This is a genomic window from Bacillus taeanensis, from assembly GCF_003318295.1.
Lineage (GTDB): Bacteria > Bacillota > Bacilli > Bacillales > UBA6769 > Maribacillus > Maribacillus taeanensis.
In genome coordinates, this window is the sequence record NZ_QOCW01000003.1 from 173,014 (window position 1) to 230,684 (window position 57,671).

47 protein-coding genes, 1 pseudogene and 1 riboswitch (1 of these 49 running past the window's edge) are annotated in these 57,671 nt (G+C 37.0%); of the genes and pseudogenes, 7 read left to right on the forward strand and 41 right to left on the reverse strand.

Annotated features, from left to right (window positions below):
* Positions 1-74: 74 nt before the first annotated feature.
* The 8 genes from DS031_RS04790 to desB all read right to left on the reverse strand — a co-directional run bounded on the left by DS031_RS04790 (position 75) and on the right by desB (position 12,141).
* On the reverse strand, positions 75-1,400 hold the full coding sequence (locus DS031_RS04790; RefSeq protein ID WP_113804785.1) for an ABC transporter substrate-binding protein: 1,326 nt from the start codon (positions 1,398-1,400) through the stop codon (positions 75-77).
* A 523-nt stretch (positions 1,401-1,923) separates the two neighbouring features.
* Positions 1,924-2,916, reverse strand: coding sequence for an aldose 1-epimerase (locus DS031_RS04795; protein WP_181833019.1), 993 nt, complete (start codon positions 2,914-2,916; stop codon positions 1,924-1,926).
* Between the two features lie 268 nt (positions 2,917-3,184).
* A complete protein-coding gene (locus DS031_RS04800) occupies positions 3,185-4,201 on the reverse strand; it encodes a LacI family DNA-binding transcriptional regulator (protein ID WP_113804787.1) in 1,017 nt (338 codons plus the stop codon).
* A gap of 67 nt (positions 4,202-4,268) precedes the next feature.
* The gene (locus tag DS031_RS04805) at positions 4,269-5,747 is read right to left on the reverse strand and encodes a glycoside hydrolase family 32 protein (RefSeq protein ID WP_113804788.1); all 1,479 of its coding nucleotides are present in this window, start codon (positions 5,745-5,747) and stop codon (positions 4,269-4,271) included.
* A gap of 97 nt (positions 5,748-5,844) precedes the next feature.
* On the reverse strand, positions 5,845-7,299 hold the full coding sequence (locus DS031_RS04810; RefSeq protein ID WP_113804789.1) for a sucrose-specific PTS transporter subunit IIBC: 1,455 nt from the start codon (positions 7,297-7,299) through the stop codon (positions 5,845-5,847).
* Between the two features lie 358 nt (positions 7,300-7,657).
* Entirely contained in the window at positions 7,658-8,458 is an 801-nt protein-coding gene (locus tag DS031_RS04815) for an SDR family NAD(P)-dependent oxidoreductase (protein ID WP_113804790.1), read from the reverse strand.
* Between the two features lie 197 nt (positions 8,459-8,655).
* Positions 8,656-10,851 (reverse strand): DNA topoisomerase III, encoded by a 2,196-nt coding sequence (locus DS031_RS04820; protein WP_113804791.1) that lies wholly within the window; start codon positions 10,849-10,851, stop codon positions 8,656-8,658.
* A 177-nt stretch (positions 10,852-11,028) separates the two neighbouring features.
* Entirely contained in the window at positions 11,029-12,141 is a 1,113-nt protein-coding gene (gene desB / locus DS031_RS04825; protein WP_113804792.1) for a Delta(10) desaturase DesB, read from the reverse strand.
* A gap of 588 nt (positions 12,142-12,729) precedes the next feature.
* Between desB and DS031_RS04830 the strand changes: the two genes are divergently transcribed.
* Positions 12,730-14,286, forward strand: a complete 1,557-nt coding sequence (locus DS031_RS04830) for an ABC-F family ATP-binding cassette domain-containing protein (protein ID WP_113804793.1) — start codon at positions 12,730-12,732, stop codon at positions 14,284-14,286.
* A gap of 86 nt (positions 14,287-14,372) precedes the next feature.
* On the opposite strand, the gene DS031_RS04835 is transcribed toward DS031_RS04830, so the two are convergent.
* From DS031_RS04835 to DS031_RS04855, 5 genes and pseudogenes are all read right to left on the reverse strand, one after another.
* Positions 14,373-15,578 carry a DEAD/DEAH box helicase gene (locus tag DS031_RS04835; RefSeq protein ID WP_113804794.1) on the reverse strand — a complete coding sequence of 402 codons (1,206 nt, stop codon included), beginning with the start codon at positions 15,576-15,578 and terminating at the stop codon, positions 14,373-14,375.
* A 149-nt stretch (positions 15,579-15,727) separates the two neighbouring features.
* A complete protein-coding gene (gene minD / locus DS031_RS04840; RefSeq protein WP_113804795.1) occupies positions 15,728-16,570 on the reverse strand; it encodes a septum site-determining protein MinD in 843 nt (280 codons plus the stop codon).
* A 167-nt stretch (positions 16,571-16,737) separates the two neighbouring features.
* Entirely contained in the window at positions 16,738-17,976 is a 1,239-nt protein-coding gene (iscB, locus tag DS031_RS04845; protein ID WP_113804796.1) for an RNA-guided endonuclease IscB, read from the reverse strand.
* Between the two features lie 507 nt (positions 17,977-18,483).
* Positions 18,484-18,567, reverse strand: a riboswitch (cyclic di-GMP riboswitch).
* Positions 18,568-19,015: 448 nt separating this feature from the next.
* A pseudogene (locus DS031_RS04850) lies at positions 19,016-19,969 on the reverse strand (esterase/lipase family protein); the annotation flags it as partial.
* A 136-nt stretch (positions 19,970-20,105) separates the two neighbouring features.
* Positions 20,106-20,543, reverse strand: a complete 438-nt coding sequence (locus tag DS031_RS04855) for a DUF2935 domain-containing protein (RefSeq protein WP_113804798.1) — start codon at positions 20,541-20,543, stop codon at positions 20,106-20,108.
* 259 nt (positions 20,544-20,802) lie between these two features.
* Between DS031_RS04855 and DS031_RS04860 the strand changes: the two genes are divergently transcribed.
* From DS031_RS04860 to DS031_RS04875, 4 genes are all read left to right on the forward strand, one after another.
* Entirely contained in the window at positions 20,803-22,254 is a 1,452-nt protein-coding gene (locus DS031_RS04860; protein WP_245947214.1) for an alkaline phosphatase PhoX, read from the forward strand.
* A 44-nt stretch (positions 22,255-22,298) separates the two neighbouring features.
* Positions 22,299-22,529: a twin-arginine translocase TatA/TatE family subunit gene (locus DS031_RS04865; protein WP_113804799.1), complete on the forward strand. Its 231-nt coding sequence runs from the start codon at positions 22,299-22,301 to the stop codon at positions 22,527-22,529.
* Positions 22,530-22,599: 70 nt separating this feature from the next.
* On the forward strand, positions 22,600-23,334 hold the full coding sequence (tatC, locus tag DS031_RS04870; RefSeq protein WP_113804800.1) for a twin-arginine translocase subunit TatC: 735 nt from the start codon (positions 22,600-22,602) through the stop codon (positions 23,332-23,334).
* A 105-nt stretch (positions 23,335-23,439) separates the two neighbouring features.
* On the forward strand, positions 23,440-24,813 hold the full coding sequence (locus DS031_RS04875; RefSeq protein ID WP_113804801.1) for a YheC/YheD family endospore coat-associated protein: 1,374 nt from the start codon (positions 23,440-23,442) through the stop codon (positions 24,811-24,813).
* A gap of 116 nt (positions 24,814-24,929) precedes the next feature.
* Here the strand turns inward: DS031_RS04875 and DS031_RS04880 are convergent, their stop codons facing one another.
* The 7 genes from DS031_RS04880 to DS031_RS04910 all read right to left on the reverse strand — a co-directional run bounded on the left by DS031_RS04880 (position 24,930) and on the right by DS031_RS04910 (position 31,768).
* On the reverse strand, positions 24,930-25,526 hold the full coding sequence (locus DS031_RS04880) for an SCO family protein (RefSeq protein ID WP_113804802.1): 597 nt from the start codon (positions 25,524-25,526) through the stop codon (positions 24,930-24,932).
* A 36-nt stretch (positions 25,527-25,562) separates the two neighbouring features.
* Positions 25,563-29,231 carry a cupredoxin domain-containing protein gene (locus DS031_RS04885; protein ID WP_113804803.1) on the reverse strand — a complete coding sequence of 1,223 codons (3,669 nt, stop codon included), beginning with the start codon at positions 29,229-29,231 and terminating at the stop codon, positions 25,563-25,565.
* A 20-nt stretch (positions 29,232-29,251) separates the two neighbouring features.
* Positions 29,252-29,560 carry a hypothetical protein gene (locus DS031_RS04890; protein WP_113804804.1) on the reverse strand — a complete coding sequence of 103 codons (309 nt, stop codon included), beginning with the start codon at positions 29,558-29,560 and terminating at the stop codon, positions 29,252-29,254.
* 41 nt (positions 29,561-29,601) lie between these two features.
* Positions 29,602-29,946: a hypothetical protein gene (locus DS031_RS04895; protein WP_245947216.1), complete on the reverse strand. Its 345-nt coding sequence runs from the start codon at positions 29,944-29,946 to the stop codon at positions 29,602-29,604.
* 82 nt (positions 29,947-30,028) lie between these two features.
* Positions 30,029-30,787 (reverse strand): hypothetical protein, encoded by a 759-nt coding sequence (locus DS031_RS04900; protein ID WP_245947218.1) that lies wholly within the window; start codon positions 30,785-30,787, stop codon positions 30,029-30,031.
* A gap of 73 nt (positions 30,788-30,860) precedes the next feature.
* Positions 30,861-31,325, reverse strand: coding sequence for a hypothetical protein (locus DS031_RS04905; RefSeq protein ID WP_113804805.1), 465 nt, complete (start codon positions 31,323-31,325; stop codon positions 30,861-30,863).
* 23 nt (positions 31,326-31,348) lie between these two features.
* A complete protein-coding gene (locus DS031_RS04910) occupies positions 31,349-31,768 on the reverse strand; it encodes a hypothetical protein (protein WP_245947220.1) in 420 nt (139 codons plus the stop codon).
* 242 nt (positions 31,769-32,010) lie between these two features.
* On the opposite strand from DS031_RS04910, the gene DS031_RS04915 reads away from it, so the two are divergent.
* Positions 32,011-32,754 carry a hypothetical protein gene (locus tag DS031_RS04915; protein WP_113804806.1) on the forward strand — a complete coding sequence of 248 codons (744 nt, stop codon included), beginning with the start codon at positions 32,011-32,013 and terminating at the stop codon, positions 32,752-32,754.
* A gap of 69 nt (positions 32,755-32,823) precedes the next feature.
* On the opposite strand, the gene DS031_RS04920 is transcribed toward DS031_RS04915, so the two are convergent.
* Complete coding sequence (locus tag DS031_RS04920; RefSeq protein ID WP_113804807.1) at positions 32,824-33,309, reverse strand: hypothetical protein; 486 nt, start codon at positions 33,307-33,309, stop codon at positions 32,824-32,826.
* A gap of 250 nt (positions 33,310-33,559) precedes the next feature.
* Between DS031_RS04920 and DS031_RS04925 the strand changes: the two genes are divergently transcribed.
* Positions 33,560-35,383 (forward strand): sulfatase family protein, encoded by a 1,824-nt coding sequence (locus tag DS031_RS04925; protein WP_113804808.1) that lies wholly within the window; start codon positions 33,560-33,562, stop codon positions 35,381-35,383.
* A 117-nt stretch (positions 35,384-35,500) separates the two neighbouring features.
* Here DS031_RS04925 and DS031_RS04930 read toward each other — a convergent pair whose 3' ends face one another.
* The 20 genes from DS031_RS04930 to DS031_RS05025 form a co-directional block, all read right to left on the reverse strand.
* A complete protein-coding gene (locus DS031_RS04930; protein ID WP_113804809.1) occupies positions 35,501-36,184 on the reverse strand; it encodes a GNAT family N-acetyltransferase in 684 nt (227 codons plus the stop codon).
* A gap of 208 nt (positions 36,185-36,392) precedes the next feature.
* Complete coding sequence (locus DS031_RS04935; protein ID WP_113804810.1) at positions 36,393-36,623, reverse strand: excisionase family DNA-binding protein; 231 nt, start codon at positions 36,621-36,623, stop codon at positions 36,393-36,395.
* 89 nt (positions 36,624-36,712) lie between these two features.
* A complete protein-coding gene (locus DS031_RS04940; RefSeq protein ID WP_078550080.1) occupies positions 36,713-36,913 on the reverse strand; it encodes a cold-shock protein in 201 nt (66 codons plus the stop codon).
* A gap of 253 nt (positions 36,914-37,166) precedes the next feature.
* On the reverse strand, positions 37,167-37,349 hold the full coding sequence (locus DS031_RS04945; RefSeq protein ID WP_113804811.1) for a hypothetical protein: 183 nt from the start codon (positions 37,347-37,349) through the stop codon (positions 37,167-37,169).
* Positions 37,350-37,574: 225 nt separating this feature from the next.
* The gene (locus DS031_RS04950) at positions 37,575-39,128 is read right to left on the reverse strand and encodes a glycosyltransferase family 4 protein (RefSeq protein ID WP_113804812.1); all 1,554 of its coding nucleotides are present in this window, start codon (positions 39,126-39,128) and stop codon (positions 37,575-37,577) included.
* Positions 39,125-40,237, reverse strand: coding sequence for a CotS family spore coat protein (locus DS031_RS04955; RefSeq protein ID WP_113804813.1), 1,113 nt, complete (start codon positions 40,235-40,237; stop codon positions 39,125-39,127). The genes DS031_RS04950 and DS031_RS04955 overlap by 4 nt, the downstream gene beginning before the upstream one ends.
* A 6-nt stretch (positions 40,238-40,243) precedes the next feature.
* On the reverse strand, positions 40,244-41,203 hold the full coding sequence (locus tag DS031_RS04960) for an SDR family NAD(P)-dependent oxidoreductase (RefSeq protein ID WP_113804814.1): 960 nt from the start codon (positions 41,201-41,203) through the stop codon (positions 40,244-40,246).
* A gap of 327 nt (positions 41,204-41,530) precedes the next feature.
* The gene (locus DS031_RS04965; protein WP_113804815.1) at positions 41,531-42,238 is read right to left on the reverse strand and encodes a M48 family metallopeptidase; all 708 of its coding nucleotides are present in this window, start codon (positions 42,236-42,238) and stop codon (positions 41,531-41,533) included.
* Positions 42,239-42,263: 25 nt separating this feature from the next.
* On the reverse strand, positions 42,264-42,755 hold the full coding sequence (locus tag DS031_RS04970; RefSeq protein WP_113804816.1) for a YehS family protein: 492 nt from the start codon (positions 42,753-42,755) through the stop codon (positions 42,264-42,266).
* A gap of 192 nt (positions 42,756-42,947) precedes the next feature.
* Complete coding sequence (gene rlmD / locus DS031_RS04975) at positions 42,948-44,330, reverse strand: 23S rRNA (uracil(1939)-C(5))-methyltransferase RlmD (protein WP_113804817.1); 1,383 nt, start codon at positions 44,328-44,330, stop codon at positions 42,948-42,950.
* 79 nt (positions 44,331-44,409) lie between these two features.
* Entirely contained in the window at positions 44,410-45,333 is a 924-nt protein-coding gene (locus DS031_RS04980) for a diacylglycerol kinase (RefSeq protein WP_113804818.1), read from the reverse strand.
* A gap of 319 nt (positions 45,334-45,652) precedes the next feature.
* Positions 45,653-47,086, reverse strand: a complete 1,434-nt coding sequence (gene gatB, locus DS031_RS04985; protein WP_113804819.1) for an Asp-tRNA(Asn)/Glu-tRNA(Gln) amidotransferase subunit GatB — start codon at positions 47,084-47,086, stop codon at positions 45,653-45,655.
* A 13-nt stretch (positions 47,087-47,099) separates the two neighbouring features.
* A complete protein-coding gene (gene gatA, locus DS031_RS04990) occupies positions 47,100-48,557 on the reverse strand; it encodes an Asp-tRNA(Asn)/Glu-tRNA(Gln) amidotransferase subunit GatA (RefSeq protein WP_113804820.1) in 1,458 nt (485 codons plus the stop codon).
* A 15-nt stretch (positions 48,558-48,572) separates the two neighbouring features.
* Positions 48,573-48,863 carry an Asp-tRNA(Asn)/Glu-tRNA(Gln) amidotransferase subunit GatC gene (gene gatC / locus DS031_RS04995; RefSeq protein ID WP_113804821.1) on the reverse strand — a complete coding sequence of 97 codons (291 nt, stop codon included), beginning with the start codon at positions 48,861-48,863 and terminating at the stop codon, positions 48,573-48,575.
* A gap of 309 nt (positions 48,864-49,172) precedes the next feature.
* Complete coding sequence (gene putP, locus DS031_RS05000) at positions 49,173-50,639, reverse strand: sodium/proline symporter PutP (protein WP_113804822.1); 1,467 nt, start codon at positions 50,637-50,639, stop codon at positions 49,173-49,175.
* 493 nt (positions 50,640-51,132) lie between these two features.
* Positions 51,133-52,302 (reverse strand): CamS family sex pheromone protein, encoded by a 1,170-nt coding sequence (locus tag DS031_RS05005; RefSeq protein ID WP_181833020.1) that lies wholly within the window; start codon positions 52,300-52,302, stop codon positions 51,133-51,135.
* Between the two features lie 34 nt (positions 52,303-52,336).
* The gene (gene ligA, locus DS031_RS05010) at positions 52,337-54,340 is read right to left on the reverse strand and encodes an NAD-dependent DNA ligase LigA (RefSeq protein WP_113804824.1); all 2,004 of its coding nucleotides are present in this window, start codon (positions 54,338-54,340) and stop codon (positions 52,337-52,339) included.
* A gap of 33 nt (positions 54,341-54,373) precedes the next feature.
* Positions 54,374-56,596: a DNA helicase PcrA gene (gene pcrA / locus DS031_RS05015; RefSeq protein WP_113804825.1), complete on the reverse strand. Its 2,223-nt coding sequence runs from the start codon at positions 56,594-56,596 to the stop codon at positions 54,374-54,376.
* Positions 56,597-56,663: 67 nt separating this feature from the next.
* Complete coding sequence (gene pcrB / locus DS031_RS05020; protein ID WP_113804826.1) at positions 56,664-57,347, reverse strand: heptaprenylglyceryl phosphate synthase; 684 nt, start codon at positions 57,345-57,347, stop codon at positions 56,664-56,666.
* A gap of 246 nt (positions 57,348-57,593) precedes the next feature.
* Positions 57,594-57,671, reverse strand: partial view of a YerC/YecD family TrpR-related protein gene (locus tag DS031_RS05025; RefSeq protein ID WP_113804827.1) — the final stretch only. The gene runs 219 nt beyond the window's last position; only the last 78 of its 297 coding nucleotides appear in the window; its start codon lies off the right edge, out of view; the stop codon is at positions 57,594-57,596.

Sequence of the window (57,671 nt, forward strand, 5' to 3'; positions counted from 1 at the left end):
ACGAAAATCAAATTTACGTTATTTCTTTTATCCTGCCGCAAGTTATACAGTACGGCAGGATAAGTGTTCCAAATTTACTGTTCAGAAATCTTTTTCGCTACTACATCCACCGCTTGTTCCGGTGTATAAATTCCGTTAATAACGCCATAAATACTGTCATACATCGCATTGGCGACAGGCTCTGATACAATAAGATCTGGTTGGTTCGGTTGACTTTCCCAGTCCGGCTTGTTCATCTGCTCCACAACCTTTGCAAATACAGGATGTTTCTCTTCATCGATTTCCCCTTCAAATTTAATCATCGGAGGAACTTGATTATCTAACATAATTTGTGCGCCATCTTCGCTGTAATAAAAGTTCAAGAACTTCATGACTGCTTCATATTTCGCATCATTATCTTCTACCTTTTTATTTACCACTAACGGAGCCGCTGGTACGATCGAAGTGATTTGTTGATTTCCTACACCATCAGAGAATGTTGGTCCCCACCAGAAGCCGACATCGTTTGCCATCGCGCTTTCTTCAAATCTTTTCGTCTCCCATACTCCGGCATCAAGCATTGCTGCTTGGCCACTTGAAAACATTTCAACAGCCTGGAAGTAATTTAAAGTTGATACGTTGTCTGGAAATGCTCCTAAGTCTCTTAACTCTGCAATCTTTTCATAAAACTTTACGAAATCCTCGTTATTGTAACTTTCTTCTCCAGCAAGAACTTGATCGATTTTGTCAAAGTATCCATATCTCGATAACATCGTTAAAAATGCCCATACTGAGTAAGGATCTTTAGAACCTTTTGCAATGGAAACGACATCATTTTCTTCAAACGTTTTTACCGCTTCTATTAAGTCTGCATACGTTTCTGGAAGTTCTACCTTATATTTTTCAAATAATGCTTTGTTATACCAAAGCCCTGTAACTAAAGGCTGATACGGAAGACCAAATTGGCTGCCATCAAGCTTGTAAGTATCAAGCATATTTGTATGGAACTTTTCAACAATTTCAGAGTTATTATTTAGAAAGTCTGTTAAATCAAGAAGCATCCCTGCCTCTTCAAGCTCTTTCGCTGAAGCTGGTAACATCCAGAAAATATCTGGTAGAGTATCGGATTGAGCCATCATTTTTATTTTTTTAATATGTTCTTTTTGGTCAGTACCTTGTAAATTAATTGTGATATCAGGATTTTCTTCCATGAATTTTTGAACGGTTTGATAAAAAGCTGGCTCTTGATCTTTTGGATTTGCAACATGAATCGCAAAATCAATCGTGACTTCAGAACCGCCTCCTTGACTATCGGAAGGACCTTCAGAGCTTTCATTTTTTTGACTGCAACCTAACACACTAACTGCCATCATCACTAAAACAATTGAAAGGCTTAAAAACTTTTTTAATTTTTTTCTCATTTTTTAATGCTCCCTTCATTTAATTTATTAACGCTTGAAACGGTTAAACAATTAAACAATTAAACAATAAAGATACTTATAATAACGCTTACAATACAATTACTTAAAAGATTGACTTTTCACCTCAAAAAGAGATAGCGGTTACATTTGTCTTTTTATATCAGTCCCTCCTGTGTTGATTTAGTGTGTTAGTAATTATCTTGATTACACTTCTTATTTTAAAACCTATTTATAAAATCGGAAATTCTAACATCTTTTAAAAATGTCATATGTTTTTAGAATCCAATTATTTTCTTGGAATAAATTCTATAATAAGGAAATAATTCTTGAACTTCTTCAAGTAAAAGAGTTAAAATTATGAAATTCACTCGAATATTAAACAGGTATATATTCATATAAAATAATGAACATCTCGAAATAAAGAGCTTTGGTAAAATGATGTATGAAGGCTGTATAGAGAAAAAAGCACTAACTTGATATGGTCAGTGCTTTTAAGCATTTTTGAAAATATTGGCTTCAATTTTTATGTGTAAGCAATATCGATGATTACTTTAAGGTGTATCGTTTTACCGTGTTGAAGGGCTTTCATTCCGGTTAGTTCAGGAGGCAAATCCAGATTTGGCGCATTGGTTACCCAAGTATAAGGTTCTATGCTAATAACTTCATCAGTCATTCCCATTGTATAAAGGAGCCAGTACCGATATAAATCGGAAGTTTGAATGCGAATCTCATAGCCTTTTTTGGAAAGCACTGCTTCATGGGGGCGATTGCCGATTTGAAGCAATTTCTCAATTTGTAGACCCTGTAAATTGATTCCTTTAGTTAACGATTCGTAAGGTCCCAAAGTTAACAACCTTCCAGTTGGCATCAGTTCGGAATCTAACTCCCATTCATAGGAAACAGGAAGCTTTAGCGTCCATTTTTGCGGTTCATGATCAATACGAAACCATGGATGTAACCCGAATCCGACAGGAGCCGTCACCTTGCCGCGGTTTGTAATACTTACTTTTTGGGTTAGTTTACTCCCCATTAACTCGTATGTCATGATAAAAAGCAAGTCATGAGGATACTGCTGCAGAACATCGAGGAAATCAATTGTAGCAAATGTTGAAGTGATGGACTGGTGACTCCCTATTTGCATAGTGGAGTCGACTTTCCATGGATGCCGAGCAAGAAATCCGTGATTATTATGCTTGTTCTCCCAGTTAATGTTCAATTGATATACTCTTCCTTGAAATTCAAAACGACCGAAACGAGTTCGATTAGGCGGGAATAAAACAGGTATACCGTAAAAAATCGGTTCTTTTTTTAGCGTTTTCAGATTAGGAGGCTCTCGCAGCACTTCACGCTTCATGCGTCTATCCCATATTCTAAATAGATTGTTGCCGAGTGACGGACACAAAAAGACATTAAGATTCTCGTTTTGCAATGTATATATTTCAAATCCGTTCAATTGTTCTTTTGTAATCATATACAATCGACCTCTTTCATCTTTGCTCATCCATGTATATGCCAATTCTAAAAAGTCAATCACCTAATATTCATAACTCAACTTTGGCAGTCAAATAAGTCTCTAGAAGCATAATAAAAAACTCCTTTTAAAGGAATTTAGAGCTCAAAAGATGTTCTTATCATTGGGAGCAAAGGAGGTGACCTCTTAATCTCTCGAAATGGCAGGCCGATCATCTGTCTGATATATGTTTTGAGCTCCCTTACTTTAAAGATTTAAAGTAAGGGAGCTCAATTTTATAAAGTATATAAAAGAATAAACCTAATATTAATTGCTACACGTGCCTCCGCTTTGCAACACTTTCGCGAAGATTAATCGTGTAGGGCACAATATATTTATCAAACTGAAATTCATCTGCTTGAATTTGTTTTAATAAAAGCCGGGCACTTTCTTTTCCAAGTTCAGAATAGGAATAATAAACACCTGAAAGTTCTAATCTTGACGCTTTTGCAAGTACGGTGTCATCAAGCCCTAAAACAGACACCTCTTCCGGTACACGAATGCCATGGTCCTGCAAACAGTTAACAGCCCCGATCGCCATTCCATCGTTAATCGCAATTAAAGCTGTAAATGATGTCCCTGCCGCTAACATTTTGTTTGTCTGAATGTAACCTTCTTCAATCGAATAATCGCCATGTCGGATCAATAATGGGGAAATCGCGATGCCGTTTTCTGAAACAGCATCGAGTACTCCTTTTTTTCGCTGTTCCGAGTTTACCGAATGCATAGGTCCTCCCACAACAGCAAACTGTTTATGGCCAAGATCAATTAATTTTTGGGCAGACTCTTTTCCAAAATTATAATTGTCAAAGGTTACATATGAAATTTGCTCTTTCTCTGTATCTTGAAGCATGACTACTACAGGAATTGGTAAACTTTTAATTAATTCACGATGCTCTTTTTTAAACTCTTTTGTCGCAAAAAGAATCCCTTCAACTCGCTTTGAACGAAAAATTTCAAAATGCTTTATTTCGCTGTTGATATTGCCGTTTGAACATGCAATAAGAAGGTTATAGCCGTTTTCTTCTAGTACAGTGCTTACACCGGTAATCGAGCGGGGAATTCCTTCCCCTCTCATATCATGGACAATTAGCCCGATTAAATGAGTTTTCTTGTCTGCTAGTTCCCTCGCTAAAATATTAGGGCGATAGCCCGTTTCCTCAATAATTTTTTCGATTTTTTTTCTTGTACTTTCCTTTACTGGTCCAGAATTGTTAAAGACTCTCGATACTGTTGCAGTCGATACGCCTGCTTTCCTTGCGACTTCTGTTATATTAATTTCTTTCTTCATATGCCACAACACCGCCTAAACTTACTACAGCTATTATACAAAAAACAAACGCGTTGAAGAAACTATTTTAATTATACGTCCATTTCGCAGCATTCACTTTTACAGAACCATCGTTCGCAAAAAACGCAATACCTCGGCTTTCAGTTTTCGGAAAAATCCGCCCTGTAAATACTTCTTCTCCATCATTCACAAAAATTTCAACTGAAGAGGAATCAACGAAAATTTGAAACGTAATCTTTTCTTCATGCAGTAAACATTTTCTTACTGTCCCATAACTTTCACCAACCTGCTCACCAGAATGGGAGCGGTCAAAGATTACCTTTTTCCCGCCAGCATCATATTTTACAACTGTCTGTTCATTTTCTCCAACACGAAGAAAAACACCAAATTCATCAGCAGATCCTTTTTCAAACTGACAAATTAACTCATATGTTTCTCCTTCAAAACCGCTGTACGTTTTCACTTCATTTTCAAGTATATCTTCTATTTCACTCTTTGCTTTTCGCAGTGCTTGAAGTTCTTTTGCCGGCTTTTGAATCAATTTATTATTGTTTACAGTTAGTTCACGCGGCAATGTTAAGCAGTGCGCCCAGCCGTTTTGATCAGTTGGATATTCAATTTCCGGAAGACCCATCCAGCCGATCAAAAGACGTCTTCCATCAGGTGACAACATTGATTGCGGTGCATAAAAATCAAATCCGCGGTCTAATTCAATAAAGTTTCCATCCTGAAATACTGGCGGTTCATACTTCATCGGATCTCCTAATACATAACCTGATTGATAAATATTTTGATAACGATCTTCCTCAGATTGAATTCCTTGTGGTGAAAAGATTAAGACACCTTTACCATCAAGTTCAAAATAATCAGGACACTCCCACATAAACCCGAACTCTTGTAAGCTTTTATGAACCTCCATTTCACCTTCAAAATCCCACGTTTTTAAGTTTTGCGAGCGATACAACACAACACATCCTGTTTCATCATCACGCTGTGCCCCGATAATCGCATAAAAGAAATCTCCCTTTTTCCACACTTTCGGATCGCGAAAATGATCAGTATATCCTTCAGGAACATGTGAAATAACAGGATGAGGAAGCTTTTCAGTATTTCCTTCCTTATCCATTACTGCTAAACATTGATACGGATGTCTTATCCATTTTTCATCACGCGTATTTCCGGTATACATTAAATATAATTTTCCTTCATATTCAATCGCACTTCCAGAAAATGCGCCATGGCTTTCATAATACTTGTCGGGTTCAATTCCTACTCCAACATTTTCCCAATGGACCAAGTCTTTTGATTTTGTATGATACCAATATTTCAAGCCGTGGACTGGACCTAACGGAAACCATTGATAAAATAAGTGATATTCCCCGTTAAAATAGGAAAAGCCGTTCGGATCATTTAATAGTCCTGTCTCAGGTTGGATGTGGAAATGTTGACGCCATGGACAGGAATCAATTTTTTCTTTTAATGTAATCATCTCGCTTGGCTTTGATTCTTCAATACGTCTGTAACGTTGTTTTCTTGACCATTCCATTAAAAATGTCCCCTTTTAAAAAGAATGAAGAACTTGACGGGAATGTCTCAAAAGCATAGTGTCAGACCCTATTGAGACATTCCCATCACCTTCAGATTTATGCTGCATTCGTATCATGACTTTCATTTTGTTTGTTCTTTTGCTCATAGCGTTTTGATAAGAAAAGTGTTAACAGAAATGAGACAGCAAACGCCAATACCATCCCGATAATATAGTGAAAAATTGACTTCCCTTGAATCGAGATAATACCTGGAAGACCAGCTGCACCAAGCGCGACAGCTAATGTTTTATTAAAGGTAATGTATGCGGCAGCGACAGCAGCACCTGCAATTGCCGCAAAAAACGGATAACGAAGCTTTAAGTTTACGCCAAACATCGCGGGCTCTGTAATACCAAGTAATCCTGAAATTCCTGATGCTGAAGCAATTCCTTTCATTTTTGCATTTTTTGTAACGAAAAAGACAGCAAGTGCAGCAGCTCCTTGGGCCACATTGGACATCGCCGCAATCGGAAAAATAAATGAACCGCCAGTTTTAGCAATATTTGCTAATAATTGTGTTTCCACTGCAATAAAACTGTGGTGCATTCCTGTAATCACAATTGGTGCATATAATAAGCCCATAATGGCACCACCAATAAAACCAGCTGTATCATATGTCCAAATAATACCATCTGTTAATACATTACCTGCTGAACGTGTAACAGGTCCTACAAACGTAAAGGTTAAAATTCCTGTAACAAAAATCGATAATAACGGCGTTAACAGTGTATCAAGCGAAGATGGTGTAATTTTACGAAATCCTTGTTCTACTTTCGCTAAAATATACGATGCTGCCAGTACAGGGAGTACGGTCCCTTGATATCCAACCTTTTCGATCTCAAATCCAAAAATATTCCAAACCGGTACTTCTCCTTGTACAAGAGCACCGCCATAGCCCCAACCGTTTAACAAATCAGGATGGACCATTAACATCCCAAGCGCGGCTCCTAAATAAGCGTTTCCCCCAAAGCGCTGTGTTGCAGAAAATCCAATTAAGATTGGAAGAAATACAAAGGCTGCATTTGAAAAGGTATTAATAAGTGCCGCAAGATCAGCCATTTCCGGATTTGCTTCAATCAATGATTTTCCTTCGACAAATAAATCAGGAGCTGTTAATAAGTTGTTAATTCCCATTAACAAACCTGCCGCCACAATGGCTGGAATGATTGGTACAAAAATATCAGAAAGCATTTTAACAAAGCGTTGAATCGGATTTAGCTTTTTCGTACTTGCCTCTTTTACATCTTTTGTTGACATATCATTTAACCCTGTTGAGGAAATCAACTCTTTATAAATGTGGTTAACGATACCCGTGCCTAAAATAATTTGAAATTGCCCACCTGTTGCAAACGTTCCTTTGACAACATCTAAATGGTCGAGATTCTCTTGATCCACTTTTTCTTCATCATTTAAAACAAGTCTTAAACGCGTCGCACAATGTGCAGCTGCTGCTACGTTTTCTTTCCCGCCTATAGCTTCTAAAATCTCTTGTGCCTGCTGCTTATAATTCATCATTATCCTCCTTAATTGTAAACCTTTACATTTTAGCTTAAATAAAAAACAGAACTTTTATTAAATGTAAAGCTTTACACTTTTAAATAAAATAATATCCTTTTATTAAAAGGATGTAAATATAAAATGTAAAGCTTTACATAATTGAACTTACATATGAGTATAAACAATTCTTTTGAAAACGTCAACAAAAAAATTTATAAATCTTTTAATATCTGGAGTTTGATATAATCCTTCTTTCAAAGATAAGGCGGTTTATACTAAAAAAACAGCCTGTTTCTTTTAAAAGAAACAGGCACTTCTATTACAACTCCAATAAAATTTCAAAAATGAATTCTTTTTCTAAGGATTTATTTCTTTATCTCATCACAACCCCACCAGAAATTTTAAGAGATTCTCCTACAATATTCCCTGCTGCTTCTGTTAGTAAAAACGAAACTGCGTTTGCAACCTCCTCTGGTTTTGTAATACGTCCTGAAGGAATGTCTGCTTCTACATTTTTTAGCTGTTCTTCATATGTTATACCGTTTCTTCGCGCTTTTCGTTTAATCGCATCCCGTCCCATTTTTGTATCAACAAAGCCAGGATTCACAGCATTGACACGAATGTTTGATTGAATCGCTTCCACTGCCATTGACTGGGTAAAACCCATCATCGCAAATTTTGAACCGGCATACGCAGTATTTCCATATGTCCCTCTTAGTCCTGAAAGTGAGGAAATATTGACGATTGCGCCTCTTTTTTCTTTTAACATTTCTTTATAAACGAGCTGTGTTAATAACACAACAGATGTATAGTTTACATTCATCACGTTAAATAGATCTTCTTCTGACAACTCATCAACCGTTGAACCACACGTGATTCCTACCGAATTTACAAGTCCAGTAATGTTCCCTAAAGCTTCTGTTGATTCACTAACTAAGCGCTCACGTTCATTGCTGTCTGTTAAATCTGCTTTATGAACATAGATCATCTCAGAAGATGTAAGCTTATCTAGTTCCCTTTTTAAGTTTTGCAGCTTATCTTCACTTCTACCTGTAACCGTTATTTTCGCGCCCATTTTTGCGATTGTTTTCGCCGTTTCACAGCCAATTCCACCTGTTGCACCGTTAATTAAGATATGTTCATTTTTTAATGCATCCGAAGCAAAAATACTCATTGTTTTCCCCCTTTAACATTTTTATATGTACTTGTATTTCACCACTTTTTCTTCTTTAAACCATTCTAGCATAGTGAAAAATAGGATTCTAAAAGGAAAAACTCCAGCTACCATTGTACCTGGAGAAAGCATCAATTATTATTTTCTAATAGTTAAGCTGGCGGAGAAGCCCTCTTTTATTGTCATTTAATTTATTATTACTTTAACTTAAGCTTTGCAAGAGCATCCGCTAATGCAGAGTTTGTAAAGTCATCCTTTTCTTTCTTTTGCTTGTTTAGATATTTTGAAACTTCTTTCTTTGATACTTTTGTATTTTTCTCTTTTTTTCGTCGGTCATTAAACGTAGAAAGCTTTTCACGGTGACCGCAGCGGCATACAAAAATCTGTCCCTCTCCTTGTCCTCTTAGTTCAAGCTTTTTACGGCAGTTTGGACAGCGAGCATTGGTAACTTTTGAAATGTTCTTTCTGTGACCGCAGTCTCTATCTTGGCAAACGAGCATTTTTCCTTTCTTGCCGTTTACTTCAAGCATCAGCTTACCGCAGTCAGGACATTTACTGCCAGTTAAATTATCGTGCTTAAACTTTTGTTCGCTTTGCTTAATTTCATTTACAGCTGTTTTTGCATACTGTTTCATTTCATTGATAAATGATGTTTGGGAAAGTGAGCCTTTTGAAATCGCTTCAAGCTTTTGTTCCCATTCTGCTGTTAAAGCAGGAGATTTTAAATCTTCAGGAACAAGTTCTAGAAGCTGCTTTCCTTTAGAGGTTACTTTGATTCCTTTCCCTTGCTTTTCAACTAAAAAGCTGTTAAAAAGCTTTTCGATAATATCCGCTCTCGTTGCCACCGTACCAAGTCCACCTGTTTGACCAAGCGTTTTAATAAGAGATTGATCTTCACCTGCCATATATTTTGCTGGATTTTCCATCGCAGATAGAAGCGTTCCTTCATTAAATAGCTCCGGCGGCTTTGTTTCTCCTTTCGTTTGTAAAAGAGTTGAAATTTTTAAGATATCACCTTTTGAAATGCTCGGCAGCAGCTGTTCCTTCATATCTCCTTGATTCTCTTCATCCTCAAACTGATTGTCATACACTTCTTTCCAGCCTTGAGCAAGGACTCGTTTTCCTTTTGCGATAAAGTTCTCATTGCCAATTTTCGCTTTAATCGTCGTTTGTTCATATTGAAACGGCGGATACAATACCGCTAAGAAACGCTTTACAACTAAATCATAAATTTTTCTTTCCTTATCACTTAAGGCGCTTAATGATACGCGCTCTTCTGTTGGAATAATCGCATGGTGATCAGATACTTTGCTGTTATCAACAAATGATTTACTCTGCTTAATCGGCGTTTTTAAAACTTTCGAGGCTAATTTAGCATATTCTCCTGTACCGCACGCTTTCAATCGGTCTGGAAGCGTCTCAACAAGATCACTTGAAAGATACCTTGAATCTGTCCGTGGATACGTTAATACTTTATGCTGCTCATAAAGCTTCTGCATAATTGACAGCGTTTCTTTCGCTGAATAGCCGAACCGTTTATTGGCGTCTCGCTGCAGCTCTGTTAAATCATAAAGCTGCGGTGCATAGCTTTTCTTGTCCGTTTTATTTACTTCCAATACTTCAGCAGCTTTCCCTTTTACCGCTTTTTCGAGCTTCTCAATCTTATCTTTTACAAATGTTCTTATGTCATTTGTTTTGCTGTCCTGCCATGTTAACTTTAAACTGCTGTCTGTTACGGCTTGAAGTCCGTAAAATGATTTTGGCTTAAAATTTTTAATTTCTTCTTCACGCGTTGCAATCATCGCAAGTGTCGGTGTTTGGACACGGCCGCAAGAAAGCTGGGCATTATATTTAGTCGTTAACGCACGCGTTGCATTAATGCCGACAAACCAGTCAGCTTCAGAACGCGCGACTGCTGATGCATAAAGGTTTTCATACGCTTTGCCATTTCGAAGCTTACGAAATCCTTCTTTAATTGCTTTATCTGTGACAGAAGAAATCCACAGCCGTTTAATCGGCTTTTTCACATGCGCTTTTTCAATAATCCATCTGGCAACAAGTTCTCCTTCACGTCCCGCATCTGTCGCAATCACAATTTCATTAACATCTTTACGATTCATTTGCGCTTTAACCGCTTGAAATTGTTTTCCTGTTTTTTTAATAACAACAAGCTTTAATCGTGATGGAAGCATCGGTAAGTCTTCTAAGTTCCATGATTTATATTTTTCGTCATATACTTCAGGATCAGCTAATGTAACAAGATGTCCTAAAGCCCATGTAACGATATAGTTACTTCCTTCTATATAACCATTACCTTTTTTACTGCAGTTTAATACACGCGCTAAATCCCTTCCAACAGAAGGTTTTTCAGCTAATACTAATGTTTTACTCATCGTAACATCCTCTCAAAGTCGCTATCCATAATAGTACCATAAATGGGGCGGCTCACGCTTTTTCTGTTTTCCTTATAAAATACTTTCACTTTTAAGATCCTTTACATAAACTATAAAAAAATTTACTTGATAAGAAAAAAGCCCAAAACAACATATTGTTTGGGCTTTAGTTTATATTTATCCTTTTTTTACATTTAAATTACGATTAACAGCCATATTTTTACTCTCTTTTTCTTCATCCATATCTGTTTCACGGTATTGGATATTTTCTGGATCAAGACCATTTCCAAGTGAACCGTAAAGACGTCCTTCATGTGGATCTACTAAGTCATTATGATTATAATAGACGCGCGGTGTTTTCCAAAGCGCTTTCAGCGCTTTATCCATCGGCATTTCATGGTAGCGCTCAGGCCACATCTCTTTAATATGCTGCTTTACTAATGGATAATACTTTGGGCTCATCCCTGGAAAAAGATGATGCTCTGTATGGTATGAAAAATTAAAATGAAGCACATCAACCCATTTTGGCACCGTAACAGTCAGGCTGTTTGCTAAAGGATCATTTACCGGTACAAGCGGATTTAAACGGTGATTCGTTGAAATATAACTCATCACAATGAAATTTGCAATTAATAATGGAAGCAGATATGCAAAAAACCAGTTTGCAGGCCCCATTAAAAACAGCAATCCAATCCAAGTTGCCCAAGGTAAAATTAACTGCAGCCAAACAGAGCGGCGTTTTTTCGGATTAAATTCTTTAATATAAACGATAAACATCCGCAATGAATGCAGTGAAAAAGAAATCGTTAGGGCACTAAAGCTTGAGAATGCACGGAATGAAAGCGGTAAACGATAAATCCACTTTACAAAACGACTTTTTGAAAACTGCTCTAAGCTTGGCCAAGCATCAGGATCATTTTCTTCATCCTGTGTATGAAGATGATGGTTCATATTGTGCCATTTACGCCAAAGCTGCGGACCAGTGCTTAACGGCCAAAAAGCAATTGCCCCAAGCAAATCGCGAAGCCACGCCTTTCTTACTACGGTCCCATGTAAGATTTCATGACCTAAAAAACCCATTGCCGCAAAACTTCCACCTAAAATAACAGCAATACCAAGGTTAATCAATGGATGAAGATCAAACAAACCAATTGCAAGAAAACCTGCAGTTACAACCATTAAATAAGCAAGTCCCCCTAACAAACGTGCTGGAACCGGTTTAAATACATCTTTAGGAAGATGCTTTGATACGCGGGCTGCGTACCACCCAAATGTATGAAGTTCTTTCATAATTGTTAAGCTCCTTTTTTACTATTAAGCCTGCTTCCAAGAAAAAAGACACCTTATTCATTTCCTGTTAAAATTGGATAATGGTTAAACAACCACTTTTTTCCATAAACAACTTGTACGAAACATGCACTTTTTTTGTGATTAGTATTCAGGGAAATGTCACCAATTATACAATCATTTTAATTGTGGCATCGTTCTAATTTTCTCGTTTTCATAATGCTTCTTTTAAATTTATTTCATTCACTAAAAAATAGTCACCGAGGTACAAATGTAACACTGGGTTTTCTTATTTGTCAATTTCCTTCTTGTTCTTCATTTACATGTCATATGATTACTTTCTCAATCAATCATTCTTATAAACCATTTGATTATGACGTATAAAAGAAATATTTTATGTGACAAAAATCACATTGAAAATAATTACCTATTCTTAAACTTCCCTTTAATCATTGTATCAACTCATATATAATCAGTTTGTATGACATTTATTTTTAACGATAAAGGCTTTAAACATATAAAAACATCCCTATTATTCAGCTATTATTCTATTAATATGCTGTACATTCTTTTTATAAAAAGGAGCATAACATGAGTATTTTAACAGTAAAAAATTTAAGTCACGGTTTTGGTGATCGTGCTATTTTTAATGATGTTTCCTTCCGTCTTTTAAAAGGGGAACATATTGGTCTAATTGGTGCAAATGGTGAGGGGAAATCTACGTTTATGAACATTGTAACAGGCAAACTTGAGCCTGATGCAGGAAAAGTTGAATGGTCAAAGCACGTTCGCGTTGGCTATCTTGATCAGCATGCGGCACTTGAAAAAGGAATGACCATTCGTGATGTATTAAAAAGTGCTTTTCAATATCTTTTTGATCTTGAAAATAACATGAATAAATTGTACGAAAAAATGGCTGATGTTACACCTGAAGAGTTAGAAAAGCTTCTTGAAGATGTAGGAACGATTCAAGATACGTTAACGAATAATGATTTCTATGTAATTGATGCAAAAGTTGAAGAAATCGGACGCGGACTTGGCTTAGAGGATATCGGTCTTGATCGTGATGTTCATGATTTAAGTGGGGGACAAAGAACAAAAGTGCTTCTTGCCAAACTGCTGCTTGAAAAGCCTGATATTCTTCTTTTAGATGAGCCGACAAACTATTTAGATGAACAGCATATCGTTTGGTTAAAACGCTATCTACAAGAATACGAGAATGCCTTTATTCTTATTTCTCATGATATTCCGTTTCTGAACAGTGTGATTAACCTAATCTATCATATGGAAAACCAAGAATTAAACCGTTATGTTGGCGATTATGATAACTTTTTAAAAGTTCATGAAATGAAAAAACAGCAGCTCGAATCTGCTTTTAAAAAGCAGCAGCAGGAAATTGCTGAATTGAAAGATTTTGTTGCTAGAAATAAAGCCCGTGTTGCAACGCGGAATATGGCGATGTCCCGTCAGAAAAAGCTCGATAAAATGGAAATGATTGAACTTGGCAAAGAAAAGCCAAAACCGGAATTTGATTTTAAAGCATCACGTGCGCCTGGTAAATTAATTTTTGAAACAACTGACCTCGTCATCGGTTATGATGAGCCGCTTTCTAAACCATTAAACTTACGAATGGAGCGCGGACAAAAAATTGCGTTAGTCGGCGCAAATGGAATCGGAAAAACAACACTTCTTAAAAGTATTCTAGGTGAAATTAAATCACTTAATGGATCGGTTGAGCTTGGTGACTATTTAGAACTTGGTTATTTTGAACAGGAGTCAAAAGAAGCCAATACAAACACATGTATTGAAGAAGCATGGAAAGAGTTTCCTCATTACAGTCAATATGAAATTCGCGCAGCTCTTGCAAAATGCGGCTTAACAACAAAGCATATCGAAAGCAAAATTCAAGTGTTGAGCGGCGGTGAAAAAGCGAAAGTAAGACTTTGTAAGCTTATTAACAAAGAAACAAATGTACTCATTCTCGATGAGCCAACAAACCACCTTGATGTGGATGCAAAAGATGAACTGAAACGCGCCCTGAAAGCATACAAAGGAAGCATTCTGCTTATTTGCCACGAACCTGAATTTTATCATGATGTTGTTACAGATACTTGGAATTGTGAATCTTGGACAACGAAAGTATTTTAAGTAAGAAAAGCTTCTTTACATCGTAATGTTATTTGAGTCGAGGAGATAGGCGTTGAAGCTGGACACCAAACAAAAAACTCCGCGTTTTACTTGCGGAGTTTTTTGTTATTTTTTTTAGGATAGTTATTCCCTTTGCTTTTACTGCTGAATTTACTTCTCTGATCTTTGTCCACCATTTTTCCACTGAATAAGGTTTTCTTTTCAAGACGGATTCCTAACTCACGGGCAATCTGTTTTAAATGACGTTCTTCTCGTTCTGTAACGATTGAAATCACTCGACCTGAAGCACCCATTCTCCCGGTTCTTCCGGAACGATGTGTATATTGAGAAGCCTCGTCAGGAAGATCAAAATGAATCACATCTTTTAACCCTTCAATATCTAACCCTCTTGCAGCGACATCTGTTGCTAGAAGTAAGGACACTTTGTCAGCGCGAAAATCTTTTATTGCTGCTTCTCTTTCCCTTTTTGATGACTCTCCATCTAATACAGCTAGCGAAAGACCTCTATAAGCTAACTTTGAAGCTGCTTCAGATAATTTTTCAATATCATTTACAAAGGCTAATGCTTTTAGTTCTTCCATTCGAATAATCCGGCGAAGCACATCAATTTTGTCGCGGCGTTCACATACAAAATAAATATGTTCAACTTTTGCTAATTCTTGTTTGTCTTTCTGAATTCGAATCAGTTCAGATTTAGTCATTAGCTGTCCAGCAGCTTCTTCAGCCTCTTTTGATACTGTTGCTGAGAAGAACACAACTTGTCGCTCTTTTAGTGTAGACTTTATAATATCGTTTACACTTTGAAGATTATTTTCAGCAATCATTTGATCGACTTCATCTACTACAATGGTTTTCACATCATGCATTTTAATTTTTTTCATTTTCATTAACTCAATTAGACGTCCCGTTGTACCGACAATAATTTGTGGACGTTTTTTTAACTTCTCGATCTGTCTTTTTATATTCGCTCCGCCAATAAAAGAAGCAGGAGTAATGCCGCTTCCTTTTGTCCACTTTTGAATTTCTTCAAAAATTTGCATCACTAGTTCTCTTGACGGCGCTAAAATTACAGCCTGAATACTCTCTTTTTTAGGATCAATTTTTTCAAGAATCGGCAATAAATATGCAACAGTTTTTCCTGTTCCTGTTGGAGATTCAGCGATTACATCTTTTCCCTCTAAAATGAACGGCACCGCCTGCTCTTGAACCTTTGTAGGAGTAGTAAAACCTGCTTCCTGCCATGCCTCTTGCAAAAATGGTTGAAGTGTTGATAATACCGACCAATTTTCCATAAATAAAATTCCCTTTCTATTTGAGCATACTGCTCATTTCGCTTTCATTACTTCCTAAAGCTCTTTCTCTACAAGTTAGTCTTGCCTCAAACATCATAAGACATTCTGTATATATTAGCTTTCTTCCTCAAGTAACGATAACACATCTATCACGAATTGGAAGAGCAAATATCTTTTTGAGAAAGATTTTTTTCCTTACCTTTCCGTTTCCATAATTTCATAAGAAAGTTTAAAAAGTGCTTTTCATCTTTATAGAAGTGATCAGAGGAATTTAGTTGACTTGACCTCTCACCTAAATAATCTCTAGTAAGCTGCCGATATTCCAAGCCGCTTTTTATCTTAGGGTCAATAACAACCATACTTTTTTGATTAATAAACACTTCATTCCAATAAATGCTTCCAAGACATTCAATTTGAAGTGTTTCCTTAATAACATCAATACTCCCAAGGACTTTATTCTTTTTTATCGGAACAGCATTCACTACAAATTTTAATGGAATATTAAAACGCTCTTCAATAATTCCAATGACACGATCGGCATCTCTTACAGCCGTTTGATCTAATGTTGTCACAATAAGCGCCTCATCCGCAGAAGAAACCGCGAACTCAAACCCACTTTCAATTCCCGCCGGTGAATCAATAATTACATAATCAACTATTTTTTTAAGTTCAGAAACAATTGTTTGAAATCGTTTCATATTCAGCTCATCCATCGTTCTGTCTTTGCTGCCGGGTATAAATGATAAATTACTTAAATCTTTACTCGTTATAATAGCGTTATCTATTGAACATTTACTGTCCATTACATCATAAATATCAAATACGATACGATTGGATAACCCTAAAGGAATATCAAGATTTCTTAAGCCAATATCCGCGTCAATTAAACATACTTTCTTGCCTTCAAGTGCTAGTCCTGCTCCAAAATTTGCTGTAAACGATGTCTTCCCTACGCCACCTTTACCTGAAGTTACAACAATCACTTTCCCCATCGGCTGCTCCTGACTGCTGAAAAAACAAAAAATAATGATCTTCCCACAGCAACCAGGATTACACCTCCTTAAATCTTAATATATAAAACCATCTAAATTCATATAAAATAACTAAAATCATGTTTTATTATAGAAAAAAACAGATCTAACCAGATTCACATCCTTTTTTATTCAGGTTTATTCAAAAAATAAATGTGGCTAAAACGCCATAAAAGCTTAAGGCGGTTTACTCCATACCTTTTTAAAACCTTTCCCTCTGTTGTAGTGAAATTACACTGCTTCTTTTTAGGATAAAGAGCCGTAATATATCCTTCATAGACGTCCCCATTTCGTTTCGTATAACGGACAAAGTCTCGATGTTGAAAACCATTGACTTTTTCTGTTTTCTTTTTGGAACGCTTTCTCATTGGTTTTATGACCCAGTCCTTGATTTGACACTGCTTAGAAGAAACGTGTAACTGGGAAAGAACAATGGCATCGTTTGAATGGGATTTTTCAATGTCCCAGTCTATCCGTCGATTGGCCGTATCTCCTCCTGTTGTGAGCGTAAGAGGCGCGATTTTTTTCAATTCCTGTTGGAGATAGGTTTTCCCCTGCATCACATGCATCGCATCATGGAAAAAGATCTTTTTTTCTTGAATCTTATCGAAGAAACGTTTCGTATGATTGGTTTCTTCTCCTGTTACGTTTTCATGACAGGAAGAACAGAGCGTAATGAGATTGTGAATCGAATCTGAACCTTGCAAACGTCTAGGAATAATATGATGAACTTCTAAACGGCATTGTTTCTTTCTGCAATCTTGACACGTAAAATCGTCTCTCATTAACCGTAAGTTTTCATCTAATCGATTGGATTTTTGGTAGTCCCACCGATAAGGTTGACTGCCTTTTTCGAGCTTGCGAATATCGATCATCACATTTTCTAAATGGATGTGGTTTATTCGAATCCATTTTATTAGTTTTCTTAACACGCGTAATGTTGCTTCTTTTTTCTGTTTGATACTTGGTGGGATACGACCTTCTCTTGTTGATGATGAACGGTTATTAAACCGGTTTGGACGATATTTTTTGTGAGAGCGTTTATACCTTCTATAGCTTCTTCTTGTGTCCATTTTGTCTTTTACATCGGTGCGGTGTTCGATTGTTCCTTTAAAGACCGGTTTGTTTTTTGTTTGGCATTCCTGCACAAGGGCAATGCCCGTAAATTTAGAGCCATCATCGATATTAAAATGAATCGGTGTTTGATCGATTTCTTCGTCTAGCACTTCCTTAAAAAGCTGAATCACCATTGGAAACTTGTTGATGAGTGCTGCTTTGTTTTTTCGAATGAGAACCCAACCTCTATTTTCATTTGTCGGAGAGAGTTTTCTTCCTTTTTGATCTAACACAAAACAGTATGAGACCATCTCTGGTCAGCCTCCTTCGAAAAGGGGATCGTTCCCCTTGCCAAAGTCATCAGACGGGATGTGTGCGTTCGCTGTTTCGTTTCCAAGAGGTAGGAAACGGTCTTACTTAGCACTCATAGAGCCTCAGACTGGAGAAACATCCAAGGGTATGTCTTGACCGCTCCCTGACAACGTCGTTCATCATGCTGTCTTTCTTTCAAAAGACTACACTCACTGAGGCTTGAAAGCACGGAACAGTTCATATAAAACCAATTCCTCTCGATTTGATATGATTTTTTACGGTTTTATACGAAATAAAACCAACTGTTCCGAGCTCCTTAAATTTAATCTCAAATGACTTATTAAATATATTTTTGATTTTAATAGCGATTAAGTCTCTACAAAAAGTGCTTTATATTACTTTTAAACAGAATACGAACATTTGTTCTAAATCTATTATAACCATTTCTTCTTCCTATTTCAAGGGATAAGTTTGATTCATTAAAAAAGACCATCAATTAACAAGTGTTAATTAATGGCCGGTTGCACTAATCGCTCAAAACTATCAAAGTGCCCAATTATAGATAGTTTGTCTTCGCTTCCTTTCACTGGATAAATATTCATATTAAAGATTATTTTTCTACTATACTTTACTATACATTGTATCCCACTGCAATATGTGTAACTTTTATAACAATTCTTCTAAACTCTTCACTTAAATAATTTCTATTTCATTTTCAGCACTCATATTATTTTGCAGTGATTTTCCCTGCATTCCTTTTTGTTTCATAATAATTTCAACAGGCCTCTCACTCTTAGCTCTATATTTTAACCTTATATTATTTAGATCTTTACCACTTATTAAAAGACAACTCAACGTATCACTGAACTGCTCATAATGAATATTGCCACAAGTAAAGTTCATTCCTTTTTTAACATGTTTATATTCCTTATCTTCACTTATATAGAAGTCTCCTTTCCCTTCTGTTAAAATCATTATTTCATCTTTTTCTTCTTTTGTTTTAGCAGTTTTTTTATGATTGCTTAACCCTTTTCCAAGCAGTTTTTTGCGTAAAATTGGTTCACTTTCTGTCAAGATTTCAATATGACTGCCTCTTAGCATATATTTATCTCCATTAATAAGAAATACACTGTTTAACGATGCATTGCCATCACCGGCATCTGTTTTAATTTCTCCAACCACTTGACCATCTGCCCATTTTGTTTTTGAATCAGACGGAATCACTTCTAAGTATTGAACAGTTTCTTCCCCAATTCCCGCAATAAGTGTCACTTTTATTCCTCTTTTTTCAATTAAAATGCGATTATCATTTAAAGAATCAATAAATGGATTTTTTGTTTTCATTTTTTCATATGAAAGAAAGGACATTGTACCATTTTTATTTTCATTGATAAGATAACTTCCATAATCTTTACCAGGCATAATATCTTTTAATCCCTTAAAATGTTTATGAATCGCTTCAATTTGATTCCCTTTATACAGCTTACCAAGCAGCCAAAGGTAAACTTCCATATAAAGATGAACGGCATTAAAATGATGACCATGTCCCGGCATTTTCCCTCCTGTCCAATAACTGTAATTCGGGGTAGAACCGGCGTTTGGTGTTGCTAAAATAATAAGCTGCTGAACATCATTTTCATAATAATCACTTTGTACATATGCCCTCGCTACAAGCCCGCCCATACTGTGACAAATAAGATGGACTTTTTTCGCTTTTGTTTTCCGTTTCACTTCCTTTATTTTCATATAAAGATAATCTTTTGCTGAATGCGGAATCTGCTTTCTCCAATCGTAAAAAGCAATAAATAAATCCTTATTTTGGACATATCCCATCTCTTCAAGCATGTTTATAAACGGCTCATAGGCATATTTAGCGATCCCAAAACTCCAGCTTCCTGTCCCCGGAATAATCTCATTACTCATTGAACCGAATAATCCTGGTACAACAATAATTGGAGTACGATGACCTTTTAAAAGATTTACAAACCACATAACGAACACTCCTCACAGCATAACCTTGTAATATAAGTATGTTTTTGTGCTTAAAGAGTTCTTAAAAAGGGACAATATTCATTCATCTCATAAAAAAAGAAACTACTCTACAGCAGTTTCTTTATCTATATTATGGCTAGTATGTATGATTTGCTCCATAAAGAAGTGTTTGAGCAATGCCAACAAAATACTCTGATTCACGGATAATATGATCTAACACAACTTTTGCTGTTGGATTTTCACTCACCGCTTTGCTTTCTGTTTTAATGATTTGACAAAGCTTTATAAATTCTAGACTTTGCTGCAAGCAGAAGGAAACAAGTTGTAAAACATCTTGATAAAGCTTTGTCGGAACATAATACGGCGAGCGAATGACAGACTCAGTAAAGCGCACCACCTGCTGATGTGTTTCGGAAAGAGCCTTCTCCCACTTTCTTAACGCATCCACAAATTGTTGTTCAAGATTTGCGACTAATTCTCGAATAACCACTGTATGTTCCTCTTCTTGATGCTTCCAAAATTCTGCTTCATCTAGAATACGCAGCGGCATTTGCTGCCCATAAAAAAATTGCATCTTCTATCTTCCTTCCCAATCTATTTCTTATTTCAATGTATGGAAAATATAAAAGAGATATGCTTTATAAATATAAAGTTTAAAACCTAGGGATCTTATTCCATTTTCCAGTATTTTAGACCTCCTACTCAGGAACTATTTTTTCTGAATTAACAAAAAATTAATAATAGCAACATAATCTCTTAACGTTTACTTGTTATGTTGGTTATAGAATCACTCCAAGGCAGCTCAGCCTAAAAAATTCAGGGAGGGACCTTCATTGGTTAACCGAAACAAGTACGGAAACATGAATCGCAGGGATTTCTTAAAGGTTGGCGGTATGAGTACTGCAGCATTAACACTTAGTGCTTCTGGATTATCTTCACTCGGATTTGCTAAAAGTGGACTAGCTGCATCAAAAGAAAATCCAACAAGTAGGTTTGGCGGATATGGCCCTTTAGTAAAGGATCCAGATGGTCTCTTAGATCTTCCGGAAGGATTTCATTACAAAATTATTTCGAGAACGGGAGACAAAATGTCAAACGGTGATTTAGTCCCTGCTGGACACGATGGAATGGCTGCCTTTCCAGGACTTAAAAACACAACAATCCTTGTCCGAAACCATGAACTTGGAACGAACTCTCAATATCCTGTAAACGGGAAAAATCCTTGGAGTAAAGGTGCAGCTGGCGGAACAACTACTCTCGTTGTTGCACCTAATCAGAAAGTTATCAACGAATATGTTTCTAATTCAGGTAATATTCGCAACTGTGCTGGAGGTCCTTCAACCTGGGGAACTTGGTTAACCTGTGAAGAAACTCGTGAACTTGGTCACGGCTTTGTGTTTGAAGTGAATCCACATGATCCTGAAAATGAAATGTCTAAAACTCCTATTCGAGATATGGGTTACTTTTCCCACGAAGCATGTGCTGTTGATCCATCAACAGGGATTTGGTATTTAACAGAAGATAACAACCCAAGTTTTCTTTATCGTTTTACGCCAAATGACCGCAGTCAAAAGCTTGGTTCTTTACAAAACGGCGGTATTCTTGAAGCAGCAGCAATTGACGAATTACCTGCTGCAGCAGCAGGTAACTTTACAAACGGACAAATATTTGGAATAATTTGGAAAAAAGTCAACCCTGAGCGAGCAAAAGAAGATGCAAGAGAGCTTGGCTGTATTCAATTTAGCCGCTTAGAGGGAGCATATTTTGCTGCTGGTGCATTCTGGTTTGATGACACAAGTGCTGGCAAGGAAAACCTTGGTCGTATTTATCGTTACTTCCCTGCTACTAATACTTTAGAGCTATTCTATGAATCGTCTGCTAGCAATGATTTAGAAATGCCAGATAACATTACAATTACTCCTTGGGGAGACCTTTGGATCGCTGAAGATGGACCTGGAAATGACCGAATTATCGGGCTTACTCCAGAAGGGAACGTTTATCCATTTGCTGAAAACCAACTTAACGGTTCGGAATTTGCGGGACCAACGTTTTCAACTGATGGAAATACCTTTTTTGTCAACATGCAATCTCCGGGTATTACCTTTGCCATTTGGGGTCCATTTGCTCGTAGAAATGCTGCGAGACAACGTGCGATGAACCATGCAGCTCCTCCTGCTCATTTAGCTCCAAGTGTTTCGGACAAGCTGGCAGCCTTTGCTGAAAGCAAAGGAATGTCGACCTTAGAAGCTGCAGCATTAGAACGACATGGTATGCCTATATTATAAAACCTACTGCTTCTTATCTTTTATTTCATAGGAGGTGTAATCCAATGTTACAAAACATCGGAATTCCTGGATTAATTCTTATTCTCGTGATCGCTTTAATCATTTTTGGACCTTCTAAATTACCTGAAATTGGTCGTGCATTTGGAAGCACATTAAAAGAGTTTAAAAAAGCAACAAATGACCTTGTAAATGGTGACAGCGAAGAAAAGAAAAATACAGAAGATGGAAATAAACTTCAAGCTATTGAAAAAAATCCAAGCAAAACTGGAAGCTAATAAATGCAAGAGATGTAGGTAGGTCAAAAACCTGCTTACATCTTTCTTGTTTGTGAAAGGAGTTTTACATATGGATAAACGAGAAATAGCCTTTCTTGAACATTTGGAAGAACTAAGAAAACGAATTATTATTACTTTAATCGCCTTTATAGTTTCACTTATTATATCTTTTCTCTTCGTAAAAGATATCCACGAATTTTTAATAAAAGATTTAGATGATAAATTAGCCCTGCTCGGACCTGGAGATATTTTGTGGATTTATATGGTCATTGCCGGAGTTGCTGCTATTGCATTAACGATTCCAACTGCAGCCTATCAAGCTTGGAAATTTGTGAAACCAGCTCTATCAAAGGATGAACAAAAGGCAACCCTAGCATTTATACCTGGTTTATTCTTTTTATTTCTATTTGGAATTGCTTTTGGATATTTTGTTCTATTTCCACTTGTGTTATCGTTTTTAAAAAATCTAGCTGGAGATCAATTTGAAACATTTTTTACCGTCGATAAGTATTTTAAGTTTGTCATTAATTTAACATTACCTTTTGGCTTTCTTTTTGAAATGCCTGCTGTAATTATGTTTTTAACCAGACTTGGGATTGTTAATCCGCTGAAGCTTGTGAAAGCAAGAAAGATGTCCTATTTTGCACTCATTGTTATTTCTATACTCATTACACCACCAGATTTTATTTCTGATATTTTAGTGATCGTTCCTTTACTAATTTTATATGAGTTCAGCATTACATTATCTAAAATTGTCTATCAAAAAAGAATGAACATTGAGCAGACTTCAGCCATTTCGAACTAAAACAGTAGAAAATTGATAAATTCTTTCCACTTTTCTCCTATACACATCCTCCGCTTTATTCATATACTACAATATTAATTGTGTGAATAAGTGGAGGACGAAACAATGATTAAGATTAAGTATATTTATGATCAATCAAGAGAACAATCCGGCACATTAGTCAGTACAGAAAATGCAATGCTAAGAAAACCAAAAGTCTACTTATCAACTAAATTTATTAAAACGTATGCTTTAGAAACAAATACATTAACCATTAAAATTGGAAACTGGTCAAAGGAATTTATCATTAAAACAAATAGACATATCCCTGCCCATATTGTTGGTTTAGCAAAAAACGATATGCCTTTTCAACTTCCAGACGACTTCTCCTATGAAATACGAGTTGAAGAAAATACCCTTCATATTGGTCCTATTATTGCGTTTATGGCTCAAAACAGGCTGCAAGATTTAACTGTAAAAAAATTGGAGCAGTATCGTTCTTATTTCAAGAATTACACTTCCATTCGCGGACTTATTTTTGTATGTGCAATCGATAGTGTTAACATAAACAACGAAACAATGATCGGCTATTATTATAACCCCTCAGCAAAGACACCAAAAAATCGTTGGAAAAAAGAGATATTCCCTTATCCCGATTCTTTATATAAAAAGATCAAAACACCTCTTAATATTCAGCAAAGCTTAAAATCAGCATTAGGAAATCGAATTTTTAATACGAATTATTTTAATAAGCTTGACTTCTGGAATGTATGTTCATTAAATAACAAAACAAAAAATCTTTTACCCCACACAAAAGTTTTTCGATCCATAGAAGATTTAGAAGAGATGGTTTACAAATATGACAAAGTTTATGTGAAGCCGATAGAAGGCATGCAGGGAAATGGTATTTTATTCGTTAAAAGGAAGGACAATGGTATCCTTGTTATTAATAAAGAAAAGAAAGAAAGGTTTTTTACGTCAAAAAAAACGGCAGCGCTATATTTTAATAAGATTCTTACAAGAAAAAGCGGATATCTTGTTCAGCAAGCCATTGTCACGCTCTATAAAGAGCACCAAGTAGACTTCCGACTTTATTTTCAAAAAGATCAAACAAAACAGTGGATTTGCCAAGGAGCAGTAGGAAGATTTGCACAGCAAAAAAGCATTGTTACTAATTTTAAACATCTAGATAAACTGTATAAAGGAACACAAGCACTGCAGCTTCTCTTTAATGTTGAGGAAGCAGCAGCTAATAAAATGATGAATAAAGCAATTCAAGCTTGTCGAGAAATTTGTGAAACGATTGATAATGAATTAGGTCAGTTTGGCGATTTTGCCATTGATATTATTATTGATGAACATCAAAAGCCTTGGATTCTTGAAGTAAACAGCGGCGTTTATGGTTGTAAGAGTTTAAGGGTATTAAAAGACTATAAAACATTATCTAAAATTCGAACAACACCTTTTCAATTTGCAAAAACATTAGCAGGTTTTCAATAATTTCTTAAGATAAAACTACAGGATAAGAATATAAAAATTATGTGCTATGCTGCCTATAAAAAACCATTACCAGTTTAATGGTAATGGTTTGCTAAATCTGTACAGGCCATTATTTTTTAGAAATGATCAGCTAAGAAAAAAATATCTTCTAAAATATCCTTCTTTTCAATCGGCTTATTCGCATTAGCCATACTGTAAATAGCACGAATGTTGTTATGTTGATCAAGTAAATACATTGTTGTAGAATGCGAGAAAAAATCGCCTTCCAATTTTTGATACTGCATTTGTAATCCTCCTGCAATTTGCTTTGTTTCTTCTGGGGTGCCTCTTAACCACTTCCATCCCGATAGATCTGTTTGAAATGATTTAGCATATTGCTTAATGGTTTGCTGCTGATCATTTTCCGGATCAAATGAAATGGCAACTAGTTCTACTTTCTCTCCAAATAACCCCTCTTCTTTTAGCTCGCTTTGCAGCTCTTTAAAATCCATCATTGTTAACGGACAAATGTCTGGACAGTTCGTGTAAAAAAAGGTGATTAATTTTATTTTTCCATTATTTAATTGATAGGTTTCTCCATGAACATCTTCTAACTGAAAAGCATCGACTTTATCCAAGATCGGCAATTTTTCATTGTGCGGCCAGAACCAATACACGATGACAAATCCAATGAAACTAATAACTAGAAAAAGTAATACAGATCTTTTGCCCATTTATTTTCACACCTTGTTACAAAGTCTTAAAAACTCTCATTCTATTCGCTTTTTATTCTTTAATGGCGGAAGATTTTTTTGGCGGTTTTTATGCACACGGAGTATTCCCCACATCCCCTGCTCAATATCCCAGCGGATGTTGCCGGAACGGTACATATAATCGCCAGGAAAATTATAAAAGCTTCCTGCCCCGTAATGAAGCTGTAAATCAACCGCATGCCCTGCAACGATTTCTCCTTCTATGGACTTTACTTGTGAAACAATGTCCTTATCATCTGTATTCCAATAGTGACCATGTAAATGGAACGTATGACTGCGGCGGCGTTCAGATGGATTCACAAGTCGAATGGTAATTGGATCTCCCGGATATGCTTCAAAAACCGGTGTGGAGGGATCACCAAATACTTTTGAACTAAATAAATCTTTTAATACGGGGTGCTGACGTAATCGATTAATTAACTGCTCTGTTCGATAATTAAAGCCTCTTGAACCGTTATCATACGTATCAACAAGATCATCAAGTTCTTCAGGATCGACTCCCCCTAAAATACCATCCACAGGGTCAACGATAAGTTTTCCGTTTTTATCAACTAATCTTGCACCATCATACATGACAAGTACAAATTCTCTCGTATCAGGGACAAAAGGTGTTCTTAAGACAACATTTGCCCCTGTCCTTACCGGCTTTAATGTTTGTGGATCTAAAACTTCAGTTCCTCGAGGCTCTGCGATGAAGGCTCCAAATGTCCCAAGTGATCTATGATTTCGGATATCAGCCATATCCCACATCCCGCAAGCGCCAACTTCCACATCAACAAACCATTTATACGTAATGGTTTCTCCAGGTCCAACTGTTTGATCAGGATTAAATCCAACCGTTTCCCCAGACGAAGATTTTACATCATATTGAATTAACTGCGGATGTAGTGAGATTCGCACAGAAGGAGGGTAAAAGGCTTGTTCTTTGACAGGTGGATACGGCCATATGCCGTCTGGAAACGGAAATTTACCAAATTCGAGCATACTCGTTAAGTGAACCTCAACAACGTCTCCTTGATTGGCACGAATAATAAGCGGCTCAGGATTTTTCTTACCAGAAAGAATATCATTCATATCTTCTTTTAAAGTAAACACAATACCAAATGGATCTTTTTCGCCCCATTTGCTGTATACAATCGGTGTATGAAAGGCGATAATGTCAAAACGTTTGACTGGTGCGTTAGGAGGGGCTGGAACTTCAATAATTTCAGCAGGGGCTGGCGGCTTCCCAGTTTTCTCCGGGAGCGGCTTTGTTCGCTTTGGAGGCGGCTGTCGATCATTAAGTGGAATGAGAAAATCAACTTCTTGATTAAAGGCCCGAATTAATCCCCACAATCCATTCCAAAGATCTTCTTCCGTTTCAAAAGTCCATAAATAATCTCCTGAGAAAGGAACTGTCATTTCAAATGTAAACGACTCGGAAATGCCAATATGCTGCTGGGACTTAAACTTTGTTTCTGCGTCTGGATGCTCTGCTTTCCAGCGAAGACCGTGAATATTAAAGCTGTGTGATTCTTCATGGGCACCCTGCAGCAATCGAACACGAATTGGATCTCCTTCATAGCAAAGTAAGATTGGAGTAATAGGATCACCATTTACAAACGAACTAAACGAATAAGCAGGATCATCGTCTTTACCTAAACGAAACTGAAGCGGTTCATTTTTATAATTGACACCGAATAAACCGGGATCATCTTGAGAGCCCGGAAATTCCGGGGGATTTAGTGGACAACCGTTTTTATCAAAAAGAAGTGAAAAATCTTGAACCATTAACACAAAATCTCTGTAGTCTGGAATGAGCGGCTGTGTAACGGTAATTTGTGTGCCATGATCCACCTCTTCTCCTGTTTTTGAATCAAGAAATTTTGAAAAACGTGGATGAATAACCCCTGCGCCAAACACACCGTGCTGCTGATGGAAGTTGGCAAACAAATGATCATGGAAAAACCATGCTTTTAACTCCACATCAGCAAAATATTCGTAGCGAATCGTTTCTCCAGGTAAAACACTTGAATCATAGTTCCAGCCAACATTTGCCCCGTCACATACCAATACATCGAATTTAACGAAGTGAATGTGCAGTGCCGCTTCATATGTTCTTGTTACAAGCTGAAATGCATCGCCGCCTGCTACTTCTGGAAGACGGTTTGTAAAGTTGATTCTCAGACAAGTATCTGCTGGAGTGTGAATAATGAGCGGCTCTGGTTCTTTTTTACCTGCTAACACATCTTCAATATCTTCATCAAGAACATAAATCCTGCCTTTTGGATCGTTCCATCCTTGACGGTTATAAACGATTGGAAGCTGAATAAGCGAGATATTAAACTCCTTCACAACTGGGTCTTCAGCAACACGACACGGATCTGCAAAAACAGCTCCAGGTCTAACATTAGGAACGGCCGCATTTTTTTCTAATTCAGTCAGTTCACGCCCCCCAACAATTCCAAGCGGCGGACGCGGTGCTTTACAGCCAACTTTTCCGGGGATAAAATTTGGAAAGCCCGGTCGCTCTTTTGTCGGCTTTGGTGGACAAGGACGGTCAGGTAAAGGCTGGAGTGGCTTAATTGGTACCCCATTTGGATAACACTGGCTTCCATCTTGAAGCGTATTAAAAATACGATTTATTCCCCACATCCCAACCGCAAAGTGTGGGTATAAGTGACAGTGAATAATTACATCTCCAATTGCTCCATGCAGGGACCCTAAACCGTAGAGCGGTTCAACCGTATACCACGTTTGTGGACTTGTTGATTGGGCATCAATAATTTCAGACTCTGTATTAGTAGGATCTTTAAACCACTGATGAACATGATAGTGAAAAACATGAGTTTCTTTTACACCAGCATGAACAAGCCTTACTTTCGCTGGATCACCCTTATATCCCCGCAATATCGGGGTAGCCGGATCACCAAACGCCCAAGAGTCATGGTGAACTTCTTCGCCTTCACAGTCCGGGCAGACAACCCCTTCTTGAATTAATTTTTGCCTGTTTTGAACAGGTTCATAGCGATAATTAATCGCATGAGTCGATTCCCTTTCCTGATTTGTAACGGGATCTAACGGTCGGTTTCCGGTTATATCCTTAGCCGGCATTTCATCATGGAAAATCCATCCATACTCGCGAAATGAAGGTAAAAAAGGATGATGAATATCAGCAAATACACCGCTGTTAATTGGTTCTCCCGTTACAGGATCCGTCCACCAAGAGCCTCGACTATGCACAAAAATACAGCCAAACAAACCGTTAATATTAGAACCGCAATCACTGCTGTCAGGATTTCCTAGGTCGGTAAAAAGATAAACACCTTCATGATTCACTCCTAATTTATAAAGAATTTGCTCACCCGGTTTGACAAGTGTATTTGGATTAAAGCCAACATTTGCGCCGTCCGATGTTAACACATCATAGTCGGCTTCTTGAAAGTGCATCCCGGCCGGAAGGTGTGTTTGATTTTCAAATAATATTTCAACATCATCATCAACATTTGCGCGAATACAAAGCGGCTGCACTAAATCAACAGGTGTAAACGGACTTTTACGAACTTGTTCTTTTACTTTGCTTTCGTTTTCCTTTAAAACGTACATAAGTCCTTCTTCATCATGATCACCAAAATTATTCAACACAATTCGAATCGGGATCGCAACGACATGATAAAACCGTTTCATTCGCCTCTCCCTCCTTCTTTCTAAAAATCATCCTTAAGATCAGGGATTTTCGGCTGACCTTTACGTTCAATATAAAAGGCCTCAATTCGGTGTACATGAATTTTCCATATCCGGTTTTCTAATTCTGATACAATCGTTACATTGACATCAACAACAACGAAATCTTCAACCATTTCGATAATTCTCCCGATAAAAACGTAGGGAAACGAGGGAGTAATAATAAGAACCTTTTTTCCTACTGCCTCTCTAAATGTCACAATAAGTGCTTCATCATGAATATCATTAATAGAAGGTAAATTTATTTGAGGAAAGCCGCTGTTAAACCTCACTATTTGATTTCCCCCTTTATGTTGATTTTGATAGAGTAGTACTACGTAAGCGGGATTCTTTCATTACAATCAAAATTAGATGTAAAATGAGCAATTTTTTCAAGCGGAAAGCTTAGTGGGGTTGGAAATTGGAAAAATGGGGCATTTACAAGTTTAATATTGACCGGAAATAAGGTAAGATGCCCTTGGGACACCTCTCTAATTGTGCCGCAAAATACTGGTCGAAATGTTTGACCAAATATATTTAACTGATCAGACTCTGTGACAATTAAAATATTTTCTCCAATCATCTTCTGCAGTTCCCTGAACAATTCATCTTCAATTTCCATTTCATTTAAATCCATCTCTTTTTTACGTTTTTGCTTTTCCATTTTTTCATTTGACATAAAACCGCCTCCCCCTTTCTCGTTATCTTTAATCATTGTTTTGAATATTTATTAACTCTCTTATCGAGTGCGAACTTTTAAATTACCTTCTATTCATTGATAAATGTTTAAAAACATGTGTAATAATACTTAGTAAACGAAGGGTTGCAATATACTTAACCTCTTTTAATACAATGGCTTCCTCTTTCCCAACCATATTCAATGTAAGCTTTTTATTTTTTGAACAAATTATTTTCCCAATTTTTTTCTGATGTTCATTAAGGTGAACTTCTATCCACGTTTCACGCCAAGAATCTAAATTTGTTTGTAATGTTTCTTCAAAAAACTGCTGTTTTAAAAGATCTCGCTTTGAAACTGTCTCTCCAAAATTTTGCAGCAGCTTTTTTCGTAAATTATTATCATAAATAAAGTGCTGATGTGTATTTGAATAGTTTGGGATGCCATACGGGATGTTCGCTGATTCTACAGCTGAATATGGAATCCAAATTCGTTCTTTTAAGTTAGTTAGCATCACAAAGTCCCGCCCAACCGCGCTTACTTTTCCTTCTGTATAGATAGGATCATTTCCAATTTTTGAATAAACTTCAACCTGCTGATTTCGCTTAGCTTTTAAAAATTTTCTCAGCTTTAACAGTTTTCCCCTCGTTTCATCTCCTTTTGAAATATTAAATAAATTTGCGCGGTCCATGTATTCCATTAATAATCTTGTATCTTCAGTAGTCGTCGATGTTGTTGGCGAAATAAATTCACTGCCGCTTCTATTATTCATTTCATTAATAATATCTTCTTTTATCGATTCTCGCTGTCGGCTTTCTAATAAAGTTTTTACATATTCTTTCAACCGAATTTTCTTTTCTGTTCGCTTTTTTATGGCTTCCCCACTCCTTTCACTCCCTTCTAATAAGAGCGCTTTTTTATACAATTAAGGAGTAATATACTAAACAAAAAGTCATTATAACGAGCACCGTGCCAAATAGACTAAATATAAAGATGTTTTCATTTACACTCATTAAATAAGAAGCAGGCAAACTGCATAAAGCTGGGTTTTTAACGATCGCTCCAAGCATGATTCCCATCATACTGCCAACCACACCATGAAAAAAGCCGGACAACAATGATTGAAATTTAACGAGTGAACCAAAACAGATTCCGATTGCCCCTCCGATAACAGCAGCAAACCACGCATTAAGAGATAAAGAATTGAAAAATAAAAATTCAATGCTCATTCCAATATTTAAGCTTAAAATACCGCTCGTGCACATCGCCATCACCATTCCGTAGCGATCGCTGAACAATTTTCTTTTGTTATAAAGCACTTTATACGCAATAACAAAAATGAGCAGATTGATAATGAAAGTCCCACCAAGAAAGAACAGCATAATCCCTGTATTCCCTCCTATCTTTATGTATGTTTGGCTGACAAAATGAAGAGAAACAGAGAAGAAACAAAAATAAGCTCTATCATTATTAGAAAAGGAATACTATTTTGTGCGGCAGCCCCAACCATTGGAGCCATAATTCCCATCATTAAACCATTCGCATAACCCGTTAAGAGCGTTTGATAGTCAAATAATCCTCCAAAAAGCGCTCCAACTATCATTCCGCACAGTGTTGTTACAATTGTAACAGTGACAAATTTTAATGGAAATTGATAAATTAACAGCACTCCTGCTGCAACCGCAAAAAAACCTCCAGCCATATTAGCAATATTCATTCCTAATTGAAAACCAATTAGTTTTCTTGTTTGAAAAAGATACATATAAGCAATCCCCATTATTACGATGTTTCCGTATAAAAAGAAGCCAATATATTGCATGACCATTTACAATCACCTCACAACATAACCGTCATTTAAACAATTATGATACAAGGCACTTGTCCTATTCATCCTAAAATTAAAGGTTCTTTACAAATAATGTAACAACCTAAACAGAAAAAACAGAAAAAGTTTGCAAACGATCTTATCGATGTCCGTTACCAGAAGCCTTCTTTAACCATATAGTAGGAATATGACATAAGAAAGGAGTGTCAACGATTAATCGTAAAACTAAAAAAGACAGTAAGATGAAAAAAAGTGATTCAAAGCGCTTCAAATCAGAATTTTGCTGTCCCGAATTTGTCCCTGCCTGTATAGATGATGATCGCTTTTGTTCTCCCTTTAAATGTCCAGAGCAGCTGCCGCAGCCAAAATTCTCATCACCAAACAGTTCACTTTCACCAGAAGATTTAGAAAAATTAAATGAGTGTATTGAGGAAGCCAACCAGCTGCTTCTTACGCTTGCCTTAGAAAGAGAGGAAGATAACTTAAAATTTCTTCAGCAAAGCTTCCGAAACTTAAAAGGACATCAAGTAATCGTAACCTTTAAATGCAATGAGAAAATTGAAAGCATAAAAGGTACAGTGTTAGATACAGGATTGGATTTTATAATTATAGATAAAAAAGTTACTTTTTCACTTATTCCGTTTGAACGAATTTTAGCTGTTAAACATCGAAATGATTCAGCTCGCTTAAAGATGGACCAAGAACTCCTTAAGATTGATACATGTTTAAGAAGAGCAATCACGTTTCAATTTGGAGAAGTTGTCGCCAAAAGTCCCTTTCTTCTTAATTTATTTTTCGGTCTTTCTTTAAATATGTTTCTAGAAAGTTTTGTCGGCTGCTTTGTTTATGTGAAAACCGATACAGAAGAATTTGAAATTGATGGAACATTAGTAGAGGTAAAGAAACAGTCAATTGAATTAAAGGTCGATAAAGAAAAACGAGGAATCGACTTTGATGAAATTTGCTTTATCGAAATTGAAGACTAATGCTCTACAAAACAGCAAAGCCATCTTTTGATGAAAAGATAGCTTTGCTGTTTCATGCGCTTTCACATGTTAACAGAGCTCCAGCTTTACTTTACAGCCGATATGACGAAACAGCTCAAAGTTCACGCTGTCTGTTAATCCTGCTAACCGAAGTTCGATGCGTTCATCACAAAAAGGGATCACATGATCAAAGAAACATGTGCATCTCTTTTTAGAGTGATGATCCTTTTTCTCCTCACATCTACAAACTTTACGGCACCCTTTCCTGCAGTCATCATGGCAGTCGAAACAGCTGCAGTCAAAGCCACGGCAGCGTGAACAAAAACGACGACAATTGTTATCAATCCACTTTATTTTCTTAATTCGCTCTGTTAATATCGTAACGACCGTATGATCGTCTTTTATTAAATCAACAAAGTCAACACCTACATTACCGATTACACCCACAATATTTATATTTAAAGAACAGTCATTTCGATCATCAATAAATTTAAATTTAGCCGCTTTATCATTATTAGTCAGTTGGTCTACTTTTAACGTTCTTTTAATATACATAATTCCCCTCCCCACTTTCATCTACTGTAATATATGAGACAGCTTAATCAGTGGTTCGATAAAGAAAAGAAGCACTTTCGAAAACACAGCCCATTTTAACGCGCCTAAACGTTTTAAGAAGCGGCAACATACCTTATTAGAAGGATGATGCTGATAGGTAACCGTCTAGTAAAAGATAATAAACCTATTTTTTACTAGACTTCCGCTTACTTTCCCTTCATCCACTTAGCGTTAAGAAGGAAGGAAAATAATGGTAAAAGAAGACTCGCACTCTAAATCTCCTCATCACTTTTTCAAGGAAAAACCAAATTTTCTTATTCTTATGGTTGATCAACAACGATTTCCATCTGTGTATGAAAATAAAGAGTTAAAAAAATGGCGCAAGGAGCATTTGCTTGCACAAGAACTTTTGCGTCAAAACGGCTTTAAATTTAACAATCATTACGCAGGAAGTACAGCTTGTTCTCCAAGCAGAGCAACTCTTTATACAGGTCAATATCCTTCTCTTCACGGTGTTACGCAAACGAGTGGTGCCGCAAAGAGCGCTTTTGATCCTGATATGTTTTGGCTTGACCCAAACAGTGTTCCGACATTCGGTGATTATTTTCGGACCGCGGGATATCGTACTTTTTGGAAAGGAAAATGGCACGCTTCTGATGAAGATATTATTATTCCCGGAACAAATAATGCGTTCCCAAGCTACACGGATACAGGGATTCCTGATCAAGAAAAAGAACAAATTTATCTTCATGCCAACCGCCTAAAAGCATTTGGTTTTTCTGAATGGATTGGGCCGGAGCCGCATGGTTCCTCTCCTCGAAATTCTGGTTCTTCAGCAGCAATCGGCATAAGCGGCCGAGATGCCGTCTATTCCGCCCAAGCCGTTGAATTAATTGAGGCACTTGAAAAAGAAGCAAAAACTTCTCACACAGCACCTTGGCTTATGATGTGTTCATTTGTTAACCCCCATGATATTGCCTTATTCGGCGCTTTTTCAGAGCTTAGTCCATTGTTTAATTTCAAAGTGGATCCATCTCTTCCTTTTATCCCCAAAGCGCCAACCGCTAAAGAGTCTTTAGGGACGAAACCTACGGCACAGCAAAGCTATCGTGAAGTTTATCCAAAAGCCCTGCAGCCTTTAAGGAACAGTTTATTTTATCGCCAACTGTATTATTCTCTGCAAAAACAAGCTGATCAAGAAATGCTAAAGGTATTTACAGCACTTAAAAATTCGATCTTTTATGAAGATACAATCGTTATTTTCCTATCTGACCATGGTGAATTATTAGGTGCTCACGGTGGGTTATTTCAAAAATGGTACAATGCTTATGAAGAATCGATTCATGTTCCCCTCATCATTCATAATCCGAAGCTTTTCTCAGGACGTCAAAGTACAGATATGCTGACAAGTCATGTTGATGTTCTGCCTACAATGTTAGGATTAGCTGGAATTAACGTGAAAAAGACACAAGAAAAACTGCGCAGCAGCCATACAGAAGTCCATCCGTTAGTTGGACGTAACCTTATCCCCTTATTACTTGGTACAGAAAACTTTTTCCGCGCAAATGAACCGCTTTATTTTATGAGTGATGATGATTTTACGCGAGGATTAAATCAAGTTAGTGTCACTGGGGAGCCTTATGAATCAGTGGTCCAACCAAATCACTTGGAATCGATCATTACCACTCTTCCAACAGGTAAAAACAAGGAAAAAGAAATTTGGAAGCTGACTCGTTATTATGATAATCCACAGTTTTGGAGTAATCCTGGCTGTGAAGACAGCGTCGTTACCCAAACTTCAGCAGAAAGTACAAACGAAACGACAACATGTTCGCTTTGTATAACGAAAACAAAAACATGTCCGGTTCCTGATCAATTTGAATTGTATAATTTAACAGCCGATCCGCTTGAAGAAAAAAACTTAGCCAATCCAACATTTGAAACACCTGAATCAATCGCTGTAAAAGAGCTTTTAATATCTGCTCTTGAAGAACAATGCCGCCAAAAAAGACTTTCTCCATCAAGCGGCAGCGTCCCCGGTATGCCGTCTTGTGATTGTAAAGGCACAGATTAACAGTTAGTTTACAAATTAAATACGTCGAACACCAAAAAGAGCAGCCAACTATATGTTCAGCTGCTCTTTTTTATACTCTAAAAAAATAAGCTTTTCATGCTTTCTGTAAAAAGCCATTCAGTCGTTATGACTGACGTTTATGTAAAACGGGTTTTTCCATTCCATTAATGCACCATAATTACACGATTCTTGGTCTTCTAAATAATTAGCCGCTGCTTTAACAGGAGTACGACCGCAGCGAAGTAAAAAAGTAATCACAGGATCCTTACTTTTCCCTTCGACAATCTCTTGAAGATATTGTTCTGCTGTTATTTTATCTGCTCTTTTATGATAACCTGGCATCCGTCCGCCGCCTAACAACCGTTCTAACCGTTTATGAATAACAACATCATACATCGACTGCATCAACAATTTTCCTAAACCTAATTTACGATACGAAGGACGCACGCTAATGTCAACAACATATAGTGTATTTCCATTATGATCATGATTTCGAATATAGCCATTATCGGTTATTTCTTCCCATGTATGATCGGGGTCAGATGGTTTATATTGAACTAATAATCCCGTCATTGAGCCGGCAATTTTTCCGTTTACTTCCATACATAATGCACCTTCTCGAAACAATGTTACATGATTATGAAGCTGTTCTTTGTTCCACCATAACTCAGATGGAAATGGCGGCGGAAAGCATTCCTGCTGAACGTTAATTAATTCAGAGAAATCTTTTTCTTCATAGTTTCTCACAACTGCCGGAATAGGTTGATTTTGATCAAAAACATAGCATTCTTTTCGATACATGCACCTTCCCCCTTTATTATAAAAAACAACCTAATCTATACTTCATATTTTCTTAATTGTACAAAAATTTTTAAAGATGTATAAGTATATTGCTTATATCGCAGAACTAGTATTAGTTTGTAGAATTAGAAATCTATAAAATAAAAAAAATAGGGGGTGTCCGATAAGTACCCATTATTACAGCAAGTATTTATATATCTTTTAAGAGTCAATCTTCATCCTTAGCATCCCAGTCTTCAGGAATTGGCTCATTAAGCAGCTCTTCCACTAATTCTTTATACTTTTCCAACTGCTCAAGATGTGTATTAAACTGTTCTTTATTAATTAAATGCTGCTCCCCATCGTAAACCGTGCGTATCCGCTTTTCTTGGATTAAACGCTCGATATATGATTCGGAAAGGTCTAGATATTCAGCAGTTTCCTTTACAGTAAGGTACAATGTGTTCACCTCATTTTCTTTTAATTTATTGATTAACTAGTTTATTTTCCCACAAAAAAAGGACTCTCTAACAGAGAGTCCTTTAATCATTACGCTTTGTTTACGTTAGTAGCTTGAAGTCCGCGTTGACCTTGTTCAGTGTCAAATGTAACTTTTTGGCCTTCGTCTAAAGATTTAAACCCTTCGCCTTGGATAGCTGAGAAATGTACGAATACATCTTCTCCACCTTCAACTTCGATAAAACCGAAACCTTTTTCTGCGTTAAACCATTTTACTGTACCTTGCTGCATGTTTGTTTCCTCCTAGGTGGATCTTGTCCACAATTTATTACTATCATTGCTCAAGTTAGATATCAAAGGCGAAAAGTTTAAATGCTTACTCTTTCCTTACAGACCGAACAAAAATAATTCCTCCTAAGGATAACAGGTAAAACTTTAAAAAGCAAATAATGTTTAAATATATATTTATTGCAACATTTTTATCACCTTTGAAAAGCCCATTTTACGGGCTTTTCTTGCTATTACTGAGAATTATAAAAAGAAATTAATGCATCCCTTTCCATTCTCCTTGGTTTTTGGATGACTTTTGTTTTTTAGCCTTTTCTTTATGCGCTCGATTGGCCGCTGCACTGCCGAGTTCTTTAGAGAATTCTGAATCGGTTTTACTTGAGTCAAATCCTTGTTTGTTCTTTTGATCTGCATTCGTTTTACCGCTTCTCTTTGCCATAAATAAAATATCCCTCCTTTTTATTTAGTATGAGAATTAAAAAGAGGAATATACGTTACAGCTTTTTACATGTCCCACTGCTATTTGTCTGAAACTTAGAAAAACTCGGCAAGCAGTTATACTTCAACTGCTTGCCGAGTTTTCAAGCAATTATAATCTTTATTCTAACACCGCATCATTTTCTACATATTTTTTGATGGACTAGTACAAACGTATAGATTCTTTCTAGTATTTCCTTCTCTTTCTTTTTTTCATTTTGTCATACTTCAATTCTTTTTCTCTTTTATATGTTGATTCTTTCTTATGTGATCCTTTCTTTTCTCTCCTGCTCTTTCTTTTTTTATTTACTTCTAGACCTTCTTTTAACTTAACTGTTCTTTCGTCATTAGGTACGGTAACTTGAACAATTTCTAAATCTGTTTCATCGCCTTCTAAATTTGTTTCATCAATTTCTAGATCAGATTGTTCATTATTAGAATCTGTATTATCATCTGCAGAAATCTCTTCTTTGTTTTCATTATTAGCAATTGTATCATCGTGTGAAGGTGTCTCTTCCTGTTTTTCGTTATCCATTTTATCTTCAGGGGAGTTAAGAGCAGATTTATCTTCTTTATTTTCTATATTAAGATCTTTAGTATGAAAAGCATCTTCCCACAGCTCTAATATTTCGCCTGCAACTCGATCCCAATTATATTTAGAAATGGCAAGTTCTCTTCCTTTTTGACCCATTTTCTTCATTAAGGAGGAGCTTGATAAGATTTTTGAAATACGATCAGCAAACTCGTTAGGATCTTCCGGTGTTTCTACAATTAAGCCATTTTCTCCAGGAATAATAGCTTCTGCGTTTCCTCCCCGATTTGTTGTCACAATCGGTAATCCTGCTGCCATTGCCTCAAAGTGAACACGAGCTAACGGCTCCTGCCATATTGACGTACATACGAATAAATCAGATGCCCCGTACCATTCTTGCATTTTATAAGGTGATACAAAACCTGTCGTTACAACAGGGATAGCTGATCGTTTAGCTAATGCCCGTACATATGCAACAAAATCTGTTACATCATTTTGACTAAACCACTTGCTTCCCACTAAGACTAATGCCAAGTTTTTATGCTTTTTGGAAAGTTCATTCATTGCTCTTACTAAGCGATCTGCGCCTTTATTTCTTGATAGTCTGCCGGCAAACATAATGACTGTTTTTCCATTTAAACCATGTTCTCTTCGAAGTTTATCTCGAATACTTTTCATGTTCGAGTGAGTGCCTGGTAAAAATCGATTATGATCAACGCCAGAGTAAATCGTTTTTAGCTTGCCTTCAGCTTGTGGGAACAACTTTTTAATCGTATTACCTACATAATGACTAACAGTAGCAATTTTTGCCGTTTCTTCCAGAACTTTTACGGCTTCTTCTGGATCAATTTTAGGTTGATGAAACATATCATTATGCATGCTTAGTGTGATTTTTGCGTTTGGGGCCGCTTCTCTTACAGGTAAAACTAATCGAGGACGATTGAAAATGTGGATTAAATCATATTGATTGTGTTGTACAAATTCAACAACGCCATCGCGATAAATCTCAAATACTTTACCAGGAATCCGTACATACTTTACACCATCCACAGTTTCTTTGTCTGGAAGTGAAGGTTCACTAATTCCTAACACCGTTATATCATGATGTTTACTTAATTGCGGAAGTGCTCCTTCGATATAGGTTTGGATCGCTCCACCTAAGACAGCGGGAATAGGGAGCTTTTCCGTACATATCATTAAAACCTTCACTTGGATTTCACTCCTTTCCAGTCATTTTTAATTTTCTCTAATACAGGCCATTTTGTTTTGTCAATTTCATAAATGGTTTGAATAAGTTGTTTCGTCTCATCATTTAAAAATACTTCAGGCTCATACACCATTTCTTTTACGTTTTTGTAAAATTCATTTGGCATCGCCAAATCAATCCATAAAATTTCATATAATTCAGGAGAAATTGGATTCGCCTCATGATAAGATTTAATCATTTCTCTAACCCAATCCACATCCCATTTGAATAAATCCGCCATTGTTCCAGTGATTAGTTTCCGTAAGTCACGGATAGGAAGGTCAAATGCCACACCATCTAGGTCAATAATCCACATCCCATTCTTACCCATTTGGCCATTAGACCATCCATAATCTTGGTGAACAAGACCCCATGCAGCATTTCCGAGTTTGGTCAATTCCTCATACTTAGATTGTTTTAGGCGCTCAAGACCTTGTTTAGCATGTTCTTCAAAATAATCAATAACCTTTAATACGTCAGAACTAGCACTCATCTCTGGATAAGCAATGGCAATGTTTCGAAACCAATCCATTTTTATAATTGTTTTCTCATAGCTTTTTTCCCATTTATATAGTCTTGAGGCTGTTTCACCTTTCTTAGGAGGAACATAACCTTTACTTAACTTATGAAACTCCCCCAACGCATAGCAAAGCTGTTTGGCTCCTTCCAAATCCTTAGTTACCGGTGCAAGGGGCGTAATCCACTCAGCAATAAACCAAAGCTTATTTCCTGCTTCCACATAATTCATTCCATCTTTTGTTTTAACGATAGGAGGAACTCTAGCTTTTTTTACATCCACTAAATATTCTTGTGCGCCTAGACTAAATAAACTGCGTGTAGGTCTTCGATGTAAGAGTTTTAAACTTTTTGGCCCTTTGTTCGTCTCAATCTTCCAGATTAATCCCCCTTTATCAGCTTTGGTCGTAATCACTTCCATATGACTCACCTTTAAGTCATAGTGAGTTAACACTTTTTTAGCATATTCAATGATATAATCAGGAACAAAAAACTCATCTGTCATTTCTTCTGTTTCCCATGGTTCTATGACTCTATCATTTTTATCATTAACCATTTAAAATTATCCTTTCCTAGTTTTTTTAAACCATGATGCAAACCGCCGTAACCCCTCATCTAATTCAATTTCTGGAACATATCCTATCTTTTTAATCTTAGTTAAATCAGCCCAAGTTTGCGGAACATCTCCTATTTGATTAGACATCCATTTTTTCGAAAACTGGAGGTTAAATGTTTTTTCTATCCTATCTATTAGATCAATGAGCTGTATAGGCCGATCATTTCCTAAGTTAAAAACCTCATAGCCATTTATCCTATAATGGATCGCTTTATCTATCCCTTGGACAATATCAGAAACATATGTGTAGTCTCTACTTGATAACCCATCTCCATATAGCTCAATTTCCTCTCCATTTAATAACTTGGCTGCAAACTTATGAATCGCCAAATCTGGACGCTGTCTAGGACCATATACCGTAAAAAACCTTAGCGCAATAACTGGCAACTTAAAGCAATGACTATAACTTTTACATAGAACTTCCCCAGCAGCTTTTGTAGCACCATATGGAGAAGCAATGTATAGAAGAGGCTGCTCTTCTTTAAATGGCACTTGTTCATTTAATCCGTATACAGAGCTTGAAGAGGCAAAAATAAATTTTTTCACACCATAATCAGCTGAAGCCTGAAGCATATGAAGAGTTCCGATTATATTAACTTTTGCATATTCTCGAGATTGCTGGATGGATGGACGGACACCAGCTTTTGCAGCAAGATGAACAACCATGCTTGGTTTTACTTCTTCAAAAATTTTTCTTACTTCAATTTCGTTACAAATATCTTTTTCATATAAAAAGTAATTTTTATGATCAAGTTGTGCAGCAATATTTTGTTCTTTTATTTCTCGAGGGTAAAAAGGATCGAAATTATCAATAACATGAACTTCATATCCTTCACTTAGTAAATGCTCTGTAAGGTGGCTTCCGATAAATCCTGCGCCGCCTGTAACGATTACTTTATTATTCAATAAGGTTCCCCCTCCCTTTTTGATAGATTTAATAGATGTATAAATAACAACGATATATGTTGCAAAAATAACTTATTCCCACTAATATGCTGTATCATATTCTTTAAAGTAAGGGTTGTATAATTCATATATCCTTATTATTGTTATTTTTCTATAAATAGGCTGTAAAACTATGAAACCTCCCTGAAAAAAGGATATTTTAATAGACCTTTTCATATGGAACAGACATAAATAAAAAAGCAGGAAACCTTAATTGGTTCCTGCTCTTTTAAGACTAACTTTGCGACAGCTTTAACTTGCATCATATGGTGATTCCAGAACCTGTTACTATACAGTCATTTTCCATCTTGATAATGCTAACCAATTTTCCTGTTCTTTATAGTCAGGCATTATTTTTCCAACAAGCCGCCAGAAGGATCTGTCGTGATTCAAATGGACCATGTGGCACATTTCATGAACAACTACGTAGTCGATCACATGAAGTGGCGCCATTGCCAATCTCCAATTAAATGTTAGCTGCAGTTTTGAATCACAAGTTCCCCAGGCAGTTTTACTATCAGATATTTTGATCGAACGGGGCTTTACTTTAAAGTGGCTTTGATAGTACCGAATTCTCTTCTCCACTAATGCTTTACACTGCTGATAATAAAATCGTTTTAAAGCTTGTTTTATTTTTTCATCTTCAATCTGCTTCACATGTATATGTAAATGCTCTCCTTCAATCACTACATTGTCCTGCTCGATATTAATATCTTGAATGATCTTTATCGGATAGGTGTTTCCTAAAAATAGAAAGCTTTCCCCATGCTCATAAACCTTTTCCTGTTTACCGCGCATTCTATCCTTCATTTCATTTAACTTCTGCTGAATCAGACCCCATTTTTCCTCTATTAATTGAAGTACTCTTTCATCTGGTGTTCCTTTTGGAGCATGAACTTCAACATTTCCATAGTGATCTATCATAATGCCTATTGATGTTCGCTTTTTGTACTTTATCTCAAGACGTATTGTCTTGCCCGCATAGGTATGTATCATCTTTTCACCTGTATGATTATTTCTTTTATCCTCTGTATTTTACAGCTAACCCTTTTAGGAATCTCCTTGCAAAATTATCTCCACACTCTTTATAATTCTTATGACCTTCTTTTCTTAACAACGCGCCAAGTTCTCCTTTTGAAACATTAATTCCCCCCTCGCCAAATATATCCAGCATATCTTCCGTTGTTAACGACAGGGCTATTTTAACCTTCTTTAATAGGACATTATTAACGTTTGGACTTTTCTTTAAAAATGATTCTGGTGTATTAGGTTGTCCTGGTTTTGGATCTTGTTTTCCTCTTTTAAAAGTAATAAACCCATTTAAGAATGAATCTAACATAATGTTATTACATTTTATTTGATTTTCAGCTTCATCAGACTCTGTTTTCGTGAGAATCTTTGGTATGTCAGCTAATGTCACTTCTGCACCGCCCAAATGAAATATCTCTACCATATCTGAATTTTTTATATCAAGTGCATATCTTAATCGAATTAATATATCGTTATTATCCATTTTAAAACCTCCAATATCATTTCTGTCTATTTTAATACAACAATTGAAACAACTTCAACATCACTATAGTCCGCAGCTCTTCTCAATCAATTTAATAAAATGCCAGCCTCAACTAAGGAAACTGACATTTTTGTTATTTATAAAATTAACCTGTTTATTCATTTTTCACATTTACAAAAACCTTGTATGCACCTACATATTAAGCTTTAATACCGCAACATTTTCTACATGTGTTGTATGAGGAAACATATCAACCGGCTGTACTTCCTGTGTCTTATATCCGCCTTCTTCAAGTACCTTTAAATCCCGGGCAAGTGTTGCCGGGTTGCAGGATACGTAAACAACACGCTTTGGCTTCATGTCCAACATCGTTTGAAGCAGTTTTTCATCACAGCCTTTTCTTGGTGGATCAACGACCATGACATCTGCTTTAATTCCTTCTTCATACCAGTTCGGGATAATAGTTTCCGCTTCTCCTACCGCAAATTCGACATTCTTAATGTGATTAAGCTCTGCATTTCGTTTTGCGTCTTCAATCGCTTCAGGAACAATTTCAACGCCGTACACACTTTTTGCTTTTTGCGCGAGAAACAATGAAATCGTTCCGATGCCGCAGTAAGCATCAATGACATTTTCCGTACCCGTTAAATTGGCGTATTCGAGAGCTTTATCATACAGCACTTTCGTTTGGACCGGATTTACTTGATAAAAAGAACGTGCGGAAATTGCGAACTGAATGTCACCAATTGTGTCATAAATGTATGGGCTTCCCCAAAGAACACGCGTTTCATCACCAAAAATCACATTTGTGCGCTTCGGATTAATGTTCTGCACAATTGATTTCACGTTTGGAATTTGCTCTTTAATGTCATGAATAAGATTTTTACGGTTTGGTAAATCTTTTTGCTTTGTAATTAGCACAATCATAATGTCGCCTGTATTTTGACCGTACTTTGCGACAATATGACGCAGCGTGCCGCGGTGGGATTTTTCATCATACGCACGAATACCGTATTTTGCGGCAATTTCTTTTACCGTTTGTACAACTGTATCATTTTCTGAAGCTTGAATAAGGCATTCTTTCATATCAATAATACGGTGACTGCGCTGCTGATAAAAACCTGCCACGAGTCCGCCTCCTCCTTCACCAACAGGTACTTGTGCTTTATTTCGGTATCGCCACGGCTCGTTCATTCCTAGAACTGGATGAACTCTAACATTTTCCAATCCACCAATACGTGCTAACACTTCTTTGACACTGTTTTGCTTATATTGAAGCTGTCCTTCATAAGAAAGATGCTGAAGCTGACAGCCACCGCACTGCTTATAAATCGGACAAAGAGGTTCAATACGCGCCTCACTTTCTTCAATCATTTCAACAAGCCGCCCAAATCCATACCCTTTTTTTGTTCCAATAACTTTTACCTTTGCTTTTTCGCCTGGTAAACCGTACGGCACAAACAATGTATAACCATTTACTTTCGCAACCCCAGCACCATCATGGGTGAGATCTTGAAATTCTACTTCGACAATATCATTTTTTTGAACAGGTAATTCCTGTTTTGATTTTCCCATTCTGTTTCACCTTTCACTACAAACTGTTTTTCTATAACTTATCATAACGTTATTTTAGAGCAAAAATCAAAGCAGACTTTTATGAAGTCTGCTTTTCATTGTGTTGGTCTACTTTTTCTTTTGGAACAAGCATATTGATATGACGGTAAAGATTTTGAAATTCCCCTGGAAGAAGTCCACCATATTCACCGTCTAAATTCAGCTGCATTTTTTCTTCTGTATGCACTTTTACACGGCTTGCTTTTGTATAAATAATATGAGGATCATTTAAATGTTCTCCACGCAGTGCTTGACCAGCAATACGAATAAATTCTGCTAAATTGGTTTTCTTTAAAATAACTAAATCAAACATTCCATCATTTAATATCGCAGTTGGCGCTAATTTCTCAAACCCACCGACTGAATTTGTATTAGATACTAAAAATAACATAATCTCGCCTTCAAAAAGCTTTCCATCATACTCAATGCGGACATTTGTCGGACGAATTGACGGCAGCATTTCCATGCCTTTTAAATAATAAGCAAGCTGTCCAAGCATTGTCTTTAACTTGCTTGGTACTTCATACGTCAGCTCTGTTAGCTTCCCACCGCCGGCAATATTAATAAAATAATGATCATTTACTTTTCCAATATCAATCGGCATTTCATAGCCATCACAAATAACATCACATGCTTTTTCAATTGTCCTTGGAATAGCTAACGCACGAGCAAAATCATTTGTCGTTCCAACTGGAATAATACCAAGCTTAGGTCGGTTAGGCTGCTCAGCTAGTCCATGGACAACTTCATTAATCGTTCCATCGCCCCCTGCAGCAATAATAAGGTCAAATCCTCGTTCAACAGAAAGGCGCGCTTCTTCTGCTGCATTTCCTGCACATGTTGTCGCATGTGCAGATGCCTCATAACCAGCTACTTCTAAGCGCTCAAGTATATATGGAAGGCGTCGTCTTACTTGTTCTCGGCCAGATGTTGGATTATAAATCAATCTTGCGCGTTGTCTCACCTTGCATCATCCTATTCTCATAATCACTATTTAATCTTACCTATTTATTAATCAATCAATTATAAAAAAACAATGTCTTTTCTTCTAACAGTATATCGTTCAGCTAAACTCCCTATACATAACAAACCAGCAAGAAACCATTCAGTGATTTATTTCCTGCGTACTCCATATTAATGTTCGTTCCTTATTTCCATTTGCGACGGTACTTAAGAATAAACATCCTCTTTTAAAGCATTAGGCAACACTATGATTATAGTGAAAAAATTCCTATTTGAAAAGCAAAAAGAGATTCCCTTAAGTGGGAATCTCTTCAAGATCATTAGCGTTTTTCAAGTTCTTCGCGAATTAATTTGTTTACAATTTGCGGATTTGCTTTTCCTTTTGTTTCTTTCATGGCTTGACCAACTAAGAAACCAAAGGCGCGGTCTTTTCCGTTTTTAAAGTCCTCAATCGATTGCTCATTATTGTCTAAAATGCCATTAACAATTTTACGAAGTTCACCTTCATCTGAAATTTGGACAAGGCCTTTTTCTTTAACGATTGTTTCCGGGTCGCCGCCGTTTTCAATCATTTCTTTAAAGACTTTTTTCGCAATTTTAGATGAAATTGTGCCTTTTTCGATTAACTGAATCATTTTTGCTAATCCTTCTGGCGTAAGCGGCACGTCATTAATTTCTTTACCGTTTGCATTTAAGTAAGCAGATACTTCACCCATTAACCAGTTAGATGCTTGTTTCGCATCTGCGTTTTGCGCAATCGCTGCTTCAAAGAAGTCAGACATTTCTTTTGTTTGCGTTAATACCATCGCATCATATGCTGGTAAACCAAGCTCATTTACATAACGGCTGCGGCGTGCATCTGGAAGCTCAGGAATTTCAGAACGAACGCGCTCTTTCCATTCTTCATCAATATAAAGCGCTACAAGATCCGGCTCTGGGAAGTAACGATAGTCATCAGAACCTTCCTTTACACGCATTAACAGCGTTGTTTTTGTTGCTTCATCATAGCGGCGTGTTTCCTGCTCAATAACCCCGCCTGATAAAAGTACTTTTTCTTGACGTTTTTCTTCATGCTCTAATCCTTTTTGAACAAAAGTAAACGAGTTAAGGTTTTTTAATTCTGCTTTCGTACCGAATTTTTCTTGACCAACAGGACGAAGAGAAATGTTCGCATCACAGCGAAGTGAACCTTCTTCCATTTTACAATCTGATACACCTGTATATTGAATAATCGCTTTTAACTTTTCAAGATACGCATATGCTTCTTCAGGTGTGCGAATATCCGGCTCAGAAACGATCTCTACAAGTGGTGTACCTTGACGGTTAAAGTCTACTAATGAATAATCACCGTCTTCCGCATGCGTTAATTTACCAGCATCCTCTTCAAGATGAAGACGTGTAATACCGATTTTTTTCTTTTCGCCGTTTACTTCAATTTCAATCCAGCCGTTTTCACCGATTGGCTTATCAAATTGCGAAATTTGGTAAGCTTTTGGATTATCTGGATAGAAATAGTTTTTACGGTCAAACTTCGTATCTGTTGCAATTTCACAATTTAACGCCATTGCTGCTTTCATTGCAAAGTCCACTGCTTGACGGTTCATGACAGGCAGTACGCCAGGGTGACCTAAGCAAATTGGACATACATTCGTATTTGGTGGTGCTCCAAAGTTTGTTGAGCAGCCGCAGAAAATTTTTGATTCTGTTTTTAATTCAACGTGTACTTCTAAACCAATAATTGTTTCAAAATTCATTGCTTGTCCCCCCTTACAGCGTTGGTTTCGCTTTATGATAATCTGTTTCTTGCTCAAATGCATGTGCAACACGGTAAACCATTTGCTCATCAAAATGTTTACCGATAATTTGTAATCCAACAGGTAAGCCGTTTGCAAGTCCGCACGGTACAGAAATCGCTGGAACACCTGCAAGGTTTACAGGAATTGTTAAAATATCGTTCGCATACATTGTTAACGGATCATCTGTTTTTTCACCGATTTTAAACGCTGTTGTCGGTGTTGTTGGTCCGATAATCACATCATAGTTTTCAAATACTTTTTCAAAGTCCTGCTTAATTAATGTACGAACTTTTTGTGCTTTTTTATAGTAAGCATCATAATAACCAGAGCTTAATGCAAACGTACCAAGCATAATACGGCGTTTGACTTCATCACCAAAGCCTTCACTTCTTGTTTTCTTATAAAGATCAAGAAGATTTTCAGCATTTTCAGCACGCACACCGTAACGCACGCCGTCAAAACGCGCAAGGTTTGCTGATGCTTCTGAAGAGGCAATTAAATAATAAGCCGCTGTCGCGTATTTTGTATGCGGAAGTGAGACTTCTTCCCAAACCGCTCCCATGCTTTCAAGCTTGTCTAACGCTTCTCTTACACGTGCTTTCACATCTTCAGCAACGCCTTCTGCTAAATATTCTTTTGGCACGGCAATTTTTAAGCCTTTCACATCGCCTGTTAAAGAAGATAAATAATCAGGTACGTCTACGTTTGCTGATGTAGAATCCATTTTGTCGTAACCAGAAATTGCCTGCAGTAAATACGCATTATCTTCAACAGTTGTTGTAATTGGACCAATTTGATCTAATGAAGACGCATATGCTACAAGACCAAAACGAGAAACACGTCCGTAAGTCGGTTTTAATCCGACAACACCACAAAATGCAGCTGGTTGACGAATTGAACCACCTGTATCAGAACCAAGAGAGAAATACACTTCGCCTGCTGCTACAGAAGCTGCTGAACCACCGCTTGATCCTCCTGGTACATATTCTGTATTCCATGGATTGCGTGTCTTTTTAAAGCCGGAGTTTTCTGTTGAAGACCCCATCGCGAATTCATCCATATTTAATTTACCGATTGTAATCGTTTCTGCTTTCGTAAGCTGCTGGACAACGGTTGCGTCATGAAGCGGTTCGAAGTTTGCAAGAAGCTGACTTGAACATGTTGTTGTAAGGCCTTTTGTAACGATATTGTCTTTTACTCCGATTGGTAATCCGAATAAAAGTCCTCTCGCTTCATCTGTACCTAATGCTTCATCAAGCTTTTTTGCAGCACTGCGAGCTTTTTCTTCATTTAATGCTGTAAATGCTTGTACTTTATCTTCTACTGCGCTAATTCGTTTATAAGATTCATCTACTAAATCAGTAACAGATAATTCTTTTTTATGTAAAAGGCTGTGAATGTCAGCCAAGCTTTTATCAAATAATGACATAAGAAATCCCTCCTCCTACTCAAGAATGGATGGTACTTTCACTTGACCATCTTGTTCTTCAGGTGCATTTTTAAGTGCTTCTTCGCGGCTGATCCATTTTCTGGACTTATCTTCACGAAGGACATTTTTTAAATCGAGTACGTGTGTTGTTGGTTCTACATTTTCAACATCTAATTCATTTAACTGCTCTGCATAAGAAATGATGTCGTCTAACTGCTTTGTAAATAGTTCTACTTCTTCTTCACTTAACTGTAAGCGCGCTAAGTTCGCAACATGCTTTACTTGTTCTTCTGTTATTCTTGACATAACTACTTCACCTCCAAAATTTCGCACACTTCTCACAATATAATGATGATACCAAACAACCGCCCTAATAAGCAACAAATCCTAGAGGAATCAGGACACTTTTTTCAGATAAAGCATAAAGAAAAGCGGAAGCGCCTTGTTCACCCCCGACTAGCAAATGTTCTTACGACTAAAAGGATATTTTTCCCTTTAAGGCGGAAGGTTATTTGACTCAAGGGGGTAGGTGCTGAAGCTGGATACCAAAACTTAGACTTTCTTTCCCATAAAAATATCCCTTCCTCAACTGAGGAAGGGATAGTAAGAGCTCAATTATTTACGAGCAGCTTCAAATTCAGCAAGAATTTCTTTAGATGGCTCTTTATCCACCATACTTACAATGAAAATTGCAAGTGTACATAAAATAAAGCCTGGTAAAATTTCATAAAGGTCAAAAATACCGCCAGTAATTTGCTTCCAAACAATAACGGTAATCGCCCCTACAATCATTCCCACTAGTGCGCCATTACGTGTCATACGTTTCCAGAACAAGCTCAGTATAATAACTGGACCAAATGCTGCACCAAATCCAGCCCATGCATAACTTACAAGCTCAAGCACAGAACTTTCTGGGTTTTGAGCTAAGATAAGCGCGAATAGCGCAATCGCTAATACGCCGATTCGACCAACCCATACAAGTTCTTTTTGACTTGCATTCTTGCGAAAGATCGCTTTATAAAAATCCTCAGCAAGAGCACTTGATGATACTAACAGCTGTGAGTCAATTGTACTCATAATTGCAGAAAGAATCGCTGCAAGTAAAATTCCAGATACCCATGGATTAAAGAGAACATCAGTAAAGAAAATAAATACTTTCTCACTGTTATCTACATCACCCGCAATAAGCGGATCATTCGCAAAATATGCAATACCGGCAAGACCCGTTAAAATGGCACCGAATAACCCGACAACCATCCACGCCATACCGATTAAACGTGCTGTTGGAACATCTTTTGGTGAACGAAGCGCCATAAAACGCGTAATAATGTGCGGCTGTCCGAAATAACCTAAGCCCCATGCAAGAAGTGAAATTACAGCGATTGCTCCTCCTGCATCAAAAGCATCTAAATAAGAAGCATCCATACTTCCAACAGTATTAGTCATTTCGTTCCAACCACCAACTTTACTAACTGCGACAATTGGCACAATAATAAGAGCTAAAAACATTAAAATACCTTGAATAAAGTCTGTCCAACTTACAGCTAAAAATCCGCCAAGGAATGTATAAGAAATAATAACAATAGCACCAATCCAAAGCGAAGTTGTATACGTCATTCCGAAAGATTCTTCAAACAGTAAGGCACCACCAACAAGTCCTGATGATGTATAGAATGTAAAGAATATTAATGTTACAAGCGCTGAAATGACACGCAGGATTTTTGAATTATCTTTAAAACGATTTTCAAAGAAATCCGGTACTGTAATTGAGTCATTTGCAACCTCAGTATACGTACGAAGGCGTTTCGCAACAAACTGCCAGTTTAAATACGCCCCTACAGCTAAACCTACACAAATCCATAAAGCATCCATCCCTGCAGCATAAGCATAACCAGGCAGTCCTAGTAAAAGCCAACTACTCATATCTGAAGCACCGGCACTTAATGCGGCCACTCCAGGACCTAGACGTCTTCCCCCTAATACATAATCAGATAAGTCACTTGTTAATCGATATGAGATAACTCCAATTAAAAGCATCCCAACTAAATAAATAATAAATGTTATTAACGTAGCAGCATCCATTTAGCCTATTCTCTCCTCTCAGTAAAAAATGTAATTAATGATAAAACAATTAATAACGGCATTGGAACTAAAAATAACAGCCATGTTGCTCCAGTAATTGCATGATCCATTATTCCACCTCCTCCATTATACACAAGCATACATTTACCCTTAATTTTTAAAGATTAAACCAAATTTTTTTTTGGCTTAACCACAATAACAATCATAACAAAATATAAAAGTAAGAACATTCAAAAAATAATATTTCTAAATTACGAATGAATATTTATACAATTAAACCTCAAATGAAAGCGATTTCTTAAATATATAGTTATATCTATTCAAAAAAATTTATGAACATTAATTAACACTTTTTATTACGAAAGCGCTTAATCATTAAAATTACCATATGTTCCTAATAAAGTTTTCCCATAAATGATGAAATATATGTCAGGTGAATTTCACAGTTCATATATTTTTTTCCATAAGAAAAAAGGCTGGAAAACCAACCTTTTTAATGATAAATATGCACGTATGGTTCTTCTTTATCTGGATCTTTTACAATTAAGCTTTCTTGTTGATTCATTGACGTAATGTTTACTTCAATAGAAGCACCTTTTTGAAAGAAGTTTTTATCAATTAAATCTGTTACATATTGAGTAAAAGCAACTACTTCTGCTTTTCCATAAAACTGCATCGGAATATCAATCGTTAGACTCTGCAGTTCTCCTTTTTTATAAAAGCCTTTTCCGATTACCCCTACATAGTTTGGGAAAAATTCCTCAACTCTTGCCTTAAAATTATTAAACTTTTCCGCATCATCGCGATGATCTTCTAACGCTTGATTGGATGGGAAAAAGTAATACTGCTCATTGATTTCGTCCCAACCCTTAATTGTTGATTGTCCTTTATTAACCACTGTACTTGCAAAGAAATAACCAGGAATGATCGATTCACGCTCTGCTTCTTGATACAAAGCAATTACGATCGGAACATCTCTTAGTTCTTCTTTCTTCCGTAAACGATTGGCAACTTCTTGTCCCATTTTTTTGGCTTCTTCTTCAATTTTTTGTTTATCAAGCTTTGTATCGCCGAACAGAAAGCGTCCCTGGTCATCTTCTACTCGATAATAGTAGGAATTGTTCATCGAAAGTGCGATTACAATCCCTCCTAATTGAACCTTTCCTTCCTCTTTTTGAACCAGGTAGTTATGTTCAAGTACATAGGATAAATACTTTGGATTATTTTCTTCTGCAGTTAGTTTTTGATCAGCAGATAAAGAATCGAAATCCCCAGAAATAGCTTGATTTAAGCCTTCCTGATTTTTTGGAGAGCTTCGGTCAATCCATGATTGAACTTCTTCTTTCGTTAAAAATTGCCCTTCTTTTAAAAAATAATTATCAGGATCAAATGTTTCCTGTGCAATGCGCATTAAACCCGTCTCAAGTTCATCAATATCCAAGCGGTTATCAACACCCGCTTCAATAAGTCCGCGCGCTGCACTTGGTTCAAACGGTAAAACACTGCGGTAAAAACGCTCTGATGTATTAATTTCGCGGCTGATAATCACTTTTTGTTTTGATTCTTCTTCTTTTACAACCGTTTCTTCATTGTCTTTATTCGATAAACATCCGCTTAACAACACCATACTTGTAAGTGCTGTAATTCCAAGTCGTTTTAACATGTAAACAACCTTCTTCCTCATCCATTCCAAAAAATTAGTTTAATTGATCTTGAAGCTGAGCTTCACTCCATACTTCAATACCAAGCTGTTCTGCTTTATCAAGCTTTGAACCGGCATCCGCTCCGGCAATAACAAGATCTGTTTTTTTACTCACACTTCCCGTAATTTTCCCCCCTAGTGCTTCAATTGCTGCTTTTGCATCATTACGGGACATTTGTTCAAGCTTACCTGTTAATACAATTGTTTTACCTGCAAAATAAGAATCAACTTCTGCGCCCGCATCAGGTTTAGAACCTTTGTAAGTGAGATTAACACCGAGTGAATCAAGCTCTTGAATAAGCTCTTTTACTTCAGGCTTTTCAAAATAACGGTAAATCGAATCAGCCATCTTCTCCCCTATTTCATCAATAGCAACAAGCTGTTCTTTATCTGCTTTCATTAACTGATCCACTGTTTCAAACGATTGAGCAAGTGTTTTTGCTGCTTTAGCACCAACATACCGGATTCCAAGTCCAAAAAGCAATCGTTCTAAAGAATTATTCTTTGAGGATTCAATCGCCTGAAGCAAATTATCCACAGACTTCTCACCCATTCGCTCAAGCTGAAGCAAACGGTCGCGTTCAAGTTTATACAAATCGGCAACATCATGAATAAGTTCTTCTTTAAATAACTGTGTAATCACCTTTTCACCGAGTCCATCAATATTCATCGCATTTCGTGAAACAAAATGGATAAGTCCTTCACGAATTTGCGCTGGACATTTTGGGTTCAAACAGCGAAGCGCTACTTCTCCTTCAATTCGCTCTAGTTTACTTGCACACTCTGGACAGCTTTCAGGCATATAAAACTCTACTTCTATACCTGTTCGTTTTTCTTCAATCACATTAATCACTTCTGGAATAATGTCGCCTGCTTTTTTAATCACAACAAAGTCGCCAAGCTTTATATCTTTCTCACGGATTAAGTCTTCATTATGAAGCGAGGCGCGCTTAACAGTTGTTCCAGCTACTGTTACCGGTTCAAGAATCGCAGTAGGCGTGACAACCCCTGTTCTTCCTACGCTTAATTCGATATCGATAAGCTTTGTTACCACTTCTTCAGCCGGAAATTTATAAGCAATTGCCCAGCGTGGACTCTTTGCTGTAAATCCAAGCTCCTCTTGATGTGTGAGTGAATCCACTTTCACAACGATCCCATCAATTTCATATGGCAAGTTAGGACGCCGCTCAACCCAGCTCTCAATATATTCAATGACCTTATCAATATTTTCACAGCGAAGCCATTCTCTATTTGTTTTAAAGCCTAGTTTTTTTAAATAATCAAGCCCATCACTATGGGAAGCAACGGTATTTCCTTGTAATTGCCCAATGCCGTATAAGAAAATATCTAAATTACGTTTTGCAGCGATTTTCGGATCAAGCTGACGCAAGGAACCTGCCGCAGCATTTCTTGGATTTGCGAATGGTTCCTCTCCACTTTCGCGTTTTGCTTCATTTAGCGCTTCAAACGAATACTTCGGCATAAACGCTTCACCGCGCGCTTCAATTGTTACACTTTCAGTTAAGCTTAGGGGAATAGAACGAACGGTTTTTAAGTTATTTGTAATATCTTCGCCTATCGTTCCATCTCCACGCGTTGCACCGCGGACAAATAAACCATTTTCATATGTTAACGATACAGCTAATCCATCAATTTTTAGTTCACATACATAGGAAAAGTTTTCGCCGATGCGATCGCGAATACGACGGTCAAAATCTTTTAAATCCTCCTCATTAAATGCATTGCTGAGGCTTAACATTGGAATGCGGTGTTCTACTTTTTCAAAGCCTTCAAGCGCCTCACCGCCAACTCGCTGTGACGGTGAGTTTTGTAACTTTAATTCTGGATACTGTTCTTCTAATTCAATAAGGATTTGCATAAGGCGATCATATTCGGCATCCGGTACTGTTGGCTGATCAAGGACATGATATTCATAATTGTACTTTTCAAGCAGCTTGCTGAGCTCTACAATACGATTTTCAGCTTCTTGACGATTCATCTTTCTATCTCCTTTACAATTGCTTTCTTTTCCCTATGCTTTTTCAATTGGAGCATATTTAGCCAATAGACGCTTAATGCCAGCGGGCGGTGGAAAGGCAATATCCAGCTCTAATGAATCTCCTGTCCCTTTCATACTTACAACCGTACCAATGCCAAACTTGCCGTGTTTTGCTTTATCCCCAACACTCCAATCAAGCTTATCACCGCCTGTATTATTAAACTGCGGACGCTTCACAGCCGGGCGAGTTGGGCGAGTGGTTTGCCCCGTAATATTTGCGCGCGGCATACTTTTTTCTTGAAGCATATTTTCAATGAGCTCTTGTGGAATTTCATTAATAAAACGTGACGCAGGATTTGCATTTGTACGTCCGTAAATCGTACGCATTTTGGCATTTGTTAAATAAAGTTCTTCTTCCGCACGCGTAATTCCTACATACGCAAGACGGCGTTCTTCTTCCATTTCTTCTTCTTCAAAAAGAGCGCGGTTATGGGGGAAGATTCCTTCTTCCATACCAATTAAGAAGACAACTGGAAACTCAAGACCTTTCGCAGAATGCAGTGTCATAAGTGTGACAGCTTCACTTGGTTTTTCTTCATTCTCATTATCCAACTTGTCAATGTCTGCAACGAGCGCTAAATCTGTTAAGAAAGCTACTAGACTTTTATCTTCACTAACCCGTTCAAACTCTGTTGTAACCGATAAAAATTCTTCAATGTTTTCAAGACGGCTCTGCGCTTCAATTGTATTCTCGGTTTCAAGCATTTGCCGATAGCCTGTTTTTTCAATTACTTCTTCAACAAGTTCTGTTGCTGATAAATATTCCTGCATGCTTGTCCAGTTAATAATTAAATTGCTGAAATCAAGAACCGCATTTGTCGCACGCTTGCTTAAACCAATTTGTTCTGCTTCTTGAATCGCTTCAATCATTGAAATGCCCTGTGCGACTGCAAACTCACGAATTTTATCAACCGATGTACCGCCAACACCCCGTTTTGGCACATTAATAATACGTTCTAAACTAATATCATCATCAGGATTTGCAATTAAGCGTAAATAAGCTAAAATATCTTTAATTTCTTTACGGTCGTAGAACTTTGTACCGCCAACAATGTTATAAGGAACGTTCGATTTCATTAATACTTCCTCAATCACACGAGATTGCGCGTTTGTCCGATACAAAACGGCCACATCATTATAGCTTTTGCCATCATTGATCACTTTACGAATTTTCCCTGAAATAAAGTATGCTTCATCATGTTCATTATCGCCTTGATAATAAACGATGTTTTTTCCTTTATCATTTTCTGTCCATAATTTTTTCGGCTTACGATTGGCATTGTTTTCAATCACAACGTTCGCTGCTTCTAAAATTGTCTTCGTGGAGCGATAGTTTTGCTCTAACAAAATCGTTGTTGCGTTCGGATAGTCTTTTTCAAACGATAAAATGTTCGCAATATCGGCACCGCGCCAGCGATAGATGGACTGATCGGAATCACCGACAACACATAAATTTTTAAAGCGATCACTAATCATTTTTACAAGCATGTACTGCGCTCTGTTCGTATCTTGATACTCATCAACATGGACATATTGAAATTTACGCTGATAAAACTCTAATACTTCAGGAATTTCTTTGAATAAATGAATTGTTGTCATAATGAGATCGTCAAAATCAAGGGCGCTGTTTTTCTTAAGGCGCTTTTCATACTCAACGTAAATATCACGAACCACTTCTTTGTATGGATCATAACCATCCGTAAGACTTGCCGCATAATCTTTCGCTGTTTTTAATTCATTTTTCGCGCCGCTGATCGAGCCAAGAATACTTCTTGGCTCAAATTTTTTCGTATCAAGATTTTTTTCCTTCATCACTTGTTTAACGACCGTTAACTGATCAGAAGCATCTAAAATCGTAAAGTTTCGGTTCACTCCAATACGGTCAATATCACGACGTAAAATCCGCACACACATCGAGTGGAAGGTTGAAATCCAAATTTCTTCCGCAACAGGACCTGTCATGTTTGCCACACGATCCTTCATCTCGCGTGCGGCCTTGTTAGTGAAGGTAATCGCTAAAATGTTCCACGGCGCGACTTCTTTTTCCATCATTAAATACGCAATCCGGTGTGTTAAGACACGCGTTTTTCCACTTCCGGCACCCGCCATTAAAAGAAGCGGTCCTTCCGTATGCTTAACCGCTGCACGCTGCTCTGGGTTTAACCCGCTTAGTAATTTTTCAATCATTCTTTGCATACTATCACCCCTACAAAACATATGTTCTATCATTATCGTAGCTTATTTTTCGTCCAACAACAATGGTTTATTTTACTGCTTTCACAGTTTTTAATGCTTCTTTCACATCTTCATAAATAATATTGCCTACTACAATCGTTTTTGCATATTTCGCCATTTCTTCCGCCTGCTCTTGTGACGAAATGCCGCCGCCGTAAAAGAGCTGTGCCTCTTCTAACACGCTCGAAACTTCCCTTACAAGCTCCGGCTCACCGTACGTGCCACTGTATTCTAAATAAAAAATAGGAAGCTTAAACATTTTTTCAGCCATACGCGCATAGGCGAGTATATCATCACGATCAAGATTAGTATCCGCTCTTGTTAGCTTTGCTGCTTTCGCTTCTTCATTTAATATACAATAGCCTTCCATGACAATTTCATCCCAATTCATAATTTCCCCGTACTCTTTAACAGCCTCATGGTGAAGACCTTTCATCCACTTCATGTCATCTGTATTCAGTACGGTTGGAATAAAATAAAAATCAAATCCTGGTGTAATCGATTCAATATTGGAAACTTCTAGAACGCATGGAACCGTATAGCGGCGAATTCTCGCTAATAAACTAATCGTATTATCTAATGTAACCCCATCACTGCCGCCAACTAAAATCGCATCTGTTCCGGATTCACAAATTTCTTCAAGCACACTATCTTCAATTTCCTTATTCGGATCTACTTTAAAAACATGACGCCACTCTTTATAGTCGTACATAAACTTTCCTCCTAAAAAACATCGCTCATAGAGAGGATTATATCAAAAATAAAGATTACTCTCATCTTTTGCTTAAGAAAAGCGTAAGCACCTTGTTCACCCCCGATAAGCAAATGTTCTTATGGCAAAAAGGTGATTTGTACCTTTAAGTCATAAGGTTATTTGACTCGAGGGGGGTAGGCGCTGAAGCTGGACACCAAATGAAAACACAAATAAAAATAGAGAGCAAAAATTTGCTCTCTATTTTTATTTGCTCTCTGCAATTCGATCAAGTGCGAGCTGGTAAGCGTCATTTCCATAATTCAGGCAGCGTTTTACACGAGA

What these genes read in the sequence shown, in the direction of transcription:
- DS031_RS04905 (WP_113804805.1), bottom strand. Translation starts at nt 31,325, where the DNA reads ATGCTGTTCTTTCTTGGTGGGACTTTCATTATCAATCTGCTCATTTTT.
- DS031_RS04885 (WP_113804803.1), bottom strand. Translation starts at nt 29,231, where the DNA reads ATGAAACGGTTTTATCATGTCGTTGCGATCCCGATTCGAATTGTGTTG.
- gatA (WP_113804820.1), bottom strand. Translation starts at nt 48,557, where the DNA reads ATGTCATTATTTGATAAAAGCTTGGCTGACATTCACAGCCTTTTACAT.
- DS031_RS04920 (WP_113804807.1), bottom strand. Translation starts at nt 33,309, where the DNA reads ATGTATATTAAAAGAACGTTAAAAGTAGACCAACTGACTAATAATGAT.
- DS031_RS04925 (WP_113804808.1), top strand. Translation starts at nt 33,560, where the DNA reads ATGGTAAAAGAAGACTCGCACTCTAAATCTCCTCATCACTTTTTCAAG.
- tatC (WP_113804800.1), top strand. Translation starts at nt 22,600, where the DNA reads ATGGATAAACGAGAAATAGCCTTTCTTGAACATTTGGAAGAACTAAGA.
- DS031_RS04830 (WP_113804793.1), top strand. Translation starts at nt 12,730, where the DNA reads ATGAGTATTTTAACAGTAAAAAATTTAAGTCACGGTTTTGGTGATCGT.
- DS031_RS04875 (WP_113804801.1), top strand. Translation starts at nt 23,440, where the DNA reads ATGATTAAGATTAAGTATATTTATGATCAATCAAGAGAACAATCCGGC.
- putP (WP_113804822.1), bottom strand. Translation starts at nt 50,639, where the DNA reads ATGGATGCTGCTACGTTAATAACATTTATTATTTATTTAGTTGGGATG.
- DS031_RS04800 (WP_113804787.1), bottom strand. Translation starts at nt 4,201, where the DNA reads ATGAAGAAAGAAATTAATATAACAGAAGTCGCAAGGAAAGCAGGCGTA.
- DS031_RS05005 (WP_181833020.1), bottom strand. Translation starts at nt 52,302, where the DNA reads ATGTTAAAACGACTTGGAATTACAGCACTTACAAGTATGGTGTTGTTA.
- DS031_RS04930 (WP_113804809.1), bottom strand. Translation starts at nt 36,184, where the DNA reads ATGTATCGAAAAGAATGCTATGTTTTTGATCAAAATCAACCTATTCCG.
- desB (WP_113804792.1), bottom strand. Translation starts at nt 12,141, where the DNA reads ATGAAAGAACTTCATACATTTGGGTGGTACGCAGCCCGCGTATCAAAG.
- DS031_RS04940 (WP_078550080.1), bottom strand. Translation starts at nt 36,913, where the DNA reads ATGCAGCAAGGTACAGTAAAATGGTTTAACGCAGAAAAAGGTTTCGGT.
- DS031_RS04965 (WP_113804815.1), bottom strand. Translation starts at nt 42,238, where the DNA reads ATGATACATACCTATGCGGGCAAGACAATACGTCTTGAGATAAAGTAC.
- DS031_RS04810 (WP_113804789.1), bottom strand. Translation starts at nt 7,299, where the DNA reads ATGAATTATAAGCAGCAGGCACAAGAGATTTTAGAAGCTATAGGCGGG.
- pcrA (WP_113804825.1), bottom strand. Translation starts at nt 56,596, where the DNA reads ATGCAAAGAATGATTGAAAAATTACTAAGCGGGTTAAACCCAGAGCAG.
- DS031_RS04945 (WP_113804811.1), bottom strand. Translation starts at nt 37,349, where the DNA reads ATGGCAAAGAGAAGCGGTAAAACGAATGCAGATCAAAAGAACAAACAA.
- DS031_RS04855 (WP_113804798.1), bottom strand. Translation starts at nt 20,543, where the DNA reads ATGCAATTTTTTTATGGGCAGCAAATGCCGCTGCGTATTCTAGATGAA.
- DS031_RS04955 (WP_113804813.1), bottom strand. Translation starts at nt 40,237, where the DNA reads ATGGTTAATGATAAAAATGATAGAGTCATAGAACCATGGGAAACAGAA.
- DS031_RS04820 (WP_113804791.1), bottom strand. Translation starts at nt 10,851, where the DNA reads ATGAGTAAAACATTAGTATTAGCTGAAAAACCTTCTGTTGGAAGGGAT.
- DS031_RS04865 (WP_113804799.1), top strand. Translation starts at nt 22,299, where the DNA reads ATGTTACAAAACATCGGAATTCCTGGATTAATTCTTATTCTCGTGATC.
- gatC (WP_113804821.1), bottom strand. Translation starts at nt 48,863, where the DNA reads ATGTCAAGAATAACAGAAGAACAAGTAAAGCATGTTGCGAACTTAGCG.
- DS031_RS04915 (WP_113804806.1), top strand. Translation starts at nt 32,011, where the DNA reads ATGAAAAAAAGTGATTCAAAGCGCTTCAAATCAGAATTTTGCTGTCCC.
- DS031_RS04910 (WP_245947220.1), bottom strand. Translation starts at nt 31,768, where the DNA reads ATGGTCATGCAATATATTGGCTTCTTTTTATACGGAAACATCGTAATA.
- DS031_RS04880 (WP_113804802.1), bottom strand. Translation starts at nt 25,526, where the DNA reads ATGGGCAAAAGATCTGTATTACTTTTTCTAGTTATTAGTTTCATTGGA.
- pcrB (WP_113804826.1), bottom strand. Translation starts at nt 57,347, where the DNA reads ATGTACGACTATAAAGAGTGGCGTCATGTTTTTAAAGTAGATCCGAAT.
- DS031_RS04790 (WP_113804785.1), bottom strand. Translation starts at nt 1,400, where the DNA reads ATGAGAAAAAAATTAAAAAAGTTTTTAAGCCTTTCAATTGTTTTAGTG.
- rlmD (WP_113804817.1), bottom strand. Translation starts at nt 44,330, where the DNA reads ATGGGAAAATCAAAACAGGAATTACCTGTTCAAAAAAATGATATTGTC.
- DS031_RS04815 (WP_113804790.1), bottom strand. Translation starts at nt 8,458, where the DNA reads ATGAGTATTTTTGCTTCGGATGCATTAAAAAATGAACATATCTTAATT.
- iscB (WP_113804796.1), bottom strand. Translation starts at nt 17,976, where the DNA reads ATGGTCTCATACTGTTTTGTGTTAGATCAAAAAGGAAGAAAACTCTCT.
- DS031_RS04835 (WP_113804794.1), bottom strand. Translation starts at nt 15,578, where the DNA reads ATGGAAAATTGGTCGGTATTATCAACACTTCAACCATTTTTGCAAGAG.
- ligA (WP_113804824.1), bottom strand. Translation starts at nt 54,340, where the DNA reads ATGAATCGTCAAGAAGCTGAAAATCGTATTGTAGAGCTCAGCAAGCTG.
- gatB (WP_113804819.1), bottom strand. Translation starts at nt 47,086, where the DNA reads ATGAATTTTGAAACAATTATTGGTTTAGAAGTACACGTTGAATTAAAA.
- minD (WP_113804795.1), bottom strand. Translation starts at nt 16,570, where the DNA reads ATGGGGAAAGTGATTGTTGTAACTTCAGGTAAAGGTGGCGTAGGGAAG.
- DS031_RS04895 (WP_245947216.1), bottom strand. Translation starts at nt 29,946, where the DNA reads ATGTCAAATGAAAAAATGGAAAAGCAAAAACGTAAAAAAGAGATGGAT.
- DS031_RS04970 (WP_113804816.1), bottom strand. Translation starts at nt 42,755, where the DNA reads ATGGATAATAACGATATATTAATTCGATTAAGATATGCACTTGATATA.
- DS031_RS04805 (WP_113804788.1), bottom strand. Translation starts at nt 5,747, where the DNA reads ATGGAATGGTCAAGAAAACAACGTTACAGACGTATTGAAGAATCAAAG.